The organism is Clostridium chromiireducens, assembly GCF_003575225.1.
Taxonomy (GTDB): Bacteria; Bacillota; Clostridia; order Clostridiales; family Clostridiaceae; genus Clostridium; species Clostridium chromiireducens.
Genome location: NZ_QXDJ01000008.1, coordinates 1 through 57,671 on the forward strand (window position 1 = coordinate 1; position 57,671 = coordinate 57,671).

The 57,671-nt window shown below is 30.0% G+C and carries 54 protein-coding genes, 1 rRNA gene and 1 other annotated feature (1 of these 56 running past the window's edge); of the genes, 47 read left to right on the plus strand and 8 right to left on the minus strand.

Features of this window, described 5'->3' with window-relative positions; genetic code table 11:
- Positions 1–8 precede the first annotated feature (8 nt).
- The 4 genes from rrf to D2A34_RS23350 all read left to right on the plus strand — a co-directional run bounded on the left by rrf (position 9) and on the right by D2A34_RS23350 (position 2,830).
- Positions 9–125, plus strand: a 5S ribosomal RNA gene (gene rrf / locus D2A34_RS23335).
- Between the two features lie 297 nt (positions 126–422).
- Positions 423–866: a hypothetical protein gene (locus D2A34_RS23340; protein ID WP_119368087.1), complete on the plus strand. Its 444-nt coding sequence runs from the start codon at positions 423–425 to the stop codon at positions 864–866.
- 301 nt (positions 867–1,167) lie between these two features.
- Positions 1,168–2,001: a deoxyribonuclease IV gene (locus tag D2A34_RS23345; RefSeq protein WP_119368088.1), complete on the plus strand. Its 834-nt coding sequence runs from the start codon at positions 1,168–1,170 to the stop codon at positions 1,999–2,001.
- A gap of 151 nt (positions 2,002–2,152) precedes the next feature.
- Positions 2,153–2,830, plus strand: a complete 678-nt coding sequence (locus D2A34_RS23350; RefSeq protein ID WP_119368089.1) for a peptidylprolyl isomerase — start codon at positions 2,153–2,155, stop codon at positions 2,828–2,830.
- 215 nt (positions 2,831–3,045) lie between these two features.
- Here the strand turns inward: D2A34_RS23350 and D2A34_RS23355 are convergent, their stop codons facing one another.
- Positions 3,046–3,414 (minus strand): MerR family transcriptional regulator, encoded by a 369-nt coding sequence (locus D2A34_RS23355; RefSeq protein WP_079442392.1) that lies wholly within the window; start codon positions 3,412–3,414, stop codon positions 3,046–3,048.
- A gap of 301 nt (positions 3,415–3,715) precedes the next feature.
- On the opposite strand from D2A34_RS23355, the gene D2A34_RS23360 reads away from it, so the two are divergent.
- The 16 genes from D2A34_RS23360 to D2A34_RS23425 all read left to right on the plus strand — a co-directional run bounded on the left by D2A34_RS23360 (position 3,716) and on the right by D2A34_RS23425 (position 18,279).
- A complete protein-coding gene (locus D2A34_RS23360; protein ID WP_079442393.1) occupies positions 3,716–4,873 on the plus strand; it encodes an aldo/keto reductase in 1,158 nt (385 codons plus the stop codon).
- A gap of 206 nt (positions 4,874–5,079) precedes the next feature.
- On the plus strand, positions 5,080–6,060 hold the full coding sequence (gene cbiM / locus D2A34_RS23365) for a cobalt transporter CbiM (protein ID WP_119368090.1): 981 nt from the start codon (positions 5,080–5,082) through the stop codon (positions 6,058–6,060).
- Positions 6,061–6,846, plus strand: a complete 786-nt coding sequence (locus tag D2A34_RS23370) for an energy-coupling factor transporter transmembrane component T (RefSeq protein WP_119368091.1) — start codon at positions 6,061–6,063, stop codon at positions 6,844–6,846.
- A 44-nt stretch (positions 6,847–6,890) separates the two neighbouring features.
- On the plus strand, positions 6,891–7,616 hold the full coding sequence (locus D2A34_RS23375; RefSeq protein ID WP_079439991.1) for an energy-coupling factor ABC transporter ATP-binding protein: 726 nt from the start codon (positions 6,891–6,893) through the stop codon (positions 7,614–7,616).
- Positions 7,617–7,676: 60 nt separating this feature from the next.
- Positions 7,677–9,032, plus strand: coding sequence for a nickel pincer cofactor biosynthesis protein LarC (larC, locus tag D2A34_RS23380; RefSeq protein ID WP_079439990.1), 1,356 nt, complete (start codon positions 7,677–7,679; stop codon positions 9,030–9,032).
- A 42-nt stretch (positions 9,033–9,074) separates the two neighbouring features.
- Positions 9,075–9,890: an ATP-dependent sacrificial sulfur transferase LarE gene (gene larE / locus D2A34_RS23385; RefSeq protein ID WP_119368092.1), complete on the plus strand. Its 816-nt coding sequence runs from the start codon at positions 9,075–9,077 to the stop codon at positions 9,888–9,890.
- A gap of 226 nt (positions 9,891–10,116) precedes the next feature.
- Positions 10,117–10,863 (plus strand): nickel pincer cofactor biosynthesis protein LarB, encoded by a 747-nt coding sequence (larB, locus tag D2A34_RS23390; RefSeq protein ID WP_079439988.1) that lies wholly within the window; start codon positions 10,117–10,119, stop codon positions 10,861–10,863.
- A 136-nt stretch (positions 10,864–10,999) separates the two neighbouring features.
- Positions 11,000–11,146 carry a hypothetical protein gene (locus tag D2A34_RS26930; protein ID WP_008418263.1) on the plus strand — a complete coding sequence of 49 codons (147 nt, stop codon included), beginning with the start codon at positions 11,000–11,002 and terminating at the stop codon, positions 11,144–11,146.
- A 139-nt stretch (positions 11,147–11,285) separates the two neighbouring features.
- A complete protein-coding gene (locus tag D2A34_RS23395; protein ID WP_079439987.1) occupies positions 11,286–11,714 on the plus strand; it encodes a UDP-N-acetylglucosamine pyrophosphorylase in 429 nt (142 codons plus the stop codon).
- Positions 11,715–11,847: 133 nt separating this feature from the next.
- Complete coding sequence (locus tag D2A34_RS26935) at positions 11,848–11,985, plus strand: CPC_1213 family protein (RefSeq protein ID WP_008418260.1); 138 nt, start codon at positions 11,848–11,850, stop codon at positions 11,983–11,985.
- Between the two features lie 322 nt (positions 11,986–12,307).
- Positions 12,308–14,230 (plus strand): PrkA family serine protein kinase, encoded by a 1,923-nt coding sequence (locus D2A34_RS23400; protein ID WP_119368173.1) that lies wholly within the window; start codon positions 12,308–12,310, stop codon positions 14,228–14,230.
- Between the two features lie 8 nt (positions 14,231–14,238).
- Positions 14,239–15,411 (plus strand): sporulation protein YhbH, encoded by a 1,173-nt coding sequence (gene yhbH, locus D2A34_RS23405; protein ID WP_079439986.1) that lies wholly within the window; start codon positions 14,239–14,241, stop codon positions 15,409–15,411.
- Between the two features lie 4 nt (positions 15,412–15,415).
- Positions 15,416–16,786 carry a SpoVR family protein gene (locus D2A34_RS23410; protein ID WP_079439985.1) on the plus strand — a complete coding sequence of 457 codons (1,371 nt, stop codon included), beginning with the start codon at positions 15,416–15,418 and terminating at the stop codon, positions 16,784–16,786.
- 180 nt (positions 16,787–16,966) lie between these two features.
- Positions 16,967–17,509, plus strand: a complete 543-nt coding sequence (locus D2A34_RS23415; RefSeq protein ID WP_079439984.1) for a rubrerythrin family protein — start codon at positions 16,967–16,969, stop codon at positions 17,507–17,509.
- Between the two features lie 11 nt (positions 17,510–17,520).
- Positions 17,521–17,853: a hypothetical protein gene (locus D2A34_RS23420; RefSeq protein ID WP_079439983.1), complete on the plus strand. Its 333-nt coding sequence runs from the start codon at positions 17,521–17,523 to the stop codon at positions 17,851–17,853.
- 81 nt (positions 17,854–17,934) lie between these two features.
- Positions 17,935–18,279: a hypothetical protein gene (locus tag D2A34_RS23425; RefSeq protein ID WP_079439982.1), complete on the plus strand. Its 345-nt coding sequence runs from the start codon at positions 17,935–17,937 to the stop codon at positions 18,277–18,279.
- Between the two features lie 86 nt (positions 18,280–18,365).
- Here the strand turns inward: D2A34_RS23425 and pssA are convergent, their stop codons facing one another.
- On the minus strand, positions 18,366–18,899 hold the full coding sequence (gene pssA, locus D2A34_RS23430) for a CDP-diacylglycerol--serine O-phosphatidyltransferase (RefSeq protein ID WP_079439981.1): 534 nt from the start codon (positions 18,897–18,899) through the stop codon (positions 18,366–18,368).
- 302 nt (positions 18,900–19,201) lie between these two features.
- On the opposite strand from pssA, the gene D2A34_RS23435 reads away from it, so the two are divergent.
- Both D2A34_RS23435 and D2A34_RS23440 read left to right on the plus strand, forming a co-directional pair.
- The gene (locus tag D2A34_RS23435; protein WP_079439980.1) at positions 19,202–20,080 is read left to right on the plus strand and encodes a YegS/Rv2252/BmrU family lipid kinase; all 879 of its coding nucleotides are present in this window, start codon (positions 19,202–19,204) and stop codon (positions 20,078–20,080) included.
- Between the two features lie 51 nt (positions 20,081–20,131).
- Positions 20,132–20,785, plus strand: coding sequence for a hypothetical protein (locus D2A34_RS23440; RefSeq protein WP_079439979.1), 654 nt, complete (start codon positions 20,132–20,134; stop codon positions 20,783–20,785).
- Between the two features lie 52 nt (positions 20,786–20,837).
- Here the strand turns inward: D2A34_RS23440 and D2A34_RS23445 are convergent, their stop codons facing one another.
- On the minus strand, positions 20,838–22,844 hold the full coding sequence (locus tag D2A34_RS23445) for a YgiQ family radical SAM protein (RefSeq protein ID WP_119368093.1): 2,007 nt from the start codon (positions 22,842–22,844) through the stop codon (positions 20,838–20,840).
- 691 nt (positions 22,845–23,535) lie between these two features.
- Here D2A34_RS23445 and D2A34_RS23450 point away from each other — a divergent pair.
- The 6 genes from D2A34_RS23450 to D2A34_RS23475 all read left to right on the plus strand — a co-directional run bounded on the left by D2A34_RS23450 (position 23,536) and on the right by D2A34_RS23475 (position 29,862).
- Entirely contained in the window at positions 23,536–24,786 is a 1,251-nt protein-coding gene (locus tag D2A34_RS23450) for a magnesium transporter MgtE N-terminal domain-containing protein (protein WP_182629454.1), read from the plus strand.
- 98 nt (positions 24,787–24,884) lie between these two features.
- Positions 24,885–25,143: a binding site (T-box leader), on the plus strand.
- Positions 25,144–25,227: 84 nt separating this feature from the next.
- Positions 25,228–26,139 (plus strand): cysteine synthase A, encoded by a 912-nt coding sequence (gene cysK, locus D2A34_RS23455; protein ID WP_079439977.1) that lies wholly within the window; start codon positions 25,228–25,230, stop codon positions 26,137–26,139.
- 141 nt (positions 26,140–26,280) lie between these two features.
- A complete protein-coding gene (gene epsC, locus D2A34_RS23460; RefSeq protein WP_079439976.1) occupies positions 26,281–26,871 on the plus strand; it encodes a serine O-acetyltransferase EpsC in 591 nt (196 codons plus the stop codon).
- Between the two features lie 507 nt (positions 26,872–27,378).
- Positions 27,379–28,083, plus strand: a complete 705-nt coding sequence (locus tag D2A34_RS23465) for a lysophospholipid acyltransferase family protein (RefSeq protein ID WP_079439975.1) — start codon at positions 27,379–27,381, stop codon at positions 28,081–28,083.
- Between the two features lie 16 nt (positions 28,084–28,099).
- Positions 28,100–28,741, plus strand: coding sequence for an endonuclease III (gene nth, locus D2A34_RS23470; RefSeq protein ID WP_119368094.1), 642 nt, complete (start codon positions 28,100–28,102; stop codon positions 28,739–28,741).
- Between the two features lie 215 nt (positions 28,742–28,956).
- On the plus strand, positions 28,957–29,862 hold the full coding sequence (locus tag D2A34_RS23475) for a D-alanine--D-alanine ligase (RefSeq protein ID WP_079439973.1): 906 nt from the start codon (positions 28,957–28,959) through the stop codon (positions 29,860–29,862).
- Positions 29,863–30,553: 691 nt separating this feature from the next.
- On the opposite strand, the gene D2A34_RS23480 is transcribed toward D2A34_RS23475, so the two are convergent.
- Both D2A34_RS23480 and D2A34_RS23485 read right to left on the minus strand, forming a co-directional pair.
- Positions 30,554–30,964, minus strand: coding sequence for a Fur family transcriptional regulator (locus D2A34_RS23480; protein ID WP_119368095.1), 411 nt, complete (start codon positions 30,962–30,964; stop codon positions 30,554–30,556).
- Positions 30,965–31,078: 114 nt separating this feature from the next.
- The gene (locus D2A34_RS23485; RefSeq protein ID WP_079439970.1) at positions 31,079–31,630 is read right to left on the minus strand and encodes a manganese efflux pump MntP; all 552 of its coding nucleotides are present in this window, start codon (positions 31,628–31,630) and stop codon (positions 31,079–31,081) included.
- Between the two features lie 188 nt (positions 31,631–31,818).
- Here D2A34_RS23485 and D2A34_RS23490 point away from each other — a divergent pair, with 188 nt between their 5' ends.
- Positions 31,819–33,036 carry a 6-phosphofructokinase gene (locus D2A34_RS23490; protein ID WP_119368096.1) on the plus strand — a complete coding sequence of 406 codons (1,218 nt, stop codon included), beginning with the start codon at positions 31,819–31,821 and terminating at the stop codon, positions 33,034–33,036.
- 126 nt (positions 33,037–33,162) lie between these two features.
- Here D2A34_RS23490 and D2A34_RS23495 read toward each other — a convergent pair whose 3' ends face one another.
- The gene (locus D2A34_RS23495) at positions 33,163–34,470 is read right to left on the minus strand and encodes an aminotransferase class V-fold PLP-dependent enzyme (RefSeq protein WP_079439968.1); all 1,308 of its coding nucleotides are present in this window, start codon (positions 34,468–34,470) and stop codon (positions 33,163–33,165) included.
- A 157-nt stretch (positions 34,471–34,627) separates the two neighbouring features.
- On the opposite strand from D2A34_RS23495, the gene D2A34_RS23500 reads away from it, so the two are divergent.
- On the plus strand, positions 34,628–35,104 hold the full coding sequence (locus D2A34_RS23500; RefSeq protein ID WP_079439967.1) for a hypothetical protein: 477 nt from the start codon (positions 34,628–34,630) through the stop codon (positions 35,102–35,104).
- An 88-nt stretch (positions 35,105–35,192) separates the two neighbouring features.
- On the opposite strand, the gene D2A34_RS23505 is transcribed toward D2A34_RS23500, so the two are convergent.
- A complete protein-coding gene (locus D2A34_RS23505) occupies positions 35,193–35,807 on the minus strand; it encodes a TetR/AcrR family transcriptional regulator (protein WP_119368097.1) in 615 nt (204 codons plus the stop codon).
- A gap of 427 nt (positions 35,808–36,234) precedes the next feature.
- Here D2A34_RS23505 and D2A34_RS23510 point away from each other — a divergent pair, with 427 nt between their 5' ends.
- The 14 genes from D2A34_RS23510 (at position 36,235) to D2A34_RS23575 (ending at position 54,282) form a co-directional block, all read left to right on the plus strand.
- Complete coding sequence (locus tag D2A34_RS23510; RefSeq protein ID WP_119368098.1) at positions 36,235–38,160, plus strand: ABC-F family ATP-binding cassette domain-containing protein; 1,926 nt, start codon at positions 36,235–36,237, stop codon at positions 38,158–38,160.
- A 223-nt stretch (positions 38,161–38,383) separates the two neighbouring features.
- Positions 38,384–39,100: a response regulator transcription factor gene (locus D2A34_RS23515; protein ID WP_182629455.1), complete on the plus strand. Its 717-nt coding sequence runs from the start codon at positions 38,384–38,386 to the stop codon at positions 39,098–39,100.
- The gene (locus D2A34_RS23520) at positions 39,090–40,598 is read left to right on the plus strand and encodes a sensor histidine kinase (protein ID WP_119368100.1); all 1,509 of its coding nucleotides are present in this window, start codon (positions 39,090–39,092) and stop codon (positions 40,596–40,598) included. The genes D2A34_RS23515 and D2A34_RS23520 overlap by 11 nt, the downstream gene beginning before the upstream one ends.
- A gap of 76 nt (positions 40,599–40,674) precedes the next feature.
- Positions 40,675–41,616: a glycoside hydrolase family 25 protein gene (locus D2A34_RS23525; protein ID WP_119368101.1), complete on the plus strand. Its 942-nt coding sequence runs from the start codon at positions 40,675–40,677 to the stop codon at positions 41,614–41,616.
- Positions 41,617–41,798: 182 nt separating this feature from the next.
- Positions 41,799–43,286 carry a VanW family protein gene (locus D2A34_RS23530; protein ID WP_079439961.1) on the plus strand — a complete coding sequence of 496 codons (1,488 nt, stop codon included), beginning with the start codon at positions 41,799–41,801 and terminating at the stop codon, positions 43,284–43,286.
- A 261-nt stretch (positions 43,287–43,547) separates the two neighbouring features.
- Entirely contained in the window at positions 43,548–44,009 is a 462-nt protein-coding gene (locus D2A34_RS23535; RefSeq protein WP_079439960.1) for a tRNA (cytidine(34)-2'-O)-methyltransferase, read from the plus strand.
- A 20-nt stretch (positions 44,010–44,029) separates the two neighbouring features.
- Positions 44,030–44,866 carry a DegV family protein gene (locus D2A34_RS23540; RefSeq protein WP_079439959.1) on the plus strand — a complete coding sequence of 279 codons (837 nt, stop codon included), beginning with the start codon at positions 44,030–44,032 and terminating at the stop codon, positions 44,864–44,866.
- A 477-nt stretch (positions 44,867–45,343) separates the two neighbouring features.
- Complete coding sequence (gene rpoN / locus D2A34_RS23545; RefSeq protein WP_079439958.1) at positions 45,344–46,735, plus strand: RNA polymerase factor sigma-54; 1,392 nt, start codon at positions 45,344–45,346, stop codon at positions 46,733–46,735.
- A gap of 365 nt (positions 46,736–47,100) precedes the next feature.
- A complete protein-coding gene (locus D2A34_RS23550; RefSeq protein ID WP_079439957.1) occupies positions 47,101–48,174 on the plus strand; it encodes a sugar-binding transcriptional regulator in 1,074 nt (357 codons plus the stop codon).
- A gap of 59 nt (positions 48,175–48,233) precedes the next feature.
- On the plus strand, positions 48,234–49,235 hold the full coding sequence (gap, locus tag D2A34_RS23555) for a type I glyceraldehyde-3-phosphate dehydrogenase (protein WP_079439956.1): 1,002 nt from the start codon (positions 48,234–48,236) through the stop codon (positions 49,233–49,235).
- A 129-nt stretch (positions 49,236–49,364) separates the two neighbouring features.
- Positions 49,365–50,540, plus strand: coding sequence for a phosphoglycerate kinase (locus tag D2A34_RS23560; RefSeq protein WP_079439955.1), 1,176 nt, complete (start codon positions 49,365–49,367; stop codon positions 50,538–50,540).
- 302 nt (positions 50,541–50,842) lie between these two features.
- Entirely contained in the window at positions 50,843–51,589 is a 747-nt protein-coding gene (gene tpiA, locus D2A34_RS23565; protein WP_079439954.1) for a triose-phosphate isomerase, read from the plus strand.
- Positions 51,590–51,892: 303 nt separating this feature from the next.
- Entirely contained in the window at positions 51,893–53,431 is a 1,539-nt protein-coding gene (gene gpmI / locus D2A34_RS23570) for a 2,3-bisphosphoglycerate-independent phosphoglycerate mutase (RefSeq protein ID WP_079439953.1), read from the plus strand.
- 251 nt (positions 53,432–53,682) lie between these two features.
- Positions 53,683–54,282, plus strand: a complete 600-nt coding sequence (locus D2A34_RS23575) for a protein kinase (protein WP_079439952.1) — start codon at positions 53,683–53,685, stop codon at positions 54,280–54,282.
- A gap of 105 nt (positions 54,283–54,387) precedes the next feature.
- Here D2A34_RS23575 and D2A34_RS23580 read toward each other — a convergent pair whose 3' ends face one another.
- Positions 54,388–54,909 carry a cell wall-binding protein gene (locus D2A34_RS23580; protein ID WP_079439951.1) on the minus strand — a complete coding sequence of 174 codons (522 nt, stop codon included), beginning with the start codon at positions 54,907–54,909 and terminating at the stop codon, positions 54,388–54,390.
- A 310-nt stretch (positions 54,910–55,219) separates the two neighbouring features.
- On the opposite strand from D2A34_RS23580, the gene eno reads away from it, so the two are divergent.
- The 3 genes from eno to rnr form a co-directional block, all read left to right on the plus strand.
- Positions 55,220–56,515 carry a phosphopyruvate hydratase gene (gene eno / locus D2A34_RS23585; RefSeq protein WP_079439950.1) on the plus strand — a complete coding sequence of 432 codons (1,296 nt, stop codon included), beginning with the start codon at positions 55,220–55,222 and terminating at the stop codon, positions 56,513–56,515.
- Positions 56,516–56,720: 205 nt separating this feature from the next.
- On the plus strand, positions 56,721–56,954 hold the full coding sequence (secG, locus tag D2A34_RS23590) for a preprotein translocase subunit SecG (RefSeq protein WP_079439949.1): 234 nt from the start codon (positions 56,721–56,723) through the stop codon (positions 56,952–56,954).
- Positions 56,955–57,262: 308 nt separating this feature from the next.
- Positions 57,263–57,671, plus strand: the beginning of a protein-coding gene (gene rnr, locus D2A34_RS23595) for a ribonuclease R (protein ID WP_119368102.1). Its footprint extends 1,799 nt past the window's final position; 409 of the gene's 2,208 nt are visible here — the first part of the coding sequence; it begins with the start codon at positions 57,263–57,265; the stop codon falls past the right edge of the window.

A 57,671-nucleotide genomic window follows, 5' to 3' on the forward strand; every position in this document is an offset into this window, starting at 1 on the left:
TCACTTAATCTCGTGATGATGGCATAGAGGTAACACTCCTTCCCATTCCGAACAGGAAAGTTAAGGTCTATAGCGCCGATGGTACTGCACGGGCGACTGTGTGGCAGAGTAGGACGTTGCGAGGTAATTGTAAAAGATAGTTGTAATAACTATCTTTTTTATTTTACGTGAAAACTTCCATTCCATATATGCTTATCAGTGGGATGACTGTGTACCAAGAGACCTTTTTATAAACGAAAATATAAATGTTTTTATTTGGAATTTGATTATGACCGCGCTGGGGACTTTGAACCCTTAAGATATGTGATACGAAGATTAAATATAACAAAGAAAATCATTAAATTTATATTTAAGTATAATAGTTATATCATAGTGAAAAAATACCTTTAAACTAATTAATAAATAAAGTGGAGGTATGTTATATGAAAATAGAAGGTTACTTTAGTGGTATTAAAGCTGCAAATGAAGCTGTTGATGCTTTAAAAAAAGTAGGTATACAAGATGCTGTAGCTGATATAAATGAGCATTACGTAGGAGGAAGTGATTCAAATATTTTAGAAGTCGGTAGAAATCCAATTAATATGTCTGATCTTGTGCTTACTAATGATGCCCATGATGCAGGTCCATTAGCCGCTGCTAGTCCAATGGTAAGTGGTATGGGTGGATTTGAAGAAATTGCAGATGTAAATTATAGGGTTATCGTAAATGCAGAAGAAAATGATGCAGAAAAGGCAAAACAGATTATTGCAAAAATTGGGGGAGATTTAAGGGAGCATAATTTTAAAATGCCCCAAGGACTAGAAAATGTATCACTAGACGATTTAATGAGCATTATGATCAATGATATAAATAGCAGTAGAAGCTGAGTATAGATTTATATTTATAAAATAAAGTAGGTTGTTGAATAATTAATTTTTTAATGTATAGAATTTATTGAAAAATTAATTATTCAACAACCTATTATATCTTCAAGAATGAAGTTATCTCATCAGACATTTCCTCCATTTCATCATGGGATTTATAAAATGTATAGATTTAAAATAATTAAGTACATATTAGTTTAGGAATATTGGTGTATATGATTTATATAACAGTATGAATAATATGTAGACAAAAGCATTATAGTATTAATATAATGAGTTAAATAAGATATAAGGAGGAAACATTATGTTAAATATAGGCTGCCATTTATCAGCTTCAAAAGGATTTGCAAATATGGGCAGAGAAGCAATTAAACTGGGAGGAAATACATTTCAATTTTTCACTCGCAATCCAAGGGGGAGCAAAGCTAAGGATATTGATGAAAAAGATGTACAAGAGTTTTTAAAACTTATACAAGAAAATAATTTTGCTACAATTTTGGCTCATGCTCCTTATACTTTAAATGCTTGTTCTGCGGATGAAAATACAAGAAATTTTACTATAGAAGTGATGAAAGATGATTTAGCGCGCATGGAATATATACCAAACAATTTTTATAACTTTCATCCAGGAAGTCATGTGAAGCAGGGTGTAGAAATGGGGATAGAATATATTTCAGGTATGCTAAACTCAGTGTTAACTGAAAATCAAACAACAACTGTATTGCTTGAGACAATGGCTGGTAAAGGAACGGAAGTAGGGCGTACTTTTGAGGAATTACAGGAAATAATAAAACGTGTAAAGCTATCAAATAAGGTTGGAATATGTCTTGATACTTGCCATGTTTACGATGCAGGCTATGATATTGTAAGTAATCTAGACAATGTGTTAGAACAGTTTGATAAAATAATAGGTTTAAATAAGTTATGCGCCATACATTTAAATGATAGTATGAATCCTTTTGAAAGCCATAAGGATAGACATCAAAAGATTGGAGAAGGTTCGATAGGATTAGATGCGATTATAAATATTATTAACCATCCAGCTCTACGTAAGCTGCCATTTTTTTTGGAAACACCAAATGAATTAGATGGTTATGCTAAAGAAATAAAATTATTAAAAGAGAATTATTTAGAGTAAAAATATATAAAGCATTGTTGATTGGAGAGAAAAATAAATATTTTAATTGCACATAATAAAATTAAAGTTTAATTACAATAAATTATACAATATTAAACTTATGGTATAATTATACTATTAAAATAATATACAAGGTTAAGGTGGAAAGAAAATGAGGAAAATAAAATATTTAAATTTAATATTATTAACGGTAGTAATGAGCTTACTTGTATTTGCTGGTTGCGGGAAGACTAGCAGCTCTAACAAGTCAGAGGCTAATAACACTTCTCAGAGCAGTGAAAAGAATAATTCAAGTTCATCAGAAGAAAATAAAAATTTGCCTATAGTAACAATAAATGTGGAGGGATATGGAGTTATAGAAGCAGAATTATATCCAGAAATAGCTCCGAATACAGTTAATAATTTTATAGACTTAGCAAATAAGAATTTCTATAATAATTTAAAGTTTCACAGGGTAATTAAAGGATTCATGATCCAAGGCGGTGACCCAAAAGGAAATGGTACTGGTGGTCCAGGTTATTCAATTGAAGGAGAATTTACATCAAATGGTTTTGCAAATAGTTTAAAGCATACAAAGGGTGTTCTTTCTATGGCAAGAACTCAAGATCCTAATAGCGCTGGAAGTCAATTCTTCATAATGTCAGGAGACGCTCAAAATCTTGATGGAGAATATGCTGCGTTTGGAAAGGTTATATCAGGACTAGACGTGGTTGACAAAATTCAGAATGTAGAAACTAATTCATCGGATGCACCAAAGAAAGATGTGGTTATCACATCGATATCTGTTGATACAAAAGGTGTGCAATATAACGAACCTAAGAAGAAGTAGTTAACTTCAAAAATATTAGAAATATAAAAATACTTGCATAAAGAGATTATTTTAAATTTACAGCTAAACAACTGAAAGGGAATATGTGTGTTTGATTCTTATAAATATTGAGCAAACACACATATTCCCTTTCTAAACATAGCTTAAGTATAAATGAAGAATTTTCATATTTCCACAGTTAGTCATTGATTCGCTTTAAGTTTTTCATAATACCTTTATACAGTTTTTTTGCATGCACAGTCATAAAAGTTTATTTTACAATTTATTTTATCAAGATTTTTTTGTAATTCTGCAATTTGGCTTATAACTTCCTCACGATGTTTTATGAATATTTCTCTACGAACATCAATAGTATTATCGCCTTTAAGACATAATTGAATATATTCTTTTATTTGTTTTATAGGCATACCTGTATTTTTAAGACAACAAATAAGCTCAAGCCATTCTAAATCCTTTTCCTTGAAATCTCTATTACCTGAATCACTGCGGTCAATAAATGGTAATATACCTTCTTTCTCATAATATCTAAGAGTATGTGGTGTTAAATGAGTTCTTTCGGCAACTTCGGCAATACTGTATCCCATAAAATATATCCTCCCTTAAGTTTTATCATAGATTTTATATCTTAGAGTATACTCTAAGAGTTGAGATTTGTAAAATCCTATAATTTAAGAAGAGCCCATTAAAATGAATTTTTCACCTTGTATCAAAAAAGTGTAATACTAAAATCATGAATAACGAAATAAGTGTTGCAATCACGAAATTACTTTTTTATTTTAGAGGAAACGTTCAAAAAATATGTTGACTTAGAGCTAACTCTAAGATGTAGAATATATATGTATAGCAATTTATTGTGTAAATTATCGTATTTTAGGAGGGATTGTTTTGTTATATAGAACACTTGGAAAGACTAATGAAAAGGTTTCTACTCTTGGATTTGGTTGTATGAGATTACCTATAATTGATGGAGATACAACTAAAATTCATGAAGAAAAAGCCACTGAAATGATTCGTCATGCAATTGATCAAGGGGTTAATTATATAGATACTGCATACCCTTATCATGGAACAGGAATGGGAAATGGAGGAGAAAGTGAGCCATTTGTAGGTAGAGCACTAAAAGATGGATATAGAGAGAAAGTTAATTTAGCAACAAAACTTCCTAGCTGGGCAATTAAGACTAGAGAAGATATGGACAAATATTTAAATGAACAATTAGAACGTCTACAAACAGACAAGATAGATTTTTATTTAGTGCATGCTTTGAATAAAGGTTCTTGGGAAAACCTAAAGAAGTTAGGAATAGATGAATTCTTAAATTCAGCAATTAAAGATGGAAGAATAAGATATGCAGGATTCTCATTCCATGACAAACTAGAAGTTTTTAAAGAAATAGTAGATTACTATGATTGGTCATTCTGTCAAATCCAATATAATTATTTAGATGAAGATTTCCAAGCAGGGACTGAAGGGTTAAAATATGCTGCAGATAGAGGTTTGGGAGTTGTTATAATGGAACCACTTAGAGGTGGAAAAATAGTTAGAGATCTTCCAGAAGTAGTTACTGATACATTTAATAAAGCTGAAATTAAGAGATCTCCAGCTGAGTGGGCACTAAGATGGGTATGGAATCATCCAGAGGTATCGGTAGTACTAAGTGGTATGAACATAATGGATAATGTTACTGAAAATATTAGAGTAGCAAGTGAAGCCTTACCAAATTCACTAACAGAAAAAGAATTAGAAATAATGGATAATGTTAAGAAGGCGTTTAAAGAAAGAATAAAAGTTAACTGTACAGCTTGCGAGTATTGTATGCCGTGTCCAGCAGGTGTAAACATTCCTAAGAATTTTGCAGTATATAATGAATATAACATATTTCTTACTCCGGCAACAGAAAAAGAACTTAAGGAAAGATATAATGGAGTGGCGCTATCAGAAAGAGCAGATAAATGTGTTGAATGTGGAAAATGTGAAGGACATTGTCCTCAAGCGATTAAAATCCGTCAGGAACTAAAAAATGTTACAGCATTATTTGCATAGAATGAAATAGGATAAATCTTATATATTAATATGGTAAAATTCTAAAGAATTTTACCATATATATTCTTAAACATATATATTCTAAAGAATATGTATTAATATAAGCAGGAGCAGTCATTAAACAAAGCGCTTTTGTGTACATAAAACTAAGAATATTAAATATAATTAAGAGAACCAGAAATATATGTTGTAAGGAGAATAACTATATGCATATACCTGATAATTATTTAAGCCCTTCAACCTGTGCTACTTTTGGAATTGCTATGTTACCAGTTTGGAGAAGAGCTAGTACAAAGGTAAAGTCAGAAATTACAAGGCAAAAGATGCCGCTGCTTGGAGTATCAGCAGCGTTTTCGTTTTTAATTATGATGTTTAATATACCTCTTCCTGGTGGGACTACAGGTCATGCTATTGGTGGTGCACTTGTTGCTATTTTGCTTGGGCCATACTCTGCTGTATTTGCTGTAACTATAGCTCTTGCAATTCAAGCATTGTTTTTTGGTGATGGAGGAATTTTAGCTTTTGGAGTAAATTGTTTTAATATGGCTTTTATAATGCCATTTACAGCATTTTATATATTTCAATTAACAAAAAAATTATTTAAGACTCAAAAAGGCGAATATATTGGAGCGTTTATAGGCGGTTATATTTCTGTTAATACAGCTGCTTTATTTGCGGCACTTGAGTTTGGTGTCCAACCTTTGCTTTTTAAGGATTTCTTAGGATTGCCACTATACAGTCCATATGGTCTAGCTATATCTATTCCTGCTATGATGCTGCCGCATTTGCTGATAGTTGGTTTTTTAGAAGGATTAATTACATTAGGAGCCTATAGCTATATCAAAAAGGCATCACCAGAATTAATATATGAAGGAAAATCAAATAAAGCCAAATCGTTATATATTACTATAGGAATTCTTATCTTAGCTACTCCGATAGGGTTATTAGCAAATGGAACTGCTTGGGGAGAATGGGGCTCGGAAGAAGTAAAGAATTTAGTAGGATTTGTGCCTGAAGGTATGGAAAAAGGAGTTCAATTTAATTCTCTAATTCCAGATTACAGTTTTGGATTTCTTAAAGAATATCTCGGATATATTTTATCAGCATTAATAGGAGTAACAATAATTTTAATTATTTTCAAAGTAATAAGCAAAATCAATTTGAAGAAAAATATTAAAGGAGATTAAATGATTCCAGAATGGCTTTCAGCAAAAGATAATTATGTTCCGAAGGAAGAAAAAAGTTTATATATTGAAAAAAGTATTTTTTCAATAATTAGGATAATCTCAATTATTAGACAAAGCAAAAATCAAGATAAAGTACTTTATCTAATAAATCCAACTTTAAAAGTTATAAGTACTATAATAATGATCTTATGTATATCTCTTTCAAGAAATCTTAGATACTTACTGATAGTAGATATATATGTTTTAGCAAATCTTTTTCTTATGGAAAAGAGATCTAGAAAAAGAATATTAATTAGAAGTATTATATTTCCTTTAATAACTCTAATAGCATTAATGCCATCTATGTTTTATGGAAATATATATAATAGTTTATTGCTTTTTCAAAAATTAATAATAACCATATTACTTATGAATATGTTATCCCATCATACTAAATGGAGTGAAATTAGTAAATCTTTAAAACTATTATTTATACCAGATATATTTATATGGATTATGGATATAACCATAAAATATATTGTTCTTCTTGGTGAATACTCTATTAACTTACTATATGCATTAAGACTTAGATCAATTGGTATAACTAATAACAAATATAATTCGCTAACTGGAATTATGGGGAACTTATTTATAAAGTCTTACAAAATGAGTGAAGAGATGTTCCATGCTATGGAATGTAGGGGCTTTGTGGGAGAATATACTTCAAAGATCAATCTTAGGTTTAAAAAAGCAGATTATGTTTATTTAGCTGTAAATATACTTTTGGTCATTTTGTTTATATTATAATTTCCTTTCAGATGTCTTACTAAACAAATTTAGGAGAAATATTAATGATAAGATTAGAGAATATTTCATTTACATACAAGAATAAAATAGCGCTTGATAATGTGAATGTCCATATAAAAGAAGGTGAATCTATAGCTATAATAGGACCAAATGGGAGTGGTAAATCAACTTTTTTAAAATTATTAAATGCTATTATTTTCTCAAGCCATGGAAAATATATATTTGATAAAATCGAGATAAACGAAGAAACATTAAAAGATACTAAGTGTTTAAAATTGTTTCATAAGAAGGTGGGTTTTGTATTCCAAAATTCTGACGCTCAGCTTTTTTGTTCAACTGTATTTGAAGAAATAGCATTTGGGCTTTTGCAAATGGGTTTACCAGAAGAAGAAATTAATAAGAGAGTAAGTGATTGTTTAAATCTGCTTAATATAGATAAATTAAAAGAAGAGCATCCTTACAATCTAAGTGGAGGAGAAAAAAAGAGAGTAGCAATTGCTAGCGTTTTAGCTATGAATCCAGAGGTGATAACTCTAGATGAGCCTATGAATGGTATAGATCCTAAGGGGAAAAGGTTTCTAAGAGAATTACTAATTGGTTTAAATAAAAGTGGTAAAACTATAATTTGTGCTACTCATGATTTTGAATATATTGAAGGCGTTTTTAATAGAGCTATTGTGTTTTCTGATGAACATAAAATAATAAGAGATGACGAGTATGAGAAGATCATAAAAGATGAAGAGTTTTTAAGAAAATACAACATTATATAGTTTAAGACAGTGATAATTAATTTATTTAGCCTATACCAATAAATTGAGGGAGTGAATTTAATGAAGATATTATATTATGATTGTTTTTGCGGCATAAGTGGAGATATGAACTTAGCAGCATTATTAGATTTAGGAGTGCCTAAGGAATATTTGCTGAAAGAAATTTCAAAACTTAATTTAGATTCTGAATATGAGATAAAGATTGAAAGTGCTGCAAAACTTGGGATAACGGGAACTAGAGTAGATGTTATATTAAAGAATAAGTTACATAATAATGAAAAAGGTGAACACAGTCATTCTCACAACCATGACCATTCTCATACACATGGCGAGAAAGGGCACGATCATGATCACTCTGATGATCATGACGGAAATGGCCACAATCATGAGAATAATCATTTAGACAATCATGGTCATAGCCATAGTCATGCGGATGAACATGAGCATCACCATAGAAATTTAAAAGATATAGAAAATATAATAAATTCTAGTGATTTAAATGATAATGTAAAAAAATTAAGTTTAGATATGTTTATGAGAGTAGCAGAAGCTGAAGCAAAAGTTCATGGAAAATCTTTATATGAAGTGCATTTTCATGAAGTAGGTGCTATTGACTCTATAGTTGATATGGTAGGTGCAGCTATTTGTTTGGATTATTTACAGATTGATAAAATTATTGCATCTCCAGTTCAAGTTGGAGGCGGTTTTGTTAAATGTGCTCATGGGCTTATGCCAGTTCCTGCACCAGCGACAGTTGAAATATTAAAGAATATTCCAATTAATACTGGAATAGTGCAATTTGAAACAACTACTCCTACAGGGGCAGCAATACTCGCAGCTAATGTTCAAGAGTTTACAACAAAAATAGATTTTTCAATAAATAAAATAGCATATGGAATTGGTCATAGAGATCTAGAGATTCCTAATGTTTTAAGAGTTTATCTAGGAGAAAAAGAAAGTTCAGAGAAAATAGAAGAGCAATATATATTAGAAACTAATATAGACGATATGAATCCAGAATTTTATGGTTATGTTGAAGAAAGACTTTTTGATGCGGGAGCGTTAGATGTTTTTAAAACACCTATATTTATGAAAAAGGGAAGACCAGGAATAAAGTTAAGTTTATTAATTGGCGAAGAAATCGAAAAAGAAGTTTTGGGTATAATTTTTGAGGAAACCACTTCTATAGGGGTAAGAAAATATAAAGTTGAGAAGATAATGCTTGATAGAGAATTTTCAAAGGTACAAACCCAATATGGGGAAGTTACCATTAAAAAATCTTTTTATAAAGGAAATTTAGTTAAATATAAACCGGAATATGAGGATTGTAAGAAGATTGCAAAAGAAAATAATGTAACTATGGAAAAGCTTTATAAAGAAATTTATAGTAAAACTTCAGATATTTATAATAAGTAGATTAGTAATGGAAAATATATGTGTGAGAGGCGGAAGAAGTAAATGATAAAGAGTGATAAATATAATGAGTTAGTAAAGTATCTTAAAAGATTAGGAAGAGTAGTCTTAGCATTTTCAGGAGGAGTAGACAGCACATTCTTGCTTAGAGTAGCAAAAGAGGCTTTGGGAAATGATGTAAAAGCGGTTACAATACTATCACCATATATTCCAAAATGGGAAATAGCAGAAGCTAAAGAATTAGTTAATGAATTAGGAGTACAGCATGAAATTATAGAAGCTCCAATTATTGATTCAATTAAATTTAACCCTGAAGATAGATGTTATCTTTGCAAGACAGCAGTATTTAGTATGATATTAACTGTTGCAAAAGAACAAGGATATGATTGTGTAATTGACGGAACTAACTTTGACGATATAAGTGATTATAGGCCAGGCCTTAAAGCATTAAAAGAATTAGAAGTAAAAAGCCCTCTTTTAGAGTGTAAGTTAACTAAGGCGGAAATACGAGAATTTTCTAAAGAATTAGGCCTTAATACCTGGGATAAGCCGCCATATGCTTGTCTTCTAACAAGAATACCTTATGGAAATGAATTAAAAGTTGAAGATTTTGAGAAAATTGAAAATGCAGAAAAATTTATGATGAGTATCGGTTTTAGAGCTGTTAGAGTAAGATGTCATGGGGAGCTAGCAAGAGTTGAGGTAAGCAGACAAGATAGAAGTAGGTTATTTAATGAAGAACTTTTAGACACTATTTCTGAAAAAATAAAAGAATGTGGATTTAAATATGTAACATTAGATCTACAAGGATATAGAGTAGGAAGTTTTAATGAAACTATAAATATTCAGAGTGATATTTAGACTTAGGTGACAACCCGGCGAAATAAGTAACATATTATCTTACTTATTTCTAGTGTATTGATTAACATATGTAAAAAATTATGATTGTTAATTCAAATATTAAGTAAAAGCATAGTTTGCATGTTTGTATCGAAAAATTAAAATTGACAGAATGTGATGACTACCAAGGTATATTTAAATGGCATAATAAATAGTGAACAAGAATCTTAGGAGGATTATAAGGCAAATGGATAAGGAAGAAATTAAAGGCTTATTAGAAAGTGTAAAAAATAATAAAGTAAATATAGAAGAAGCTCTAGAAAAATTGGAAGATTTACCTTTTAAAGATTTAGGTTTTGCTAAGATAGATAATCATAGAGAAATTAGAGTAGGTTATCCGGAAGTAATATATTGTGCAGGAAAAACAGTAGAGCAAGTTAAAGAAATCGTTAAGTTTATGCTAACAAAAAATAATAATATATTAGGAACTAGAGCTACTGAAGAAATGTATAATGCGGTGAAAGAAATATGTGAAGAAGCAGAATATAATAAACTTGGAAGAACCATAACAATTAAAAAGAAGGAACAATCTCCAACAGAAAGTTATATCGCAATTGTTGCAGCAGGAACTTCAGATTTACCAGTAGTGGAGGAAGCTTATGAGACTGCGAAGATTTTAGGTAACAAAGCTCTGAAGATAACAGATGTAGGTGTTGCAGGTATACACAGGCTTTTCTCAAGATTAGATGTTATAAGAGGAGCAAAAGTTGTTATAGTAATTGCAGGAATGGAAGGAGCTTTAGCTAGTGTTATAGGAGGATTAGTAGATAAACCTATAATAGCAGTTCCAACAAGTGTTGGATATGGAGCTAATTTTGGAGGAATTGCAGCTTTATTATCTATGTTAAATAGTTGTGCTAGTGGAGTGAGTGTAGTTAATATAGACAATGGATTTGGAGCAGCATATAATGCTAGCATAATTAATAAGCTTTAAATAAATAAAATTTTCAAAATCATAATTTTTATTAAATAATAACTTTACATAAGTAGAAAGTAAATAGGTTATTATTTTCAATTTAATAAAGTATAAAAAGCGTTTAAATGTACACCCTAATAATGAGGTGATACAAATGGATAATAATAAAAATAGAATAAAAGACAGGCCTAAATCTAATGCTGAACGTAGAAAAATAGACCCTAAGGGGAATGCAGATTTGGGGATTATTGACGGTAAAAAGATAGGTGCGCCGCCTCATAAAGAAAAGGATCACCTATAGAATAAGTAGGATATATCAAAATAATTATTATATTTAATTTGATATATCCTTTTATATTTTTACTCAATAAGTTTATGTAAAAAATAATTTTACATAAACTTATTTATGCTAAAATATTATGTAAAAGGAGAATATTAAAATGGAATTAGAGTTAGATGTATGTGAATTAGGGAAAGCCTTAAAAAAAATAGAAGAAAAATATAAGTTGGGTATATTAGTTAAGTTAATATTAAATGGAGGATGGATGACCATTAGAGGCACGGCTTCAATATTAAAGTATCCAGATGGTGAAAAAACAGACTGCGGTGGAAAAGGTGATAATATCATTGATATAAGAGTTGAGAACGAAGAAAGTCTAGAAGGAATAACAATAAAAATTACTGGGATTAAGAATAAGAAATTTAAGATAGATATCTCAAGTACCCGATATAAAGAGATAAATCCCAATAATCTAACTATTAATCAAATAAAAATAAATGAAAACGAAAGCAAATTAAGAATTGATGAAAATATCATTTTTACAATAGCTGCACCCATTGATGAAATAAGTAAGCTTATAGAGTGTTAAATAACCAAAGTATAAAAATATAAAAGATGTACATACTATTATTGAGAGTTAAGGCACACTCAAAAAAATAATCATAACATTTTGAACTTGTTATTTTCTTTTATGTGCCTAAAGGAATAGGAGTGTGATAAAGATGGACAATAGTATGAAAAGAAAACATACCAATAAGCATAAAACTTTAAATCATAATCCTCAAGCAGAAAGCGTAAAGGCAGTTTTTGGTGAACCAAAAGCTAAAGATTCTGAGTTTATTCCAAGAACTTTTGATTAGTAGGTATATAGTACCATTCAAAATAATTAAATAATAGTCAAAGGAATATTTAAGTTGAGAAACTTAAATATTCCTTTTTTTAAGTACAAATACAGCATTTATAAATTTATAATTTCGGTAAGTTATATGTCGTTTATCTAAGTATTTAAATATTTTTTAATAAAATAATGTAATAAGGGCTATAAAGTGAAAAAATTCTATAGTCATTATTTATCTTTTTATTTAATACAAATTAAAGAACAACTAATTAAAAAAAGTAGTCATAATGTCTTTGTTTAACTGAATATATTTTAGGTATAAAGGAGGAGGAGTGTTTATGAGTATGAACTTTAGAGAATTTATAGAAATAGATAGAGAAAAATATAACACCCAAAAGTTTGAAGGAAATTTTTTAGACTACTTAGAACTTGTAAGAGAGAATCCAGAAATGGTTAAACTTGCGCATAAGAGATTACATGAAATGATTATGAGTAAGGGAGTAGAAGAGTTAAAGGCTGAAGAGAATCCCAGAGTAAGAAAAATCTATGGAAATGATTTGATAAGAAGGTATGGCTTTTTTAAAGATGATTTTTTTGGAATTGATAAAGTTATAATGAAACTTGCTAGTTATTTTAAATCTGCAGCCATGAAAGGTGAAGAAGCAAGACAGGTTTTATATCTTGTTGGTCCAGTAGGGGCTGGTAAATCTTCAATAGTAGAGAGTTTGAAATCTGCTTTAGAAAGCTGTGAGTCAGTCTTTTCGTTGAAGGGCTGTCCTATGCATGAAGAACCACTTCATTTGATTCCAAAGCATTTAAGACCCAAATTTGAGGAAATGCTTGGGGTACAAATTGAAGGAGATCTATGTCCAGTTTGCAGATATAGACTTGTTCATGAACTTAAAGGAGTTTATGAGGATTTTCCAGTTGAAAGAACAGGATTTTCTATCAGATCAAGAAAAGGAATTGGAGTAGTACCTCCTGTTGATCCAAATAATCAGGATACATCAATTTTGACAGGATCAGTTGATATTTCTAAGATGGATTTGTATTCAGAAGATGATCCAAGAATTTTCTCTCTAAATGGAGCGTTTAATGTTGGTAACCGTGGACTTGTAGAATTTATAGAGGTATTTAAAAATGATGTTGAATATCTTCATACAATAATTACTGCAACTCAAGAAAAATCAGTACCATCTCCAGGTAAAGGGTCAATGATATACTTTGATGGAGTTATAGTTGCTCACTCAAATGAGGCAGAATGGAATAAATTTAAATCAGATCATACGAACGAAGCAATATTAGATAGAATTGTAAAAGTTGAAGTCCCTTATTGTTTAGAGTTGGATGAGGAAGTGAAAATTTATGAAAAAATAATAAAAAAGAGTAATTTTAAAGCTCATATAGCACCGCATACTATTAAGATAGCTGCAATGTTTGCAATACTTTCAAGATTAACACCTTCTGCTAAAGTAGATGGTATGACAAAACTTAAAATTTATAATGGAGAAGAAATTGTTGAAAAGGGAACAACTAAGAAAATTGATATTGGAGAACTTAGAGAAGAAGCGGGCCAATATGAAGGAATGAAAGGAATAAGTACAAGATTCATAATAAAGGCTATTGATAATGCTCTTTCTGAATCAGGTCAAGATTGTATAAATCCACTCAGCATAATGGAAAGCATAATTAAATCAGTAAAAGAACTTGATATTGCAGCTGATGATAAGAAGAAGTATTTAGGATTTATTCAAGACAATATTAGAAAAGAATATAATAAAATTCTTGAAAGAGAAATTACAAAAGCATTTATTCACTCTTTTAGAGAACAAGCTGAGAGTTTGTTTAACAATTATATAGATAATGCTGAAGCATATGTAAATAAGACTAAGATAAAAGATGGTTCAACAGGTGAAGAACTTAATCCAGATGAAGAATTTATGAGAAGTATAGAAGAACAAATAGGTGTTTATGCAGCATCTGCTAAAGGATTTAGATCTGATGTTACTTCATATATGTTCTATATAGTTAGAAATGGTGGAAGATTGGATTATATGTCTTATGAGCCTTTAAAAGAGGCCATAGAAAAGAAATTGACTGCTTCAGTTAAAGATTTATCAAGAATTATAACTAAATCAAAAGTTAGAGATAAGGACCAAGCTGAAAAATATGATTCTATGGTAGAAGAAATGAAAAGGAATGGATATTGTCTTCATTGTTGTGATGTGATTCTAAAATATGCAGCTAATAATTTATGGAGGGATTAAAGTAAATTATGGCCATATTTAGAGATTACACTAAAAATCAAATTGATCACGACAGATCCATAGAAGATAGAAGAAGACATAGGCAACTTGTAGAGAAATCGATAAAAGAAAATTTAGGCGATATATTATCTGAAGAAAGTATAGTAGGAGAGAGCAAAAATAAAAAGTTTAAAATACCTATTAAGGGTATTAAAGAATATCAATTTGTTTATGGAAAGAATTCTAAGGGAGTAGCTAGTGGCGTTGGAAATGAAAAAAGAGGAGAAAAAATTGGCAATGGAAGTAAGAAGATAGCCAAAGGGAATCAAGGCGCAGGAAATGAAGAGGGTGATGATGTTTATGAAACAGAAATTACTCTTGAAGAGTTGATGGATTATATTTCTGAAGAGCTAAATTTGCCTAATTTAGATCAAAAGAAATATTCGGAGATAGTTACCGAAACTACTGGTAAAAAGAGAGGATATCAAACTCATGGAATAAATCCGCGACTTGCAAAAAAGAAAACAGTTATGTCTAAGATTGCAAGAAAACAAGGGAAGAAAAGAGCATTAAAAGAATTGGAAAGTGAAGAGGAGTTAGAGAGGTTCCCATTTAGAGAAGAAGATTTAAGGTATTATAGAGTTAAATTAAAACCGAGGAAAGATAGTAATGCGGTAATGCTATTTATTATGGATGCCTCTGGTTCAATGGATATAACAAAGAAGTATTTAGCTCGTTCCTACTTTTTTGTATTAGCTACTTTTCTGAAAAGAAAATACAATAATATATCCTTTGAATTCATATACCATACTACTGTCGCAAAGAGGGTGGATGAATATGAATTTTTCCATAAATCCGAATCAGGTGGTACGTATATATCAAGTGGTATTAACGAAGCTTTAAAGGTAATTGAAGAAAAGTATCCTCCAGCTGCATGGAATATATACAGTATATATGCAAGTGATGGGGATAACTGGTCTGAAGATAACGAGAGAGCTGTTGCTGCAGTTAAAAACATATGTGAAGTTAGTAACATGTTTGGATATGCAGAACTTTTACCGTCCACATATACAACTACAATGTATCACAAGTTCAGGAAAGAGATTACAAATGAGAAGTTTGTTCCTGTAATTATAAAGGAAAAGAAAGATTTATGGGAAGCACTTAAGATTATGCTTAGGAAGGAGTTAAAGGAGGAATAAGAAATTGGAATATAGTTTTAGGGATATTGAAATTTGGAATGAGAAAATAGAGAAAAAAGTTAGAGAATATGGACTAGATTGTTATCCTCAAGAATTTGAAATGATAAATTTCAATGAAATGATAGGGTACGAGGCTTATGTAGGAATGCCTTCAAGATACCCTCACTGGAGCTTTGGAAAATCTTATGAAAAGAACAAAACCCTTTACTCTTTAAACCTTACGGGTCTCCCTTATGAGATGGTAATTAATTCAGATCCTTGTTTGGCATATTTGATGAAAGATAATACATTATTGCTACAAATATTAACTATGGCACATGTATATGGACATAATGATTTTTTCAAAAATAATAGGTTATTTAAACAGGGGACAAATGCAAAATACACTTTAGAAATGTTCAATTTGGATGCGAAGATAATAAGAGGATACATTGACGATCCAAGTATAGGATATTCTGAGGTAGAAAGAATATTAGATGCTGCCCATGCTATAAGATATCAAGCTAAAAGAAGCATTGGTATTAGGGAACTATCCAATGATGAAATTAAAGAAAATATATTAAAAGAGTATGAAAGTAAAAGAGAAAATAGAGGGATTCTCGATGCGTACCAGGATATACAGTTACCTGATTTAGAGAAGATTCCTTTAGAACCTGTTGATGATCTTGTAGGATTTATAATAGAGTATGGTCACCTTCAGGAATGGGAGAAAACTATTTTAAGGATAGTTAAAAGAGAAACGGAATATTTTATTCCACAAATCGAAACTAAAATAATGAATGAAGGCTGGGCAAGTTATTCACATTATAATCTTTTAAAACAACTAGATCTACCTCAAGAATTACATCTTGAATTCTTAAAAAGACACAATGATGTAATAGCGCCTGCAATAGGAGGATTAAATCCATATTACATTGGTTTCAAAGTATTTGAGGACATAGAAAGAAGATATGGAAGAGATAAAATATTTGAGGTTAGAGAAGTTGAAAGAGATTCATCTTTCTTAAGACGCTATTTAACTCGTGACTTGTGTGAAGAACTTAACTTGTTCCAATATAACGAAAGGACTTTTGATATTGTTATAGAGGAAATATCAGATGAAACTGGCTGGAAAGCAATAAGAGATACTTTAAGTTATACTGCTGGTGTGGGTAATATACCATATATTAGGGTTGTAGATTTGAATAAGAAAAATTATACATTAACATTAGAAAATGTTTTTGATGGTAGAGCCCTAGAACTTTCATATGCAAAGGAAACTTTAAAGTATGTTCAAGAATTGTGGGGACATGATGTTAAGCTAATCACTAAATCAACCGATAAGCAGGATGTGATTTTAACTTGTAATCAAGAAAAGAGAATAATTGTATCCTAAGAATTGCAATTAAAATAGAATATGCTAATTATTTTGAGGAGTTGTTACAAAATGAAATTTTAGTAGAATATTCATCTTTGTAACAGCTTCTTCCACTTTAATTTCTTACGTAAAAGTAACCAAAAGGGTAGAAATGAATATTCTATTTATGTAAGAAAGTAATAGTCTTAGGAGATAAAGATGAACTTGAAAGGTAGTAAAACTGAGAAAAATTTATTTAAGACATTTGCTGGAGAGTCCAGAGTTAGAAATAAATATACATTTTATGCAGAAAAGGCAAGAGATGAAGGATTTATGTATATAGCAAATGTTTTTGAGGAAACAGCAGGCAATGAAATGGCTCATGCTAGAGAGGTATATAGAAGATTTTTAGATAGAGTTAATAATACAAAAAATAATTTAATTGAATCCGCACTTGGAGAATCAGAAGAGAATAAAGTTATTTACAAGGAATTTGAGGAAATAGCAAGAGAAGAAGGTTTTGAAGAAATAGCTGATTTTTATAAAGAACTTCAGGAAGTGGAAGGGCATCATAAGGAAAGATTTTTGGCGCTAGCTAAAAGGGTGAAAGATGGGAAAATGTTTAAATTGGATAGAGAGTCAGAATGGTTATGTTTAAATTGTGGCTATATTTATGAAGGTAAGGAAGCACCTATGAGATGTCCATTATGCAGATATCCAAGATCATATTTTAAGAAAAATGATGATGAGGATTGCAAATAGGGGGCAAATATATGATTTATGAATATCCTGAAGACTTTGTAGTTCCTGTTGTTTATACGAAAGATTTAAATCCAATATATAGAGAATGGGAAGTTAAATATTTATATATGGATGAATCAATAGTTCCATTTGATCAATCAGAGGAAGATAAAACTTCTCATATAAATAAAAATGAGAAATCAAAAGACATTTATATTTATTCTTTTAATAGTGATGAAGATACTTATAATAAAAAAATATGTTGTGATAATCTAATTGATGATAATTTAGATGATGTAAATGCTAAGTATATATTAAGTGATATAGATGATGAATATGCAAATAGCGAGACTTTAAGAATATAATAAATAATTATATATTTAATTATTTATCGATGCAATTATAAATATACTAATAGTGAATATTAAAATTGTAGAGGAATGATTATGAAATTTGAAGATTTAGCTAAAAAGCAGTATCAAGATATAGATAATCTAAGTACGTTGCTAAAAAGTTACGTAGATGTTTATAGATTGTTGATTGCAGGAGCTTCAGAGCTATATAATGTGAATTTGACAAAGAAAAGTGAAGTGAGAAAAGCTTTAGAGAGAGTTGAGAATGTAGGCGAGTTGATTGATAAACTGGTTAGCACATTAGATAGATGTGAAGGGGCATACTTAAGATATTGTAAGATAAAAAATGATTACATTACTACAACAACTGAGAAAGATAAAATATTCACTGAAATAGATAATGAGCTAAACTTTCAAAATTCAGAAAGAGAAGAATAGAAATTAATAAAAAACTCTGTCTCAAGTTATAAGACAGAGTTTTTTATAAAGAAGAAAATCTTCTAGATAACAATAATATCTATTCCTTAATATTTCTTCAATTGAAGTTTACTTACCATTAAATATGAGCCGACAATCATTAATATGACAACAGGATAAATTAACATTGCCAATTTTAGGTCAAGCATGACTATGATTAGCGAAATAAGCGCTATAAAACAGCCAACTATAGTTATTGGAACACCAGTGAATACACCATCAAATTGAGCAGTATTAAATCTAGCTAATCTATATGCTCCACATATTGGAAATAATAATAGTATTATAAATCCTAATAAGCCTTTAGGTCCAAAAGATTCAAGATTGAATAGTATGAATACTAATATAGATGGAGCTACTCCGAATGAAACTAAATCAGCTAAAGAATCTAATTCTTTACCTAAATCACTGGAGACATCTAAAAAACGAGCTATCCTACCATCATATCTATCTACCAATCCTGCAAGTAATATAAATATAGCTGATAATTCATATTTATCATTCATTACTGATAATATAGATATAATTCCACAAGACAAATTAATAAAGGTAAATACATTAGGAATACAACTTTTCCTCATAAAATCACTCCTAAAATTATAAAAAATACTTACAAAGAGTTATTATAACACATTATTTAAAATAATATAAGGTATAAATTAACTTTAAGATTTTATTAAGATTATCTAGTATCGACATTGAATAAGTATAATGATATAATAAAGGTCGTCAAATAGCCATTATATGTAATATATTTTATTAGAAACTTAAAAGATTTACAACTTTGTTAATCAAATTGCTATAAATATTTTTAAATTTTTCTAGAAATCTTTATATATAACTAAATTTTGATTTAAGAAAATTATTGGAGGTAGGTTATTTTATGAAAAAAGTAAGATTCATATACAACCCATACTCAGGAGAAAATAGTATAATAAGTGAATTAGATAATGTCATAAAGTTACATCAAGAAGTGGGTTTAACAGTTGTTCCGTATAGAATACAAAAAGGCAAAGATCTTGCAGAGGCATTGGACATAATAGATGAAACATATAGTTATATTTTGATAGCTGGTGGAGATGGAACTGTAGATTCTGTTGTAAATGCCATGAAAAATAAAAACATAAATATACCTATAGGGATATTACCTGTAGGAACCGCAAATGACTTTGGTAAGTTTATTAATATGCCTAATGATATACAACAGGCATGTAAACAAATTCTAGATTCAAAGCCTGTAGCTGTTGATGTAGGTAAAATAAATGATAAGTATTTCATAAATGTAGCCAGCTCCGGGCTTTTTACGGATGTATCTCAAAAGACAGATGTAAATTTAAAGAATACAATAGGAAAATTAGCATATTATTTGAAAGGGCTTGAGGAACTGCCTAACTTTAGAAAACTAAAAATTAAATTATTGTCTCGAGAATGTAATTATGATGGAGAAATGTATTTACTTTTAGTGTTTAATGGTAAAACAGCAGGAAACTTTAATTTAGCCACAGAAGCAGAAATTACAGATGGTAAGTTAGACGTAATAATATTTAAGGCCATACAAGTAATAGAATTATTGCCGCTATTTATAAAACTTTTAAAAGGTGAACACTTAGATTCAGATAAAGTAGTTTATTTTAAAACAGATGATTTATATATTGAATCTTTAGAAGATATAGTCACAGATATTGATGGCGAGAGAGGGCCAGATTTTCCTTTGAGAATTAAATGTATTGAAGGTGGAATTAAACTTTTAGGTATAAAATAACATAATTTATAATAAATATAAGTAACAGGAATATGGATTGGAGCGTAGTTTGTGAACTTTGCATATTATTTATTTTTGTTACTTATAATTTTTTTGTCTATTTCGATTATAAAAAAGAATTTAGAAGTTTCACCAAAGAAAATAAAAATATATCTAGCCATAGTAATTACATTATTTTTATTAAGACATATAGCGCTATTTCTTTTATGCATACTTGAGAATAGTACTGTAATATATTATTTAAAGCCAATAATATTTTTAAATCATTTAGCTATTCCACTTATTGTGCTTGCTATAACTTTTGTTTACTTACGGTCAGAGAAATTAAACTTTGGCGGCAGTTATGCTATTGCGGGAGTTGCGTGTTTAATATATGCAGCTATAATGCAGAACTCAAAAGTTACAGTACAAGTTAACTATTTGTATGGATTCATATTAGAAATAAATAGAGGAACGATTTTATTCCTATTCTCATTAATATTTCTAGCGGTTCTATTAATATTAAATGTAATTTTATTAGATAAGCCTTTTGCTAATAAGAAAGGAATATGGTTTATAATTATAGCTATTACAATAGTAATGTTAGAAGATGTTATTATTCTAGGTGGAATTAAAGTATTCCCTTATTCAGTATTAGGAGAATTGTTATTTCTGATAATTTTGGATTTGGTACTAAAAGGATTTAAGGTATCGTCAAAAAAATGATTAATTGAAAGAGGCTAAAAAATAAAAAATCCACCTAGTTGGTGGATTTTTTTTATTGAACTCTTCTTTTTTTAGAAGAACTATTAGATGTATGATTAGCTGAAGATTTTTTATTATTCTTAGCTGAACCCTTATTTAGATTATTGCTAGAAGAAGTCTTTTCTTTATAATTCAACTTATCAGCATTCTTAGTGTTCCTAGCTGAATCATCTTTTGAGTCATTATTGGATTTATGCTTACCTTGATACCCAATTTTTCCAGGAGTAAAGCCTATTAAGCAATTTTTTCCATTTCCGATTAAATCCTCTCTATGAGCTTTAATCAGAGCTTTTTTTACTTTTTGATAATTTTTAGGTATAGCAAATTGTATTAATGCTCTTTGCATTTCTTTTTCTTCTGGTGTCTTTGGAACATAAACTTCTTCATTAGTTAGAGGGTTAATACCAGTATAATATATTGTAGTTGATAGACTACCTGGTGTTGGGTAGAAGTCTTGAACTTGCTCTGGTGTATACCCCATTTCTTTAATGTACAAAGCAAGATCTATAGCAGCGTTTAAATCAGAACCAGGATGAGAAGACATTAAATAAGGAACTAAAAATTGTTTTTTGTCTAATTTCTTATTTATTTGAAAATATTTATTTACAAATCTATCATATACTTCCCTTGTTGGTTTACCCATTTGATTTAATACTTTTGGAACAACATGCTCTGGAGCAACCTTTAATTGACCACTAATATGATGCTCGCACAATTCTTTCATGAAGGCATCATTTTTATCATGTATTAAGTAATCATACCTAAGTCCAGAACGGATAAATACTTTTTTTATCCCAGGAAGTTTTCTTACTCTTTTTAATAGTGAAAGATATTCAGTGTGGTCTATTATTAAGTTTTTGCAAGGGGCTGGGAACATACACTGTTTATTTTTACAAGTCCCATGTTCTATTTGTTTCTTGCAGGCTCTATGCCTAAAGTTTGCAGTAGGACCTCCGATATCGTGGATGTATCCCTTAAAATCTGGTAAAGTTGTTAAAAGCTTTGCTTCATCAATAATCGATTCTTGGCCTCTATTTTGAATTACTCTTCCTTGATGGAAAGTTAATGCACAAAACGAGCAGGAGCCATAACATCCTCTATGACTTGTTATTGAAAACTTGACCTCTTGTATTGCAGGTATGCCACCCTTTGCTTCATAAATTGGATGATACGTTCTTGTATATGGTAGGTCGTAGGTTAAGTCCATTTCTTCTTGAGTTAAATTTTCTTGAGGGGGATTTTGAACCAAATATCGATCTCCATATTTTTGTATTATAGCTCTTCCGTGAATGGAGTCTTGTTCATAATATTCTGATTTATAAGCTTCGCCGTAGGCTTTTTTATCAGTAGATACTTCTTCAAAGGAAGGCACTATAATTGAATTTTTTATGTTAGTTATATCATTAGTTAAATAACAAGTTCCACGTACGGTTGTAATATTCTTGATATTTGCACCGTATCGTAATAGATCGGCAATTTGAACTACAGTTTTTTCACCCATACCATACATTAATAAATCGGCTTTAGAATCAACAAGGATACTTCGTCTAACTTTATTATCCCAATAATCATAATGTGCAAAACGTCTAAGACTTGCTTCTATTCCGCCAATTGCAATGGCAGTATCTTTGTAGGCTTCACGTATTCTATTGCAGTATACTATAAGTGCTCTATCAGGTCTATGGCCAGCTTCACCGCCAGGCGAGTATAAATCTTCACGTCGTGTTTTTTTCGCAGCAGTGTAGTGATTAACCATAGAATCAATATTTCCTGAATTAACTAAGAATCCATATTTCGGTTTTCCTAATCTTTTAAAATCCTCAGAGCTATGCCAGTCAGGCTGAGCTATTACACCAACATTAAAACCTTGTGCTTCAAGAGTTCTTCCAATAATTGCAGTACCAAAAGAGGGATGATCCACATAAGCATCGCCAGAAACTATTATAAAATCTAATTGTTCAATTTTTCTTTTTGTTAAGTCCTCTTTACTAATGGGTAAAAATTCCTTGCAAAGTTTCATATATTATTAACTCCAATTCTTAATTTATTTTATTAAAATCATTTATTGTTAAAATTATCTAACTTTAAGATAGTATATATAAGTCAATAGATGATAATTTATAATGAATATTTTAGTTTCCAATAAGTATAATATTCATTACTTATCATAATTATCAATGATTTGAGAATAGGCTTTTAAAGCCCATTCTTAAAGTATATTAACATAACAATAATTAGTTTACAAATAATATGTATCAATAATCATTTTGTAAGTTTAATGAAATATATCAAAAGGAATCCAAAATATTTGAACTAATGAATAAGTGTAAAAAAATGTATTCAATTTATGAATTAAGCATAAATATAAGTTATACAGTATTAGTGACAAGATAGGATGAGTAACGATTAATTCAAGTTAATTAAGTTGCAAAAACATATTGTTTTTTTACTTCTATGTAATATAATAAGTAGAGATAAATCATTTTAGAGAATAGAATATTTCGATATACAAGGTGGTGTACAAGATGGAGGATGGACCTCAGAATATAAAATGTAATACAGCAAAAACTAAATATATTCAGAAGGGGAGTCTTCTATTTATGGTTATTCATATTTAGTGTAAATGTAAATAACTATATTAAAGTTCAGTTTATAAGTGTGAATTCCACTTAAAGACTTCCTTTCTGCGTGAAAGTGGGGAGGAAATTATTATGATGGAATTAACTACATTTCTATACACAAACATTTTGGATAGAAAAGTTTATGATGAATTTGGAGATGTTTTAGGGAGCATAAGGGATATTTATGTAACTACGGAGGATGGTTATCCTAGAGTAATCGGATATAAGCTTAAGAAAGATGGAGTTACCTTTCATTATGAATTCAGATATATAGAGTTCACTCAAAAAGAGGGGAAGTTCAAAATAAAAACCAGAGGAAGTAAGGAAATACTTCCAATGAGATATAGCTATCTTCTATCTGAAAACCTTCTAGACAAAAAGATCGTTGATATTAATGGAAAACAAGTCGTTAGGGTTAATGATTTAAGAATTGCTAGAATAGCTGGAGAATACAGAGTAATTGCAGTTGAAACAGGCCCTTTAGCGAGATATAGAAGATTGAAAGTAGCAGGCATTATGAAGTTTTTCTATAAAATAATGAGAAAAGATATTGAGGATAGAGTTTTAAGATGGGAAGACGTTGAGTCTTTAGAAATGGTTGATAACAACTTAAAATTAGCTGTCCCATACAAAAAGTTATCTACAATGCATCCAGCAGACCTTGCGGATATATTAGAAAATCTTGATACTAATTCAAGAAAACAAGTTTTAGAGTCTTTAGATGAAGATTTGGCCGCTGATACATTAGAAGAGATTGACTCTGAGTATAAGGGGGCTATTATCAAAGAATTATCTGATAGTAAAGCTGTTGAAGTATTAGAGAATATGCCTAACGATGAGATTGCTGACTTATTAGATGATTTAGATGAAGAAGAAAGAGAAAAAATATTAGTAAATCTTGAAAAAGAAGATGCAGATGAAGTTAAAGAACTTTTGCAATATGAAGATGAAACTGTTGGTAGTATAATGAGTAAGGAATTTATATCTGTAAACCTGGATATTACTATTGGAGATACAATTGAAATACTAAAAGAAATGCAGCCAGATGAGGAAGTTATGTATTATATATATATAACAGATGAAGAGGAGCATATTCAAGGTGTAGTGCCTTTGAGGGATTTGATAATAAATGATACCAATGTTAAAATAAAAGAGATAATGGATGGTGTAGTATCTAGAGTAAAGCATGATGATAAGATAAATGAAGTTATAGAAGTCGCAGCAAAATACAATCTAAATTCTGTACCAGTAATAGATCAGAATGAAAGGCTTATAGGTATAGTTATAATTCATGATTTAATAGACGAGTTTTTATATCCTCTTTGGAAAAAGAAAAATTAATGCAAGCAACACTTTTGAGGAAATTTCTTAAAAAGTGTTGACTTTTTTTATATAAATTATATATAATAATATTATAAACCCTATCAAAACACTAAGAATTAAAAACTAGGAAAAAGGAAAGTAACATAGAGGACGTTTACAGAGAGAAAAGGAAGCTGAGAACTTTTCATCAAGAATTTGTGTGAAGTGCCCTTTGGAGTTGAAGTCTGAACATAGGCATATCATTTTACATCTGCCTAAGTAAGATTCTCCGGGTTCGCCCGTTACAGTGATACGGCATTTTATGTGCCTGAGTTGAGAGGGATTAATTATTTAATCCAATTAGAGTGGAACCGCGAATTTTACTTCGTCTCTATAATTTTATAGAGGATGAAGTTTTTTTGTTATATAAATGAAAAACATGAAATAATTTAGTAGAAATTTAAGGAGGATAATAATAGTATGATTTATAATGGAGGACTTGAATTAATAGGGAATACACCAATTATAAAAGTAAATAATTTAACTAAGGATGAAAATATTGCTGAGGTATATGTTAAACTAGAAAAATTCAATCCAGGTGGAAGTGTTAAAGATAGAGCGGCTTTAGGAATGGTTGAAAGAGCTGAAAAAGAGGGTATATTAAAGCAAGGGTCAATAATAGTAGAGCCAACAAGTGGAAATACAGGAATAGCACTCGCTCTTATAGGAAAACTAAAAGGCTATAGAGTTATTATAGTGATGCCAGAAACAATGAGTAAGGAAAGAAGAGATTTGATAAAAGCATATGGGGCAGAGCTTGTATTAACAGAAGGGGCTAAAGGTATGAAAGGTGCAATAGAGAAAGCAATAGAGATAGGAAGTGGGGAAGGGTATTTTATTCCTCAACAATTTGAGAATATTGCTAACCCTGAAAAGCATTATGAAACAACAGCAGAAGAAATATATAAAGACATTCCAGATTTAGATGCATTTGTAGCAGGAGTTGGAAGTGGTGGAACTGTAGTAGGAGTATCTAAAAATTTAAAAAAGAAAATTGAGGGGCTTATAACGTTTGCAGTTGAGCCGGCTAACTCACCAGTGTTAAGTGGAGGAAATCCAGGTGGACATAAGATTCAGGGTATTGGTGCCGGATTTGTTCCGGGAATTTATCAAAAGGATTATGTGGACGAAATACTGCAAGTAAAGGATGAAGATGCTTTTAAAACAGCAAGATCATTTGCTCAAACAGAAGGCGTACTAATTGGTATATCATCAGGAGCAGCAGTGTATGCAGCTTTACAGGTTGCTAAGAAGCTCGGAAAAGGCAAAAAAGTATTAGCTATTGCACCAGATGGAGGAGAGAAATATATATCAATGGGATTATATGACTAGGCAATTAATTAACTACAAGAGAAAATAAATTATTTTATGATCTTTTGGGAAAGTTAAATACTAGAAAATGCATTAAATATAAATTGTAATTTCACTTTAAACAAAAGCTCTACTGAAAACTATAGAAAAGGAGAATACGCTGTGTTTAAAAAATTGAATTATGACTTGGAACGGGTTTTAAACGAAGATCCAGCAGCTAAGAGTAAAATAGAAGTATTGTTACTATATCCGTGTATCCACGCATTAATATCATATAGAATAGCACATTTTCTTTATTTGAAGAAGAGGTTTTTTCTAGCTAGATTAATTTCTCAATTATCTAGATTCTTTACAGGAATTGAAATTCATCCAGGAGCTAAAATAGGAAAAGGATTATTTATAGATCATGGAATGGGTGTGGTTATAGGAGAAACTGCTGAGATTGGAAATAATGTTACTATTTATCATGGAGTGACATTAGGTGGGACAGGGAAAGATAAAGGGAAAAGGCATCCAACTATTGAGGATGATGTATTAATTGGTACTGGAGCTAAAGTTCTTGGTCCTATAACAATAGAAAAGGGAGCTAAAATAGGAGCTAATGCGGTAGTTGTGAAAAACGTACCAGCAAAAGCAACTGCAGTAGGAAGTCAAGCCAAAAATATTGTTCGAACAACAGCAAGTGCGACTATAATCGAAATAAGTGATGTAAAAGGCCATAAAAAGAAAATATTTAATGATATGGTAATTTAGTGATATATGTATGGGAGTATTTGGATAGGTTAGTGGTGATTTATTTAATATAGATTCAGTGGGTTTAAATTATGAGAAGTTTCTATGACTAGAAGATTTATTTAAATTTAGTGTTAAGTAATTTTAGTTTGATATTATTTAATAATTATTGAATAACTTTATACAAAGGTATGAGAGAATAAACTAATAAGTTTAGATTTCATATCTTTTTCATTTGGATAAAATATTATGAAAAATATTAGTTTTTTACTTTAATAAAAACTATGTAGAACATTATTATTAACATCTGCAGATTGAGATTGTTACAAAAAACTTACAATATGGTTATTAATATTTTAAGAATTGCATAGATTTTTGAAAGAATATATAATGTATATTGATATAGGCTCAAATATATTATGCGTTGTTTCTAAGATATGAGTAGAAATTACTATTTTTTTATTGGAAAATTATGTATTGCATAATATAATAAATATATATGTGCTTATTAAGAAAGGTTGGAATGTAATGTTATCACCAATTGCAATAAAAATAATAAAAATGATGCCTGAAGGATTAATTATAAAAATAGCGAAAAGTATAGTAAATAATTATATAAGAAAATATGCGAGAATAAACATTCATGGAATAGATAATATAGAGAAGGCTAAAAAGCCAAGAATATTTGTATGTAATCATTTGAGTAACTCTGATGGATTGGTTTTGTCAAGAGTATTAAAAGAAAAAAGTGATCCTTACTTTGTTGCAGGAGTAAAGTTATCAGACGATCCGATAACACAACTAGGAACTAAGATAGTCAAAAATATACCGATCAAGCCTAGCTCGGCTGATAAAGAAGCTATTACTAGGGTGGTTAAGGCACTTAAAGAAGGTAATGATGTTTTGATATTTCCAGAGGGAACTAGAAGTAGAACTGGTGGACTTATACAGGGGAAAAAAGGCATTTTGTTATTTGCCAGAATGGCAAAGGCAGAAATAATTCCAATTGGTATGTCTGGTACAGATGTATTGCTACCAATAAGTAAAGATGGAAATATGGGTTCGGAAAAGTGGCAGCCTGCAGATGTTACCATAAATATAGGCGGGAAAATTATATTTCCTCCTAAGCAAAAGGATGAAGATAAACATGAATATGATGACAAGTGTATGGATATTCTAATGAGGAGCATAGCAAATCTTTTGCCTGAAAAGTATAAGGGAATTTATAAGTAAGGAGATTACAAAAGATATGAAAGCAAGGACAAAAAAGATTGTAGATATTTTGAAGGAAACATACCCTGATGCAAAATGCGAATTAAATTACGAAACACCACTTCAATTACTTGTAGCTACAATATTGTCTGCTCAGACAACAGATAAGAAAGTAAATGAAGTAACAAAGGATTTATTTAAAGATTATCCAGATTTAGATTCTTTATTAACTTTAACAAATGACGAGCTTGAGGGACGGATAAAACAAATAGGTTTATATAGAAATAAGTCTAAAAATTTAATCCTTATGTTTAATCAGCTTAAGGAAAAGTTTAATGGAGAAGTTCCAAAGACTATGGAAGAGATAATATCTCTTGCAGGAGCAGGAAGAAAGACAGCCAATGTTGTATTATCAAATGCTTTTAATGTGCCATCTATAGCTGTAGATACTCATGTATTTCGGGTATCAAATAGATTAGGTTTAGCAAATTCAGAAAATGTTTTAGAAGTAGAAAAACATCTACAAAAAGAATTGCCTAAGAAAGAGTGGACACTTATGCACCATCTTCTAATATTTCATGGAAGAAGATGCTGTAGTGCTAGAAATCCTAATTGCGGAGGGTGTCCGTTAAATGAACTCTGTAAATATAAGGCGAAGGTATATAAAAACAAGGAATAAAGATATCTAATAGTTGCTATTAAGTATTAATAATTATAATAAAAATACATACTAAAAATATGAACCACAATTAAGATAATTTATCTAACTAGTGGTTCTTTTAAATTTATATATAGTAAATTAAAATTAATATAGATAAAAGAATTAGTTATCAATATTCTATAATTATAATTATAGAATATTGATAACTATAAATAAATGGTTGGAGGAAATCAATGAAAATTGGAGTTATAATGGGCGGTATATCATCGGAAAGAGAAATATCACTAAAAAGTGGGAATTCTATAATTGAAAATATAAATAGAGATAAATACGAAGTAGTATCAATAATAATAGATAAAAAAGATGATATAATAACTAAAACCAAAGAAATAGATTTTGCACTTTTAGCATTGCATGGCCAATTTGGGGAAGATGGAACAGTTCAAGCAGTTTTACAAACATTAGGAATACCTTATTCAGGATGTGGTCCTTTAAGTAGTGCGATGTGTATGGATAAAGATATAACAAAATCAACTTTGAAAGCTGCCGGGATTAGAACAGCTCCTTGGATTAATCTAAGAAAAGGTGACAGTATAGATTTTGATAAGATAAACGAATTAGGATATCCAGTTGTAGTTAAACCAACTCATGGAGGATCAAGTGTGGCTACATTCATTGTAAAAGAAGAAAGCGAAATCCAGAGTTGTGTTGTAGAAGCATTTAAATGGGACAGTGAAGTAATGATTGAGAAATTTATAAAAGGTGATGAAATAACATGTCCGGTTTATGGGGATAAAATGCTTCCTGTAATTGCAATAAAGCCAAAAGCAGAATTTTTTGATTTTGCTTCAAAATATCAAGATGGCGGAGCAGAAGAAATTGTTGTTGAATTAGAAAAGAACCTGCACGAAGAAGTAGAAAAAATGGCCTTAGAAACTTACAAAGCATTAAAATGTGAAATATATTCAAGAGTTGATATGATAATTACAGAAGAGGGAACACCGTATATATTAGAAGTGAATACACTTCCAGGAATGACTAAAAATAGCTTAATCCCTAAGAGTGCAGCAGCCCTAAATATAAGTTTCTCTCAATTAATAGATATGATTATAGAAGACTCAATAAAAATCAGCAGATAATAAAGGTATTGTGTAGCGCCGAAATATAAAAATACTTGCTGTGTGAGGATACTTTAAGTTTACTGATAAAAAACCGAAATGGAATAGATGTGTTTGCTTCGGTTCTTTGAAGATTTTGCTGGGTGATTCTAAGATTATAAGTTGTACCCAAAGTGCTTGCTTCAAGGACTACGCCTTGAACAAGCACCTTTGGAACAACTTATAATCTAGAATCACAGCCAGCAAAATCTTCTAATGAACACTGCGCAAAAACATCTAGTCCATTTCTTTGTTTAATGTAAACTTAAAGTGAATTATATTTAAGCAAGTATTTTATATTTCTCTAGTTATCAATATCCTTAATGAATGATATTTATAGTCTTCAAAACAATTTATATCATCTTAATACAAGAAACATATGAAATTGGAATAGGTATCTGTGAAACTCTTAAAGTGATAGGAAAACAAAGAAATAGAATACATATATGTGCAGCAGGCATTGAAAAATGAGCTGCTGGTATGTCTTAATGGGAGGTTGTTCCATTTTGCTTGTCCAAAATAAATTTTGGAGCACGCATAATGGGCGCAACCTCCCATTTAGACATACCCAGCGAAGTTTTTCTAGTCCTGCGAAACATATATGTATTTTATTTCGGTTGTTAATCGCTTCACTTTAAGTATTGTACAATAATCCATGTTATGAAAAAGACTGCTATTTGCTCTTGCAGTCTTTGCATACACCTTTCATTACTAAATCGTGATCTGTTAAAGTAAAACCGGTTGAATTTTGAACTATTTCTTCTATTTGAATCATAGGACATGGAATATCAACTTCTTTATGACAAATATCACATTGTAAATGATGTCTATGAGTTTTTCCTTTGAGTTTATAAGAGAATACTCCATCATTAAAAGGAGTTTTTTCTACAATTTCCTTTTCTTCGAATAATTCCAGTGTTCTATAAATAGTACTTAGATTAATATCTATATTATTGCCCCTGCAAATTTGATACATTTTTTCAGCTGACAAACTATTTTCAGAAGTCTGCAATATATTTAGGATTTCTGTTCTTCCTTTTGTTATTTTAATACCTTTTTCTTTTAGAATGTTTCTTGACTCCATTTTGATATCCCCTAACAGCTAAATAATTAAGTATATTATAGCATATATAAGCAAGCACATGAAAATAGTAATAAGCTAAATATTTCATAATTTTTTACTTGATATACTAATTATTTAGAAAAAAATCATCTCAAGTCCAAAAAATATAAGCGCAATACCGGCAAAGAAATTTGCATATGTTGTCACAAATTTTATTTTTTTTATATATCTACAAATAAAATATCCTAAAGTGCAAATAAATAATGTGATTAACCCTATTAAAATTGAGTTAACACAAAGTAGTAAATTTCGTTGAATATGATGAAATGCAGTAAAACCAATCACTAAAGCGTCAATGCTTACAGAGATTCCAAGTATGATACAGGTACTATTTTTTATTAGTATTTCATTCTCTTTTTCTTTAAATCCATCAATCATTATAAGTATTCCTACAATTCCCATGATTATTCCACCTGCAATAGAGGGGATATTTGTAACATAAGTATCAAATAAATATCCTAAACTTCCTCCTACATATGTAAATAAAAATTGAAAAAATGCAAAAGATAATAAAAACTTAACCTTATGTTGTCTGTTAACTGATGAATTTAGACCAATACCTAAGGTAATTCCGAAGGCATCCATGGCTAATGCTATGCCTATTATTATAACATCATATAAATTCATATTCTCATCCCCTCTAAATATTAAACTTACTCTATAATAATTAAAAATCTTTTAATATATGCAAAAAATTTAAAAAAAGTCTTTATTAAATACTTTTTTTATTGTATATTAATAAATAGTGTATTACTATGAGTGAAATAGTATATCATATTCGAACTGTTTAGTATAACAGACAAGGAGGAAATTTCATGTCAAATTGTATAATAGCCCAATCAGGAGGTCCAACAGCAGTAATTAATTCAAGTGTGGTGGGACTTTTAAATGCGAATAAAGAACAAAAAGCTTTTGAAAAGGTATATGCCGGTTTAAATGGAATTGAGGGAATATTAAATAAGAATATAATTGATTTATCATCTGTGTGTGATGAAGATATACATAATTTTAGATTTACGCCATCATCAGGATTAGGATCTTGCAGATACAAATTAAAGGATGTTAATTCCAATAGTAAAGAATATGAATCTCTAATAGAAATCCTTAGAGAATATGATATTAAAGCATTCTTCTATGTTGGTGGAAATGATTCTATGGACACTATTGCCAAGCTTTCTAAGTATGCAAGGGCAAATAACATTGATATAAAATTTATAGGTATTCCTAAAACTATTGATAATGACTTAAAATTTACTGATCATACTCCAGGCTTTGGAAGTGCAGCGAAGTTTATTGGTACTACAGCGTTAGAGACATATTTAGATGCTTCAGTTTATATTAATAATGGTATATTTATATTAGAAACTATGGGGAGAGATACAGGATGGCTTGCAGCTTCCGCATGTCTAGCTAAAATAAATGATAAACCAGTTGCGGATTTTATATATCTTCCTGAAGCAGCTTTTGATAGGATTAAGTTCTTAACTGATGTCAAAAGAAAATTCGAAGAACAAAATAAAGTTTACATAATAGTATCAGAAGGTATAAAAGATGAAAATGATAACTTTGTTTCTGAATTTGAATGTGTATCTCAAGATAATTTTGGACACGCTCAGTTAGGTGGTGTTTCAAATTATTTAAGGAAGTTAATTCTTGACGCTGGTGTTACAACAAGAGTAAAAGCACTACAACTTGGAATACTTCAACGTTGTGCGATGCATTGTGCGTCAGATACAGATTTAACAGAAGCCTATAATGCAGGTAAAATGGCTCTAAAATATGCGGTACAAGGTGAGACAGGAAAAATGGTTAGTATAAATAGGGAAGTTAGCGAACAATATACAGTTTCGTATTCCTTAGTTAACGCTGAAGATGTAGCGAATAATGTGAAATACTTCCCGACAGAATGGATTAATAAAGAAGGGAATTTTGTGACTAGTGAAGCGTACTCTTATTTTGAACCACTTATCAAGGAACTTCCTAGCTTAACATTTGAAGGGAATCTTCCTAAGTATAGAGTATTTAATCAGTAAGCATAATTGATTATCAAAGTTGGGATGTAATTAAAATATTATTTTAATTACATCCCTAAAATAATAATAATTAATCTAAATGATAACTAACTTATAATATATTTAGGTGCAGATTTAAATAAAGACTTATCGTTGTATCTTTCCAAGACTTATATCTTCTATAACATTGAGAAAAATATCTACTTCATCGATTGTATTGTATAGAGCAAAACTTACCCTTACCATTCCAAACATTTTTTTTGCAGGATTTTGAAGAAATTCTTTCGCCTCATTTTCGCTTACATTCATAAGTCTCCTACAATAAGGGTGAGCACAAAACCATCCATGCCTTACTGAAATTCCTTTTCTTTTAGCTAATATATTTGCCAAGTCATGATGATACATATCTTCTAGATTAAAGGTTGTAATTCCAAGTCTGTCACTAATATCTTCGGTATCACCATAATTTATAATTTTAGGAATTTCATTTAAACCTTCTATAGTATGCTTTAATAGAATTCGTTCATGCTGCTCTATATTATCATATCCAATACTATTTACAATTCTTAGTGAATTGATTAACCCCATTACTCCTAAAAAGTTCGGAGTTCCAGCCTCATTTCTCTCTGGTGGAGGAAGAAGTGCTATCTCATTATCAAGAACTAATTCAACTGTTCCACCACCAATATAATCTGGATCTGGATTAATAAAATCTTCTTTTAAACCTATTATCACTCCAACGCCAAAAGGAGAATAAATTTTGTGTGATGAAAATACTAAAAAGTCAATTTGTTCATCGTCTGTTTCTCCGCTAATATTAACTCTGGTGTGAGGTACAAGCTGCGCACCATCCACAATTAATTTAGCATTGTACTTATGAACCAATTTTGCTATAGAATGGATTTCATTCTTATAGCCTGTTACATTGGAGGCACCGGTAATAGAAACATACTTTATTCTGCCATTATTTCTCTTTAGTTTCTCTTCTAATTCGTCAATTTTAAGTCTGCCGTGTTCATCTACTTCAATATAATCTACTTCTCCTCTTTTTCGCCATGGTAAATCGTTTGAGTGATGCTCCATTCTTGAAGTTAGTATTAATTCATTAGGACTCTTTGAAAGAGTGTTTGCTAATTTATTTATACCTTCAGTAGTATTGCTTACATAGATTACAATATACTTTTCCTTATCCTTTACATTAAAAAAATTCATTAAAAAATCTTTAGATTCTCTATATAAATTGGTAGTTATTTCAGCATTTTGTCCAGTTCCCCTACCTATAGAGGCATAAGTATTGCTTAATTGTTTTATATATTCAATACTTGACTTAATAGGCGGAGTTGTGGCTGCATTATCAAAATTTATTGCATCTATACAGTTACCATTACAGTCACAAACTTTTTCATCTAATCCAACAAATAAGTCTCTGATGTCTTCTTTGTTTTCTATCTTCATATGCATCTCCTCCAATATATATTATTCCTATAATATATATATTGTTCACTTAATAATGGACTAAAATTCATTCCTTTTCTTTAAAATTCTGTACTATATATATTTATGATGCATATTAATAAAAGTAGTAAATATTATTTATAGGAGGTAATTCAAAATGAATCCAGCTGAGAAATATATGTCTCAAGTTAGACAAGATGATAGTGACATTAGATTTGTTCCACCATCATTTATGGAAAGTAACATTTATGATAACTTTCTTTCTAGAAGTGAAAATCGTAGTCTAGATTTATTTCCGTCTGAAACAGGACTTCCAGAATTATGTTACTATTCTGATAATCCTAATGATGCTTTTAGTAGAGGTGATGATTACAATATAGCTAATGATACGATACCGAGTACATTTGATGTTCTTAGAAATTTAGATTTTGATTTAAATGAATCAGAAGATCTTGAAAGAGCTGAATCTGAAAATGATGTAAATAAAATCTATTCAAAAATTGAACGAGCACACCCAGGTATCTTTGCTACGCTTTACTCATATAGAATTCCACGACCAATAGTAAGAGTGGTAGTTAAAAGGTTAATAAAATTAACATTAGCATACTGTGATAAGGGTTATAAACATAAATAAACATGTACTTGGATGTAAAAATCCTCTAAAAGTTTTAAATTAATTTATTTAAAGTTTTTAGAGGATTCTTAATTATATAATTTTAAAATTAAACTTTTATCATTGCTAGAATCTTTTTAAATAAGATTGGTTTTATACTTTCAATATCGGTAGGTTCTTTAAGAATAATTGTTGTAAAGCATACACTTCCCACTAATTCAATTATCATAAATAGTGTCATTTCGGCCTCTTCTTTGCTCATACCTTCACTAGTTAAGTTTTTAATGAAAATATCAAGTACTTTATTTACATCATCATAGGATTCTGGTTTCATTATAGCTTTTCTGTATAATCCCCATGAAATATTCTTATTTATTATTTTTAGTAAAGATATATTATTCTTTAAGTAGTTTATTATATAATCTATAAAAAATAGTGTTCTTTCCCTAAAATCTCTAATTCCTGAATTATTTGTTTTGGCTAAAGCTTCCCTTATGATTTCATTGCTTTTTTGGAGAATCAGTTTATTTAAAATATCATATTTATCATTAAAGTATAAATAGAAAGTACCTTTAGCAACACCAGCATTTTTGGCAATATCATCAATAGAAGTTTTTTCTATGCCATTCTTGAGAAATAAATCATAGGCTGATAAAAATAATTCTTTCTCCTTAAGTTGTTTTTTATTTTTTGTGAAATTTGTTGTTATATTTTTTAAAGTCATATGCTGCCTCCAGAGTATACTTTCACTTTAATTATAAATCAAATTAATTAATAATCCAAATTATATATTAATCAAAGCGAAAGTGTATATATACATACAGACATTATCTTTCAAATTTGCTTAAATTGATATAACAGCAAGAAAATAGTATAATTAAGAAAGAAAATCTACACAGATAAAAAAAGTGCGCACCTATAGAAAGAGCGAGAAGTGCAATTCGGAACTTATTAAGCACAATTAAGAACTTCTCACAGATAGAAAAAGTTAGAACTGTTGAAAAAATCCTAAAGCGCAATCAAAATTGTTTCAGCACAATTAGGTTTATTAAGAGCTACAAAGAATTTTAATTGTGGATCTATGCTAATTATTAATTTAAATTTTACTTAAGTGTATTTTGATTTTCAGTTAAATTACCGGAGGATAAAAAATGATTGTTTTAAGTTGTAAAAATATATGTAAAAGTTATGGAATAGATACTATTTTAAAAGATATAACATTTTCAATTAATGAAGGAGATAAAGTTGGTATTATTGGATCAAATGGAGAAGGAAAGACAACTTTATTTAGAATACTTTCAAAGGAACTAGCTCAGGATGAGGGCGAAGTATTTATTGATAGGAATAGGTCATTAGGATATCTTGCTCAACATTTGGCCTTAGATACATGTAATACTATATATGAAGAGATGCTTCTAGTATTTGAAGATCTTCAAAAATTAGAAAAGAAAATTGCAGATTTAGAATTAAAAATGAATGAGCCTTATGATGAAAAAAACGCCTCTTACCATGAAAAAAATATAAAAGATTATGGAATGGCGCATGACCTCTATGAAAATAGAGGAGGATATACTTACAAGGGAGAAATTTCTCGTGTAGTTAAAGGTCTTGGATTTATAGAAGAAGATTTTAATAAATCTATATCAACATTAAGTGGTGGACAGAAAACTAGAGTTGCCCTTTGTAAACTTCTACTATTGAAACCGGATATATTATTACTTGATGAGCCTACAAATCATTTAGACTTGGAAGCAATTGAATGGCTCGAAGAATATTTAAAGGCTTATAAAGGAACTGTTATTGTTATTTCACATGATAGATTTTTCTTGGATTCTGTAACAACATCAACATTCCAAGTTATAAATGGGCATGTGAACTGTTATAATGCGCCATACACAAAGTCTTTAGAGCTCATGAAAAAAGATTATGATGCTAAGTTAAAGGCCTATAATTTACAACAGGCAGAAATAAAAAGACAAGAAGCGATAATAGAAAAGTTTAGATCTTTTAATAGAGAAAAGAGTATTAAAGCTGCTGAAAGTAGAGAAAAGGCTCTTGATAAGATGGAACTTGTAGATGCACCGGATAAGGAAAAGTCTGCTTCTAAAATTGAATTTGAGGCATCAGTTAAAAGTGGGTATGATGTACTACATCTTGAAAAGTTAGCGAAGAGTTATGGTGATAAAAAACTATTTTCTAATCTATCTTTTGACTTAAAAAGGGGAGAAAAGGTTGCATTAATAGGAGAAAATGGGCGAGGGAAAACAACTCTTTTTAATATAATAATGGATAAGGTTAAGAGCGATTCTGGGGTTAAGGTATTAGGGGTAAATGTTAATGTGGGATATTATGATCAAGAGCAATCTAATCTTAATCTTGATAAAACAGTTTTAAATGAAGTGTGGGATGATTTTCCGGAGTTAACTACAAGTGAACTTAGAGGGTTTCTAGGATCGTTTCTTTTTAGAGGAGATGATGTATTTAAGGAGATAAACAAGCTAAGTGGTGGGGAAAGATGCAGGGTAAATCTTTTAAAACTAATGTTGTCTAAATCAAATCTGCTTCTTTTAGATGAACCTACAAACCATTTAGATATTCCTTCAAGGGAAGCGCTTGAAGAAGCAATTTTAAGTTATGATGGTACGCTAATAGTAATTTCCCATGATAGATATTTCTTAAATAAAGTAATTAATAGAATATTAGAACTAGAAGAAAACGGAGTAAATGAATATCTAGGAAATTATACTTATTATACTGAAAAGAAAAAGAATCCTCAGAGATTTGAAACCTATGAGAGCTTAGCAACTGGAAAGACTAAAACTCAAATAAATGAGGAAAAGAAAAAGAAGAAAGCTTTAGAGAAAGAAGCTAAGGCAAAACAAAATGAGATTAAGATGATAGAATCTAGAATAACGGAAAATGAAGAAGTACTTGAAAAGTTACAAGAGGAACTTTGCAAAGAAGAGGTTTATTCTAATCCTGTTGAAAGTGGAAGAGTTAATAAGGAAATCAAAGCTATTGAAGAAAGTATTGAAAAGCTTTATGAAAAATGGGAAGAACTCTCAACTATAGATTAAAATTAAATAGAAAAATAAAGAATAGATAATTAATGATACAGTGATTTATTTAAAATCAAGTCATTAATTATCTATTTTAATTTTATTAATTAATATAAATGTGTTGCTTAATTAAGTATGTTTATAATTTAGAAAATATTAAGAACTATTAGTGATTTTTTTAAGGTCTTTCAGTTAAAATGAAATTATAATAGAATTAGGCATAGAAATTTTGAAATAGGAGATGATCTTTTTGGATAAAGGAACAATTTTAATAGTTGATGATGAGAAGGAAATAAGAGATTTAGTTGATATATATCTTAAGAGTGATGGATATAATACGATCAAAGCTTGTGATGGATTAGAGGCAATTAATATACTTCAAGAAAATGAAATAGACTTAATTATTCTAGATGTTATGATGCCTAACTTAAACGGTATAGAAGCCTGTTTGAAAATTAGAGAAATGAAAGAAATGCCTATAATAATGCTTTCAGCTAAGAGTGAAGACATTGATAAGATACTAGGTCTTAATATGGGAGCTGATGATTATCTGACAAAACCATTCAACCCATTAGAGCTTGTGGCAAGAGTTAAATCTCAGTTAAGAAGATTTTATAGGTTTGGAAAGAAAGAAAGTGCTTCAACTGCAGATGATAAAAACCTAATACAAATAGAAGATTTAAGTATAAATTTAGAAACGCATGAAGTGTTATTAGGAGATAATTTATTAAAACTTACCCCAACAGAATTTGATATTTTATCATTACTTGCTCAAAGCCGCGGAAAGGTATTCTCTATAGAAAATATTTACGAGAGTGTTTGGAATCAGGAATTTATGACATCAGATAATACTGTAATGGTCCATATAAGAAAAATAAGAGAAAAGATAGAGGAGAATCCAAGAAATCCTAGATTTATAAAGACTGTGTGGGGGGTAGGCTATAAAATTGAAAAATAGCGAACTAAAGAATCATAAAAACTTGAAAGATAATGTCTCTGATTCAAAGATACTGCAGTACATTGAAAAAATGGTAAGTATCACAAAAGAGAAAATCGAGAAAAGCATAAGGTTTGAATTGATGATGGTTATTGGTATATGTTTCTTAATATCATTTATTTTTTATAGCTTTACCAATAACTTTCTTAAAAAGGAATATAACGAGCCTAAAATAACTTACGATTATGATTCTATTGAAAGGACTGCGAGCAATCTAGCGAAGCAAATAGAATCAGAAGAAAATTTAACGCTAAAGGATAAAAGCAAAATCGATAATATTTTGGAAAATGTATCAGGAGGAGATAAGAGCTACATAACTGATTTAGATGGGAAAGTATTATATAAAACTAAAAATGTGGTGGAAGAAAATATAGACATATATAGTGCGTTAAAAAGTGCGATGACAAATGTTAATTATGAAAAGTCTGGTGAAGTAAAGGAAAAAAATTATATAATGCCATTAAAAATAGGAGGGGAAAGAATTTATTTAATATATTCCAAAATACCTGAGGCTAATATAACATATAGTACGATTAATACATCTAATTCGTCGCTTGCTCTGATTTTAACATTTGTGGTATTTATAGTTTCTTTTGTAGTTATAACTAATAATAAAATGAAGTATTTAGATGAAATTGCAATTGGTTTAAAGATAATTGCTAGTGGGAATCTAAATTATAGAATTCAAGAAAGGGGAACAGATGAAATTAAGAATATCGCCTTTAATATAAATCATATGGCAAAGGAGATAGGAGAGAAAATTAATACTGAACGAGATGCGGAAAAAACAAAAACAGATTTAATAACAAATGTATCTCACGATTTGAGAACACCGCTAACTTCTGTGATGGGATACCTAGGACTTGTTCTGCAAAAAAGATATAAAGATGAAGATGAAATGAAAGAATATTTGAGTATAGCCTTTAATAAAGCTGAAAGATTAAAATTGTTAATTGAAGATTTATTTGAATATACTAAACTTAATAATAATGGAATAACTTTAACAAAAACGAAAGTTAATTTAGCAGAGTTTTTATCACAATTAGTTGAGGAATTAACACCATTATTTGATGAAAATAATTTAACCGTATATAAGAAATTTGAGTCTGAGAAGATATATGTATTTATAGATACATTAAAGATGCTGAGAGTATTTGAGAATTTAATCACTAATGCTATTAAATATTCATATAAACCAGGAGAAATAATGATAGGATTATATGAAAAAGATAATTTCGCAATAGTTTTATTTAGAAATAAAGGAGATCATCTTTCAAAAGAAAAAACAGATAAGCTATTTGATAGATTTTATCGATTAGATGAATCGAGAAATACAAATACTGGGGGATCTGGCTTAGGTCTTGCAATTTCAAAGAATATCGTGGAATTACATGAAGGAAAGATATGGGCTGAATCTGTAGGTAATAATATAAGTTTTTATGTTCAATTAAGCCTATAATTATTTAATAATTATAGGCACTTTTTTTATATAAATTAATATTTATATTATAGGAGTATTTTTATTTGGAGGAAATATGCAAGACAGAAATCCTAGAAGTCTTTTTGGGATAGACATAAATGAATATACTACAAATGTTCAATTCGATGTAATAGCAACCAAAGTAGACTTTCTATATTTAAGATCTTCAGGCTCGGCTACTGGGAGGTTTAGGGTAGATAGGAGGTTTTTAGAATTTGCAGCAGCTAGTAGAAATTATGGAATCCCAGTTGGAGCGTATCATTTTGGAGTCCCTTCTTATGATTTAACAGATGCTGATAGACAATGTGACGACTTTATAAATGTGTTGCAACAAGGTTTTGGAAATCGCGATTATGGTGATTTATTTCCAGTTTTAGATGTAGAAACACCTGTAGATAAATCAATATCAACTACTGTGTTAATTAATTGGATTGATAGGTTTAGAAAAAGATTTGAGAGAAAAACTAGAAGAAGGCTCATGTTGTACACAGGATTATTTTTTATAGAACTTTATAATAATTTTAATATTCCTGGGCGTGGATTTCCCTTGAAAAATATGCCTCTATGGATAGCTATGTATTTGAGAGTACCTACAAATCCAAGAATACCACCGAATGTAGGAGGATGGACTAGGTGGAAAATATGGCAATACAGTGAATCTGAAACAGTAGAGGGTATTGGAAATCCAGTAGATGCAAATTGGGGCCCAGACAATATTGATTTATTGACTCAACCTGATAATGTTACAGGCCTACAAGCAAGATTTCAGAATGGCAACATAAATGTCTCGTGGAATAGAAATAATGATGTAGATTTATTAGGTTATAACTTATTTATTAATAAGGAGTGGGTTGGAACAGTAGATGAAAATGCCACTAACTTTACAATAATTAGTAATAAGGTCAATGTGAAGAAGAATACACCAATAGAAGTATCAATTGAAGCTTTTGACTATGATGGAGAAACGTCAAAAGTGCGTTCAAAGGTAAATTTATAATACAAACAATCTATCATATTTCAGCTGGGTATATAATAGACTATCATATAACAGTTGAAATATGATATAATGGGAATATTGATAACATTTTAATATTAATGTAAATTTAATCATTAATATGTCTAAATTAATGATTAAAATATATTTTTATAAGACTAAATTTCTCGAAAGGAGAAGAACGAGTGGAAAAACGGACTAGCAAAAGAGCGAAAGTCTCAAAAAAGGCGTTTAATAAGCAAAAGAAAATTATGCTGGGAATTGTAGCGCTGATAGTAATATGTGCGGCCGCATTAGCAGGATACTCATTATCAATTAAAAATATAGTTACAAAGTGGGATAATAAGATATATCCAGGAGTAACTGTACAAGGAGTAGATCTTAGTGGGATGACTAAGGAGGAAGCAAAAAACAAGCTTACCGAATCATTTGAAACAGTTATAGGGAATAAGAAACTATCTATATCAGTAGGGGACAAACAATACGAACTTATTTATTCTGATATAATACCTAAATATGATATAGATGAAACTGTGGAAAATGCGTATAAATTCGGAAAAGAAGATGGGATTTTGAAGAAATATATGACCATAAGAAGTGGCAGTAGCAAAAAAAGTGAAGTTCAATTAGGTTTTTCATATGATGAAGAAAAATTAAAAAAGTATGAGGAAAAATTAATAAATGATGCCACTCAATCAGCTAGTGATGCGAAGGTTAGTATACAGAAAAATAATATTGTAATTAAACCCGAAAGCGAAGGAAGAACAATAAACTTAGAGACGTTAGACAAACAACTAAAAGAAAGTTTAAATGGTGAAATAAATTCGGAAAATAGAGTTGAAATTGAAATTGAAATAACGAAGCCTAAAATAACTAAAGAGGATCTGTCTAAGATTAAAGGGATAATGGGAACTTTTTCAACAAGTTATGCTACATCTACACCAGGCAGATGTAATAATATTGAAATAGCAACTTCTGTAATAAATGGAAGTGTAGTTATGCCAGGAGAAATTTTTAGTTTTAACGATATTGTTGGACCTAGAACTGTTGAAAGGGGTTATCAGGAGGCAGGGACATATGTAGGAAATAAAGTGGAACCGGGAATTGGCGGAGGTATATGTCAAGTATCTACTACACTTTATAGAGCAGCAATGAAAGTTAATTTAAGATCTATTGAAAGAACTAATCATTCTATGGTGGTGGGATACGCTCAGCCAGGACTTGATGCAACAGTTTCTTATGGGTATTTAGATTATAAATTCAAAAATACATACGACTTTCCGATTTATATTCAAGGATTTACATCAGGAAAAACACTAACTTATAATATATACGGAGATCCTAATGCTCTTAATGGAAAGACATATGATATGGTAAGCGAAATTCTTCAAACTATACCTCCAGAAACCAAAATTGTTCCTGATAGTACTTTACCAGAAGGAAAAGAAGAAAAAGATGGCGCAGGAATGACGGGATATAAAGCTAAATCATACCAGATTACTTATGAAAAGGGTGTTGAAGTAAAACGTGAAGTTATCTCGACGGATAATTATGCAAGTGTTGGGGTAATAGTAAGAAAAGGCACTCAACCGGCGGCTGCATCAACGACTCCAACCGTGCCAGCTGACCAGGCTCAGCCAATAGTACCACCAGTAGTTCAGGCCGGTCAATAAAAAGAAATTAGGGCATATTTTCTTAATGTATAAATATTTAAGGAAATATGCTTTTACTATTTAGGAAATTATAAAAGATTAAATTAGTGTATAAATTTAATATAAAACTAAAAAGGTATGAATATAAATTTGTTATAGTTTCATATATTACTGTAAAAAGGTGAAATGAATATTTTTGACTTGTTATGAACCATATAGTATAATTTTAAAATACATAGAAGACTAATTTTTTTTTGTACAAAAATAGAAGAAGGTGAAATTTTGAATTTAAATATAGTATTATACGAGCCTGAAATACCTCAAAATACAGGAAATATTGCGAGAACTTGCGTTCTTACGAATAGTAAGCTACATTTAATAAAGCCCTTGGGTTTTGAAATAAATGAGAAACAAGTAAGAAGAGCGGGATTAGATTATTGGAAGGATTTAGAGTTAGAAATTCATGAAAGCTATGAAGATTTTATCGATAAATACGGACATAATAAAATATATTTGTCTACAACTCATGGAGATGCTCATTTTGACGAAGTTTCTTTTAAAGAAGGGGATTTTATAATGTTCGGAAGAGAATCTAGTGGGGTGCCACCAGAAGTGCATACAAGGCACAGTGGATTTAGAATACCTATGGTAAAATCAAGTACTAGAAGTTTAAATTTATCCAACACAGTAGCTATAGTAGCTTATGAGGCTTTAAGACAGATAGGATTTCCTAATATGAAATAAATGAAGAGGAATGAAGATATATGGAAAAGATAAAAATCATAACAGATAGCACTGCTGATTTACCAAAAGAAATATATAAGCAATATGATATAGAGGTTTTGCCCTTATTGGTAAACTTTGGAGAAGAAAGCTACTTGGATGGAATCGAAATAAATGCTAATGAAGTTTTTGAAAAAATAGAGAAAGTTAATATACTTCCTACTACTGCTCAAGTAACTCCTAACAGATTTATTGAAGCATATACAAAGTACTTGAGAGAAGGTTATAAAATTATATCAATTCATATGTCTTCTGTAATGAGCGGAACATATCAATCGGCGTGTATTGCGAAAGAAACTTTAGAAAGCGAAGATATAATTGTTATTGATTCTCAAAGTGTTACAGCAGCACTTGGAATATTAGTTCTAAAGGCAGTTAAACTTAAAGAAAGAGGATATGACATTATCCAAATGAAAGAAGAATTAAATAGAGTTAAAGATAATATAAAACTTTCGGTTCATTTTGATTCTTTGGAGTATCTTGTGAGAGGTGGAAGAATTTCTAAAACAGCTGGAATAGTTGGCGGTATGCTTGGAATTAAGCTGATACTCGAGATAAAAGCTGGGATAATGTCTGTAAAAGATAAAGTTAGAGGAAATAAAAAGTCTATTAAGAAAATTATTAGTGATTTGGAAAGTGCGAATTTAGATGATGAATTACCGGTATTATTAATTGATGTTAACAATGTTGAAATTAAAGAAGCACTTAAAGAATATTTAAAAAATAATAATATAAACTATATTGAATGTCCAGTTGGGTCAGTAGTGTGCATACACTCAGGTCCAGGATGTTGTGGTCTTACATTTTTAACTAAATAAAATAATAATATAAAATAAAGACATGCTTTTAAGTATATACTTATAATAGTTTAAATAATTTATTAAGATACTGCTAGTTAAACTATGTATGATTATATTTTAAAGCATGTTTTGAAATATAACAAAAAGATTATTAAGAATAGTAAGGGGATTTTAGGAGTATAAATTTAAGGAAAAGTCTAAATTCCTTTTATCGAGATAAAGAGCACACTTGCAATACTAAATAGAGACAGGTATACTTAAAGAAAGATTCGTTCTGAATCAATATGACCATTATGAATACGTTTAATTAAATTAAAGATAAACTGTACAATTTATCTAATGTCTAGTTCCTATACGTTCACATTTCCTTAAGCGCAAGATAACAGTTGCTAGATACTAGACAAGTTAGCCCTTGAGGGTATAAGTTCAACCAAGATTTAGATGGGGGATTAAAAAGCTGACTAAATCAGGTTTCAATTGATAAGGAGGAGAGTTATGAATTTGGATTATAGCATGAAGATGACCCAGGAACAGAGAATGATATTAACACAAAGCATGCAGCAGTCTATAAAACTATTGCAAATGTCTCTTCATGATCTGAGAGAGTATATTGACAATGAGTATTCAGAAAATCCAATATTAGAGGTCAATGAAGAGATAAATTCATATGATGACTCAAAAGTTAGTGAGGAAATAAGTACACAGGAAATATACGATCATAAAAAGTTAGTTGAAGAATTATATGCTGATAATTATAGAGATAAATCAGAAATAAACTATTCTACAGAGGAAGTTTCTCCGCTTAATTTTATTGAAAAAAAGATATCGTTAAAGGATTATTTGCAAGAGCAATTAGTCGAGACAAATGTAGATCAATATACCTTAATTATATGTAGATATATTGTAGAATCATTAGATCACAGAGGATATTTGGAAATACCAATAGAAGAGATTTCCAAGGAGTTAAAAATACCAGAAGAAGTAGCAGAAAAAGCTTTGAAAATAGTTCAGTCATTGGAACCTTATGGAATAGGTGCTAGGAATATCAAAGAGTGCCTACTTATTCAGAGTTTAAAATTAAATATTCTAGATAATATAATAGAGAAAATAATTTTAAATCATTTAGAAAATGTTGCAGATAATAAATATGAGTTGGTTGCGAAGGATCTTAATATCACGCCAAGAGAAGCTCAACGATATGGTGATTTAATTAAAAAGCTAGAGCCAAAGCCATCACGAGGGTTTTATACTGGAGAAGAAGTAAATTACATAATTCCAGATGCCGAAGTGAAAAATATAGATGGCGAATTTTTTATAATTATGAATGAAAGTGTTTTGCCAAGGCTTATGATTAATAAAACATATAAAGATGTTTTACAAAATAATCAAGATTCTGAAACAAATGCTTATGTAAAAGATAAAATTAATCAAGCATTATTTTTAATTAAATCAATTGAGCAAAGAAAAAACACATTATACAAAGTATTGGAGTGCGTGGTTGATAAACAAAAAGACTTTTTTAAATCTGGCAAACAATATATAAAACCTTTAACACTAAAAGAAGTTGCAGAAATTATTAATCTTCATGATTCAACTGTAAGTAGAGCAATTAAAGATAAATATGTGTTAACGAGTTTTGGCACAATCAAGATAAAAGACTTGTTTGCAAGTGGTGTTTCTTCAAATAACGATGATGATATGGCAACCATAAAAATAAAAAATGAGATAAAGAAAATAATAGATGAGGAAAATAAAAACAAGCCGCTTTCAGACCAAATAATAAGTTCTATGTTAGCTGATAAAAAAATGAATATTTCACGTAGAACCGTTGCTAAGTACAGAGAGGAGATGGCAATTAAATCATCATCGATGAGAAAAAGGTTGTAGTATATTATATTTTAGTTTGTAGTAATTAATGTAATATACTTATTTGTTACAGGTACTCGATTGCTAATATTCAATTATGAATTCTAAAGAAAAGCAGCGATGATTGAGTTTTAGCAATTTGAGTATATGTATTTTACTCTTGGTAGAATACCCTTTCTTAAAATTAATCAAGAAAATGGTTACATAATATATATTAAAAGTTATATTATGAATTTTTGTAAATAATTACAAAAAAGATTGCTAATAATTAATTTTGTTAGAGTTTTTTTGTTTTTTTTGAAATATTATAAAAAAAGTTTTGCGAAAGGCTTTCAAATTTTATAAAGGTGTTTTATAATAATAAATGTGGGACATAAAGAAATAGCATGGGACACATAGAGACCAAAGGAGTGTTTGAGTTGCAGGAAATATTAGAATTACAAAAGAAGATAGTTCCTGAGCTTGTAAATACATTGGAGAAAAGGTATAACGTACTCAGAACAATCTTTCATAATCAACCTATAGGAAGAAGAGTACTTGCTGATATGTTAAATGTTGGTGAAAGAACGGTTAGAACTGAAATAGGTTTTTTAAAGGATCAAGGTTTAATTGAGATTAATACTTCTGGAATGACAGTTACAAGTGAAGGTGTGGAAATTATACACAAATTAAATGATTTCATTCATGAAATAAAAGGACTTTCCGAAGTAGAAAAGAAAATAGAATCTTTTCTTAATTTAAAAAAAGTGATCATAGTCCCAGGAGACGTAGAAGAAAATCCTTTAGTATTAAAGGATTTAGGAAAGGCATGTGCTAATTATGTTAAAGATGTTTTAGAAGATAATTCTATTATAGCTTTAACAGGTGGGAGTACATTAAAAGAAGTTGTAGAAGCTTTTCCTAGAATAACAAATTTATCCCAAATACAAGTAGTGCCCGCTAGAGGTGGAATGGGGAAAAAAGTTGAAACCCAGGCAAATTCATTAGCCGCAACTTTAGCGAAAAAATTAAATGGCACGTATAAGATGCTTCATATCTCAGAAAATTTAAGTCTAGATATAATAGATACTTTACTTAAAGAAGAGGCAGTTAAAGTTGTTATCGATACTATACATAAAGCAGATGTTTTGATTTATGGTATAGGAAATGCTGTGCAAATGGCTAGAAAAAGAGGCGTTCCACAGCAAGAAATAGATAATTTGATAAATAACGGAGCCGTTGGAGAAGCGTTTGGGTGTTATTTTAACAAAGACTCTAAAATAATCTCAGAAACTACCGCAATTGGAATAAAAATTAATGAAGCAAGAAAAATAAATACACATATTGCAGTAGCAGGTGGGAAGAATAAAGTTGAGTCTATTATAGCAACTGAATATAACGATTTTAGTGGTGTATTAGTTACCGATGAAGCTGCGGCTAAAGGAATAATAAGTACATTAGAAAATCAATTCAGTGATTAATTTAGTTTGTAAAATTTATTTTTATAAAAAAGAAAAGCATTTTTTAGGAGGTAATTGTAATGGTAAACGTAGCAATTAATGGTTTTGGAAGAATAGGAAGATTAGCTTTAAGATTGATGATTAACAACCCTGAATTTAATGTGGTTGCAATCAACGACTTAACAGATGCTAAAATGTTAGCTCACTTATTCAAATATGATTCAGCTCAAGGAAGATTCGATGGAGAAATCGAAGTTAAAGAAGGAGCTTTCGTAGTAAACGGAAAGGAAATCAAAGTTACTGCAGATTCTAACCCAGCAAACTTACCATGGGGAGAATTAAACGTAGATATCGTTTTAGAATGTACTGGATTCTTTGCAACAAAAGACAAAGCTTCAGCTCATATCACAGCAGGTGCTAAGAAAGTTGTTATTTCAGCTCCAGCAGGAAATGATCTACCAACAGTAGTTTACAACGTAAACCACGATATATTAAAAGCAGAAGATACAGTTATTTCAGGTGCTTCATGTACTACTAACTGTTTAGCTCCATTTGCTAAAGTATTAAGCGATAAATTTGGATTAACAAAAGGTTTCATGACTACAATCCATTCTTACACTAACGATCAAAATACTTTAGACGCTCCACACAGAAATGGTGACTTAAGAAGAGCTAGAGCTGCTGCAGCTTCTATCATTCCTAACTCAACTGGTGCTGCTAAAGCTATCGGTTTAGTTATCCCAGAATTAGCTGGAAAATTAGACGGAGGAGCTCAAAGAGTTCCAACAATCACTGGTTCATTAACTGAATTAGTTTGTACTTTATCAAAGAACGTAACTGCAGACGAAATAAATGCTGCTATGAAAGAAGCTGCAACTGAATCTTTCGGATATACTGAAGATCCAATAGTTTCTTGTGATATCATCGGAAGCAGTTTCGGATCATTATTCGATGCTACACAAACTAAGGTTATGGAAGTTAATGGAGAACAATTAGTTAAAGTTGCTTCTTGGTATGATAACGAAATGTCATACACTAACCAATTAATCAGAACTTTAGGATACTTCGCTAACTTAAAGTAATTTGAACCGTATTTAAACATAAAAGCGCAAATTTATGTTATAAAGTAAATAAGTCTGGTTTTGTAGTATAAGGCTATAAAGCCAGACTATTTTAAAATAGTCCAAAATAAATGTTAGAGGTGAAAATACATGAATTTCAATAAAAAAACAATTGAAGATATTGAAGTAAGCGGAAAAAAAGTATTAGTAAGATGTGATTTTAACGTGCCATTAAAAGATGGTGTTATAACTGATGAAAATAGATTAGTAGGAGCCCTTCCAACTATTAAATATTTAGTTGAAAAAGGTGCAAAAGTTATTCTTTGCTCACATTTAGGAAAAGATGCTTCAAAATCATTAGCACCAGTTGCTACAAGATTAAGCGAAATGCTTGGAAAAGAAGTTGTTTTTGCTAGAGATGAAGAAGTTGTTGGTGAAAACGCTAAAAAAGCTGTTGCTGATATGAAAGATGGAGATGTTGTATTATTAGAAAATACAAGATGCAGAAAAGAAGAATCTAAAAATATTGCAGACTTCTCTAAAGAATTAGCTTCATTAGCTGACGTATTTGTTAATGATGCATTTGGTACAGCTCACAGAGCTCATTGTTCAACAGTTGGTGTAACTGATTACTTAGATACTGCTGTATGTGGATACTTAATTCAAAAAGAATTAAAATTCTTAGGTGGTGCAGTTGAAAACCCAGTAAGACCATTTGTTGCTATCTTAGGTGGAGCAAAGGTTTCTGACAAAATTGCTGTTATTAACAATCTTTTAGATAAAGTTAATACTATTATCATTGGTGGAGGAATGGCTTATACATTCTTAAAAGCTCAAGGATATGAAATAGGAACTTCATTAGTAGAAGAAGATAGACTTGATTATGCTAAAGAAATGATAGCTAAAGCAGAAGAAAAGGGTGTTAAATTCTTATTACCAGTAGATCACAGAGTAGCTGCAGAATTTAAGGATGTTGAAGCTACAGTAACAGAAGATCAAAACATCCCAGTTGGAAATATGGGATTAGATATCGGACCAAAAACAGAAACTTTATATGCTGATGCTATAAAAGATGCTAAGACTGTTATCTGGAATGGACCAATGGGAGTATTCGAATTCGAAAACTACAACAAGGGAACAATTGCAGTAGCTAAGGCTATGGCAGATGCAGATGCTACTACTATAATCGGTGGTGGAGATTCAGCTGCTGCTGTTAATATCTTAGGATTTGGAGATAAGATGACTCACATCTCAACAGGTGGTGGAGCATCTCTTGAATTCTTAGAAGGTAAAGTATTACCAGGAATCGCTGCATTAAATGACTAATTTCAAAACAATTAGCCTTAAGTAAGCAATATTTTAAAAAGAAATTTGTAACTTTTATTAAATTATAAATTCTTTGAAGAATTAATACCTATATACTGAGAAAAGAATAAATTGATTTTTAGGAGACAAATTCGACGGGATTTGATGAATCCAAGGCCAAGGATTCAGCTGTTAAGAGTAGATTTATGAATTTCAGCAGATATATATAAAGCTTAAGGGAAATTGATCACTTTCCTTAAGCTTGTCCTTTGTAAAAGAATTTTTTGTTTAATAAATTTAAATTAAATTATGAGGTGAAGAAGATGAGAAAAGCAATTATCGCAGGAAACTGGAAAATGAATAAAACTATTGATGAAGCAGTTAAAATGGTAGAAGAATTAAAACCATTAGTTAAGGATGCAACATGTGATGTAGTTGTATGCCCTACATTTGTATGCCTAGATGCAGTTAAAAAAGCTGTAGCTGGATCAAATATAAAAGTTGCTGCACAAAACATGCATTTTGAAGAAAGTGGAGCATTCACAGGAGAAGTTTCTCCAGGAATGCTTGAAGCTATGGGAATAGAATATGTTGTTTTAGGTCATAGTGAAAGAAGAGAATACTTCAATGAAACTGATGAAGCATTAAACAAAAAAGTTAAAAAAGCTTTTGAACATAATATAACTCCAATTCTTTGTTGTGGAGAATCTTTAGAACAAAGAGAAAACGGAACTACTAATCAAGTTATTGAAGCTCAAATCAAAGCTGATATAGCTGGATTAACTAATGCACAAGTAGAAGAACTTGTTATTGCTTACGAACCAATATGGGCAATCGGAACTGGTAAGACAGCTACAGATGAACAAGCAAATGAAACAATCAAAGCAATTAGAGCTATGGTTGCAGAAATGTATGGATCAGAAGCTGCTGAAAAAACAAGAATCCAATATGGTGGATCAGTTAAGCCAAACACAATAAAAGCTCAAATGGAAATGTCTGATATCGATGGAGCATTAGTTGGTGGAGCTAGCTTAGTTCCAGCTGATTTTGCTGCAATAGTAAATTATTAATAGTTAGTATAGCAAAGGAGACTATAAACATAATGTTTATAGTCTTTTGTAATTAGTAATATCGTAGTTTAGAGTAAAAAGTAATAATTTGGCTTTTAGAGTTTATAAGTTGCAATAAGTGTAAAAAGATAATATAATTTATATGATTAATAGTATGATAAATAAAAAAAATAATAATATTTAATATATATTAATGCTAGTAAAATCTAGAGAGAATAGTCTATTTTAATATATTAGTATAGAGATATAGAATTATTAATATATATTATGATTTTTAACAAAAGTATTTGGAGGGATAGGAAGATGTCAAAGAAACCTGTAATGTTAATGATATTAGACGGTTTTGGAATTGCACCAAAATCAGAAGGAAATGCAGTAGGCCTAGCAAAAAAGCCAAATTTAGATAAATTACTTGAAAAATACCCTACTTCACAATTACAAGCAAGTGGTTTAGCAGTAGGATTACCAGAAGGTCAAATGGGTAACTCAGAGGTTGGTCACTTGAATATTGGTTCAGGAAGAATTGTATATCAAGAATTGACAAGAATTACAAAAGCAATTAGCGATGGAGACTTTTTCGAAAATGCAGCTCTTAAGACTGCAATGGATAATGCTAAAAAGTCTGGATCATCTTTACACTTAATGGGATTATTATCGGACGGGGGAGTTCATTCACATATTGAACATTTGAAAGGACTTTTGGAATTTGCTAAAAAAGAAGGTGTTCAAAATGTATATATTCATGCATTTATGGATGGAAGAGATGTACCGCCTTCATCAGGAAAAGAATTTATAGAAAAAACTGAAGAAATGTTAGCAGAGATAGGTACAGGAAAAATCGCTACAGTAAGTGGTAGATACTATGCAATGGACAGAGATAATAGATGGGAAAGAGTAGAACTTGCATATAATGCATTAGTTTTAGGTAAAGGTGAAACTGCAAACAGTGCAGTAGAAGCTATAGAAAAATCGTACCACGATAATAAAACTGATGAATTCGTATTACCGACAGTAGTAACTGAAAATGGTAATCCAATCACAAATATAAAAAATGGAGATTCGGTTATATTCTTTAACTTTAGACCTGATAGAGCAAGAGAAATAACTAGAGCTATTAATGATAAAGAATTTGCAGGATTTAAGAGAGAAACTTTAAACCTTACTTTCGTAACAATGACTCAATATGATAAAACATTAGAAGGGGTTAATGTTGCATATAGTCCTCAAACTTTGAATAATACACTTGGAGAATATGTAAGCAGCAAAGGGTTAAAGCAATTAAGAATTGCAGAGACTGAAAAATATGCTCACGTTACATTCTTCTTTAATGGTGGTGTAGAAAAAGAAAACGAAGGTGAAGACAGAAAAGTAATTCCTTCACCAAAAGTTGCAACTTATGATTTAAAACCTGAGATGAGTGCTTATGAAGTAACTGAAGAGTTATTAAATAGATTAGATAGTGATCAATATGATATGATAATTTTAAATTTTGCGAATCCAGATATGGTTGGGCATACAGGTATTGTAGAAGCAGCTGTTAAAGCAATTGAAACAGTAGATGAATGTGTAGGAAAAATCGTAGATAAAGTATTAGAAATGGATGGATGCGCATTTATTACAGCAGACCATGGTAATGCTGAAACTATGATAGATTTCTCAACAGGAAATCCATTCACAGCGCATACAACACACCCAGTGCCATTTGTTTGGGTATCAAATCATACAGAAGGTAAAAAGCTAAATGATGGAAAGCTTGCAGATATTGCACCAACAATGTTAAATCAACTTGGACTTGAAGTTCCTGCTGAAATGACTGGAGAAAATTTAGTAATAAATAAATAAATAGTTAAGAGACTCTTTAAATAATTTAAGTTTATATTTAGGGAGTCTTTTTTTATTTTAAATATTTAACTGAAATAAATGTTTTGATATTGTTGGAAGTATACAAGTTTATTCTCTGTTAAGACAAATTTAAGCGAATAAAATATTTGAAAAATAGGATTTTTGATGGCATATAGAGAATACTTTAATTAAATTTGCATAAACTGAATCCTAAATTAATATATTTATAAAAAAGATTTAGGGTTGGTAGTATGAAAAAAAGCTATGCATATTCCGCTGATTTTGATGAAGTTACAGAAAAGTTATTTAGAGAAGCAAGTTATTTAGGCGAAGGACATAATGGAGTAGTTTATGAATTGCCAAATAAAAAGGCTATAAAAATATTTCTAAAGAGAAAAGTTTGTACCGATGAGGGTAGCATTCTTGCGAGAACTAATGGATCGAAATATTTTCCACGTTTATATAATCGGGGAAAATTTTATGTGGTAAGAGACTTAGTAGAGGGGAAAAGATTAGATAAGTATATAAGGCAAAGTGGTTTAAGTGACAGATTGACTAAAAATATATATGAACTACTTTTAGAATTAAAAAGGCTTAAATTTAAAAAATTAGATATCAGGTGCAAGGATATTTATGTTTCAGGCGGCGAAAAACTAATGGTAATAGATCCTAAGAAGGCTTATACACGAAAAGTTGATTATCCTAGGCATTTAATGAAAGGCTTAAATAAAATAGGCGTATTGGAAGAATTCTTTTATGGAGTAAAAAAAATAAATCCTAAAAAAGCAATAGAATGGGAATTGAAGTTTAAAAGATATTGTGACATGCAACAGTTGTCTTTGCTAGAATAGTAAGTGAATTTTCAAGTGTTACGAATAATATGCTTAAATATACGATTCTTGATGATGACCCTTTTTATTTATATACTATATGGTATAAATAAAAAGGGATATTTATTATTGTAAAGAACCATCACCTGATAGGTAATAACTATCGACTTTGAGGTTTGAAGCCATCACCCCTGTGACTGTATCAAAATAATACCACCTTTGCTTAATTAACTGCCAACCGGTTAGCATAGCTCCCTTACTGTCCATGTAATACCATACACCATCCATTTGAAGCCATCCCTTATTTACTTTACCATCTGGACTAAAATAATACCAGTTATTGTCTATAGCGTTTTTAAACCATCCCTTTACCATTTTACCATTGTCACCGATACCATAGTCGCCATCAGATTCATTTACCCAAACATCTTTTAAGAGTTTTCCGTAATCTATATAATACCCCCATTCTTCATCAGGGAACTTATACCAACCATGTTCTTTGCCTGTTGGCGGGATTGTTTGGCCTAGAAATTTTGAATTATCGCTGACATAATAATCTCGATTATCTGCGTAGACTGATATAGTAGGTATGAAAGTTTGAGCTGTCACTCCTGATATTAGGACCGCAAATATAATTTTTCTGATCAATTTAAAACCCCCTGAGTTTAATTCCATTTATTAACAAAATATATTATCGCACTTATTATAAAGAAAATCAAGAAATGTGCTTAAACAAGTTTGATCTTTACTTTAGCATGATAGTTATTGAGAATATTTATTTTGCATAAAGAATAGAATAAATAATATTGAAAAGAAGAAAATATGAATATTACTTAGGGAATTTACTAATAATATTGTGGTAAGTTAAAAAAAGTACTTTTAAATTAGCAATTTATGTATTATAATTAAATTGATAATAATTCTCAAATGAATTTTCCAAAATAAGGAGGTAATTGATATGAAAGATTATTTAGAAATTGTAGATGTAGTTGCAAGGCAAATTATAGACTCAAGATGCTTTCCAACTGTAGAGGTAGAAATATATTTAGAAGATGGTACAGTAGGAAGAGCAGCAGTACCATCAGGAGCATCAACAGGAATGTATGAGGCAGTTGAATTAAGAGATGATGATAAGAGTAAGTTCTTAGGAAAAGGCGTTCTAAATGCTGTTAAAAATGTTAATGAAACTATTGCGGAAGAATTAATAGGATGTAATGTATTTGAACAAACATATATTGATAAAATGCTTATCGAACTAGATGGAACAGATAATAAGAGCAAGTTAGGAGCAAATGCTATCTTAGGGGTTTCGTTAGCTGTTGCAAATGCAGCTGCAAAAGCTTTAGATATGCCATTATATAGATATATAGGCGGAGTAAATGCAAAGGTATTGCCAGTTCCAATGATGAATATCATAAATGGTGGTTCACATGCAGATAACTCTGTTGACTTACAAGAATTTATGATAATGCCAGCTGGAGCACCTACTTTCAGTGAAGCTCTAAGAATGTGTGCAGAAGTATATCATACTTTAAAGAAAATATTGAATGATAAAGGATATTCAACTGGTATTGGTGATGAAGGTGGATTTGCACCTAACTTAAAGTCAAACGCAGAAGCTCTTGATGTAATAATTGAAGCAATAGAAAAAGCAGGATATAAGCCTGGTGAAGAAATATTTATAGCAATTGATGCTGCTTCTTCAGAATATTTCAAGGATGGTAAGTATGTATTAGAGCATGAAGGAAGGACTTTAACATCCGCTGAAATGGTTGATTTCTTTGAAGATTGGGTTAATAAATATCCAATTATCTCAATTGAAGATGGTATGGCAGAAGAAGATTGGGAAGGTTGGAAGTTAATAACTGACAGGTTAGGAAAGAAAGTTCAATTAGTTGGTGATGATTTATTTGTTACTAATACAGAAAGACTTGAAAAGGGAATAAACCTTGGTGTAGCTAATTCAATTTTAATTAAGTTAAATCAAATTGGTACATTAACAGAAACTTTAAACGCTATAGAAATGGCAAATAGAGCTGGATATACAGCAGTTGTTTCCCATAGATCAGGAGAAACAGAGGATACTACTATAGCTGATTTAGTTGTAGCTGTAAATGCAGGACAAATAAAAACAGGTGCTCCAGCTAGATCTGAAAGAGTTGCTAAGTATAATCAATTATTAAGAATTGAAGAAGAATTAGATGATGTTGCTGAGTACAGAGGTAAGAAAGCATTCTTTAATATAAAGCAATAAGTAAAAGTGATTACGCATTATAAAAACTTATAATTGAATTTAATCATAAAAAAAGTTATAGGGGGAATTCCCTATAACTTTTTTTATAAATTTATGTAATATTCTTAAGCTTATTTACAATTTTTGATACATAAGATTGTAATAAGTAAATAAGTGTGGTATTATTTAGATTAGACATTGTTGATTATTATAGGAGGTGTTACCTATGCAAAATATATTATTAGTCTTTGAAGTAATATTAGGATTAGCAGTTATTTTAACAATATACATGCAGCCTAGTAAAGCCGATGCATTAAGTGGTTTAATACAAGGAAGCACAAAGGATACATTCTTTTCAAAAAATAAATCAAGAACTAAAGAAGTAATTCTTGTTAGATTAACATTTATGTTTATGGCACTTTTTGCAATAAATACAGTTATACTAAATTTAATAAAATAATTAATTTGAGCTACTTTATTTAGAGTAGCCTTTTTATATTTAATCATCTGACTAAAGATAGAATTTAATAAGAAAACAGAAAGGAGTTTTTAATAAACTTCTTATTTTTTTGTGATTTAAAATATATTATCGATACATTTATTTTTCTTATGGATGATTTAAAATAAGTAAATAAATAAATTAGTATATATATGTCAATACTAATTGTATAAATTAAGATAAAACCTATATCCTATAACATTAATGTGGTAGTATATAGATATAAAGTAATAATATATAGTAAATTGTATAATGGAGGTAAGTATTATATGGGAATTAAACAAATGTTATCAAGTTTTATGAAAGAACCTGCATATAAACCAATGGATATTGATGAATTAGTTGCTGTATTTGATATAAAGAGAAATGAATATAATGCATTTAAAAAGACATTAAAAATGATGGAGAATGAAGGATATATAACAAGGAATAAAAAAAATAAATATATGATAGATCAAGAAGGAAATGAAGAAGAAGGCTTAATTGTAGGAACACTTCAAGCGCATGTAAAAGGGTTTGGTTTTCTTATTCCAGAAGAAGAAGGACAAAAAGATGTATTCCTTCCAAGCAACAGCTTAAATGGAGCAATGAATGGTGACAAAATAGCTGTTAAAGTTACAAGAGAAGATACAAACACTAAAAAAAGGGAAGGAGAAGTAGTTGAAATTATTGAGAGGA

Coding starts and splice junctions, on each gene's coding strand:
- D2A34_RS23350 (WP_119368089.1), top strand. CDS start 2,153: ATGAGGAAAATAAAATATTTAAATTTAATATTATTAACGGTAGTAATG.
- D2A34_RS23485 (WP_079439970.1), bottom strand. CDS start 31,630: ATGAATTTATATGATGTTATAATAATAGGCATAGCATTAGCCATGGAT.
- D2A34_RS23560 (WP_079439955.1), top strand. CDS start 49,365: ATGAATTTCAATAAAAAAACAATTGAAGATATTGAAGTAAGCGGAAAA.
- pssA (WP_079439981.1), bottom strand. CDS start 18,899: ATGAGGAAAAGTTGTATTCCTAATGTATTTACCTTTATTAATTTGTCT.
- D2A34_RS23540 (WP_079439959.1), top strand. CDS start 44,030: ATGGAAAAGATAAAAATCATAACAGATAGCACTGCTGATTTACCAAAA.
- larC (WP_079439990.1), top strand. CDS start 7,677: ATGAAGATATTATATTATGATTGTTTTTGCGGCATAAGTGGAGATATG.
- D2A34_RS23340 (WP_119368087.1), top strand. CDS start 423: ATGAAAATAGAAGGTTACTTTAGTGGTATTAAAGCTGCAAATGAAGCT.
- D2A34_RS23505 (WP_119368097.1), bottom strand. CDS start 35,807: ATGACTTTAAAAAATATAACAACAAATTTCACAAAAAATAAAAAACAA.
- D2A34_RS23420 (WP_079439983.1), top strand. CDS start 17,521: ATGATTTATGAATATCCTGAAGACTTTGTAGTTCCTGTTGTTTATACG.
- D2A34_RS23500 (WP_079439967.1), top strand. CDS start 34,628: ATGAATCCAGCTGAGAAATATATGTCTCAAGTTAGACAAGATGATAGT.
- D2A34_RS23445 (WP_119368093.1), bottom strand. CDS start 22,844: ATGAAACTTTGCAAGGAATTTTTACCCATTAGTAAAGAGGACTTAACA.
- cysK (WP_079439977.1), top strand. CDS start 25,228: ATGATTTATAATGGAGGACTTGAATTAATAGGGAATACACCAATTATA.
- eno (WP_079439950.1), top strand. CDS start 55,220: ATGAAAGATTATTTAGAAATTGTAGATGTAGTTGCAAGGCAAATTATA.
- tpiA (WP_079439954.1), top strand. CDS start 50,843: ATGAGAAAAGCAATTATCGCAGGAAACTGGAAAATGAATAAAACTATT.
- yhbH (WP_079439986.1), top strand. CDS start 14,239: ATGGCCATATTTAGAGATTACACTAAAAATCAAATTGATCACGACAGA.
- D2A34_RS23400 (WP_119368173.1), top strand. CDS start 12,308: ATGAACTTTAGAGAATTTATAGAAATAGATAGAGAAAAATATAACACC.
- D2A34_RS23395 (WP_079439987.1), top strand. CDS start 11,286: ATGGAATTAGAGTTAGATGTATGTGAATTAGGGAAAGCCTTAAAAAAA.
- D2A34_RS23425 (WP_079439982.1), top strand. CDS start 17,935: ATGAAATTTGAAGATTTAGCTAAAAAGCAGTATCAAGATATAGATAAT.
- gap (WP_079439956.1), top strand. CDS start 48,234: ATGGTAAACGTAGCAATTAATGGTTTTGGAAGAATAGGAAGATTAGCT.
- larB (WP_079439988.1), top strand. CDS start 10,117: ATGGATAAGGAAGAAATTAAAGGCTTATTAGAAAGTGTAAAAAATAAT.
- rpoN (WP_079439958.1), top strand. CDS start 45,344: ATGAATTTGGATTATAGCATGAAGATGACCCAGGAACAGAGAATGATA.
- D2A34_RS23490 (WP_119368096.1), top strand. CDS start 31,819: ATGTCAAATTGTATAATAGCCCAATCAGGAGGTCCAACAGCAGTAATT.
- larE (WP_119368092.1), top strand. CDS start 9,075: ATGATAAAGAGTGATAAATATAATGAGTTAGTAAAGTATCTTAAAAGA.
- secG (WP_079439949.1), top strand. CDS start 56,721: ATGCAAAATATATTATTAGTCTTTGAAGTAATATTAGGATTAGCAGTT.
- D2A34_RS26935 (WP_008418260.1), top strand. CDS start 11,848: ATGGACAATAGTATGAAAAGAAAACATACCAATAAGCATAAAACTTTA.
- D2A34_RS23435 (WP_079439980.1), top strand. CDS start 19,202: ATGAAAAAAGTAAGATTCATATACAACCCATACTCAGGAGAAAATAGT.
- D2A34_RS23465 (WP_079439975.1), top strand. CDS start 27,379: ATGTTATCACCAATTGCAATAAAAATAATAAAAATGATGCCTGAAGGA.
- D2A34_RS23450 (WP_182629454.1), top strand. CDS start 23,536: ATGATGGAATTAACTACATTTCTATACACAAACATTTTGGATAGAAAA.
- D2A34_RS23515 (WP_182629455.1), top strand. CDS start 38,384: ATGATCTTTTTGGATAAAGGAACAATTTTAATAGTTGATGATGAGAAG.
- D2A34_RS23415 (WP_079439984.1), top strand. CDS start 16,967: ATGAACTTGAAAGGTAGTAAAACTGAGAAAAATTTATTTAAGACATTT.
- D2A34_RS23375 (WP_079439991.1), top strand. CDS start 6,891: ATGATAAGATTAGAGAATATTTCATTTACATACAAGAATAAAATAGCG.
- D2A34_RS23480 (WP_119368095.1), bottom strand. CDS start 30,964: ATGGAGTCAAGAAACATTCTAAAAGAAAAAGGTATTAAAATAACAAAA.
- D2A34_RS23495 (WP_079439968.1), bottom strand. CDS start 34,470: ATGAAGATAGAAAACAAAGAAGACATCAGAGACTTATTTGTTGGATTA.
- D2A34_RS23550 (WP_079439957.1), top strand. CDS start 47,101: ATGGGACACATAGAGACCAAAGGAGTGTTTGAGTTGCAGGAAATATTA.
- nth (WP_119368094.1), top strand. CDS start 28,100: ATGAAAGCAAGGACAAAAAAGATTGTAGATATTTTGAAGGAAACATAC.
- D2A34_RS23345 (WP_119368088.1), top strand. CDS start 1,168: ATGTTAAATATAGGCTGCCATTTATCAGCTTCAAAAGGATTTGCAAAT.
- D2A34_RS26930 (WP_008418263.1), top strand. CDS start 11,000: ATGGATAATAATAAAAATAGAATAAAAGACAGGCCTAAATCTAATGCT.
- D2A34_RS23510 (WP_119368098.1), top strand. CDS start 36,235: ATGATTGTTTTAAGTTGTAAAAATATATGTAAAAGTTATGGAATAGAT.
- D2A34_RS23475 (WP_079439973.1), top strand. CDS start 28,957: ATGAAAATTGGAGTTATAATGGGCGGTATATCATCGGAAAGAGAAATA.
- D2A34_RS23575 (WP_079439952.1), top strand. CDS start 53,683: ATGAAAAAAAGCTATGCATATTCCGCTGATTTTGATGAAGTTACAGAA.
- D2A34_RS23355 (WP_079442392.1), bottom strand. CDS start 3,414: ATGGGATACAGTATTGCCGAAGTTGCCGAAAGAACTCATTTAACACCA.
- cbiM (WP_119368090.1), top strand. CDS start 5,080: ATGCATATACCTGATAATTATTTAAGCCCTTCAACCTGTGCTACTTTT.
- D2A34_RS23370 (WP_119368091.1), top strand. CDS start 6,061: ATGATTCCAGAATGGCTTTCAGCAAAAGATAATTATGTTCCGAAGGAA.
- gpmI (WP_079439953.1), top strand. CDS start 51,893: ATGTCAAAGAAACCTGTAATGTTAATGATATTAGACGGTTTTGGAATT.
- D2A34_RS23525 (WP_119368101.1), top strand. CDS start 40,675: ATGCAAGACAGAAATCCTAGAAGTCTTTTTGGGATAGACATAAATGAA.